The organism is Serratia sp. C2(1), from assembly GCF_036352655.1.
Lineage (GTDB): Bacteria > Pseudomonadota > Gammaproteobacteria > Enterobacterales > Enterobacteriaceae > Serratia > Serratia inhibens.
Window position 1 is genome coordinate 2,353,896 of sequence record NZ_JAZFBA010000001.1, and the last position, 57,671, is coordinate 2,411,566.

At 55.7% G+C, this 57,671-nt stretch carries 47 protein-coding genes (1 of these 47 only partly in view); 17 read left to right on the forward strand and 30 right to left on the reverse strand.

Going from position 1 to position 57,671, the window contains the following annotated elements:
- The 4 genes in view from mukB to cmoM are tightly spaced (each overlapping or abutting the next) and all read right to left on the reverse strand, a layout consistent with a single transcriptional unit that may run on beyond the window.
- Positions 1-1,890 carry the 5' end (the start) of a chromosome partition protein MukB gene (mukB, locus tag V2S86_RS11060; RefSeq protein ID WP_330762441.1) on the reverse strand. It extends 2,559 nt beyond the left edge of the window, so only the first 1,890 of its 4,449 coding nucleotides appear in the window; the start codon lies at positions 1,888-1,890; its stop codon lies beyond the left edge, outside the window.
- Positions 1,887-2,615 (reverse strand): chromosome partition protein MukE, encoded by a 729-nt coding sequence (gene mukE / locus V2S86_RS11065; protein WP_330762442.1) that lies wholly within the window; start codon positions 2,613-2,615, stop codon positions 1,887-1,889. Before mukE ends, mukB begins: the two co-directional genes overlap by 4 nt.
- Positions 2,596-3,918 carry a chromosome partition protein MukF gene (gene mukF, locus V2S86_RS11070; protein WP_006320786.1) on the reverse strand — a complete coding sequence of 441 codons (1,323 nt, stop codon included), beginning with the start codon at positions 3,916-3,918 and terminating at the stop codon, positions 2,596-2,598. Before mukF ends, mukE begins: the two co-directional genes overlap by 20 nt.
- Positions 3,915-4,700: a tRNA uridine 5-oxyacetic acid(34) methyltransferase CmoM gene (cmoM, locus tag V2S86_RS11075; RefSeq protein ID WP_330762443.1), complete on the reverse strand. Its 786-nt coding sequence runs from the start codon at positions 4,698-4,700 to the stop codon at positions 3,915-3,917. The genes mukF and cmoM overlap by 4 nt, the downstream gene beginning before the upstream one ends.
- 151 nt (positions 4,701-4,851) lie before the next feature.
- Between cmoM and elyC the strand changes: the two genes are divergently transcribed.
- Positions 4,852-5,625, forward strand: a complete 774-nt coding sequence (gene elyC / locus V2S86_RS11080; protein ID WP_330763190.1) for an envelope biogenesis factor ElyC — start codon at positions 4,852-4,854, stop codon at positions 5,623-5,625.
- On the opposite strand, the gene V2S86_RS11085 is transcribed toward elyC, so the two are convergent.
- The 6 genes from V2S86_RS11085 to cspE all read right to left on the reverse strand — a co-directional run bounded on the left by V2S86_RS11085 (position 5,622) and on the right by cspE (position 9,868).
- Complete coding sequence (locus V2S86_RS11085; protein WP_330762444.1) at positions 5,622-6,518, reverse strand: YcbJ family phosphotransferase; 897 nt, start codon at positions 6,516-6,518, stop codon at positions 5,622-5,624. The two genes, elyC and V2S86_RS11085, sit on opposite strands and share 4 nt — an antisense overlap.
- Positions 6,519-6,665: 147 nt before the next feature.
- Positions 6,666-7,415, reverse strand: a complete 750-nt coding sequence (gene kdsB, locus V2S86_RS11090; RefSeq protein WP_330762445.1) for a 3-deoxy-manno-octulosonate cytidylyltransferase — start codon at positions 7,413-7,415, stop codon at positions 6,666-6,668.
- Positions 7,412-7,594, reverse strand: a complete 183-nt coding sequence (locus V2S86_RS11095; RefSeq protein WP_006320791.1) for a Trm112 family protein — start codon at positions 7,592-7,594, stop codon at positions 7,412-7,414. The genes kdsB and V2S86_RS11095 overlap by 4 nt, the downstream gene beginning before the upstream one ends.
- A gap of 286 nt (positions 7,595-7,880) precedes the next feature.
- On the reverse strand, positions 7,881-9,107 hold the full coding sequence (locus V2S86_RS11100) for a winged helix-turn-helix domain-containing protein (protein WP_330762446.1): 1,227 nt from the start codon (positions 9,105-9,107) through the stop codon (positions 7,881-7,883).
- Positions 9,108-9,216: 109 nt separating this feature from the next.
- On the reverse strand, positions 9,217-9,438 hold the full coding sequence (locus V2S86_RS11105; RefSeq protein ID WP_006320799.1) for a cold-shock protein: 222 nt from the start codon (positions 9,436-9,438) through the stop codon (positions 9,217-9,219).
- A 220-nt stretch (positions 9,439-9,658) separates the two neighbouring features.
- Complete coding sequence (gene cspE, locus V2S86_RS11110; protein WP_330762447.1) at positions 9,659-9,868, reverse strand: transcription antiterminator/RNA stability regulator CspE; 210 nt, start codon at positions 9,866-9,868, stop codon at positions 9,659-9,661.
- Positions 9,869-10,395: 527 nt separating this feature from the next.
- Between cspE and hglS the strand changes: the two genes are divergently transcribed.
- The gene (gene hglS, locus V2S86_RS11115) at positions 10,396-11,802 is read left to right on the forward strand and encodes a 2-oxoadipate dioxygenase/decarboxylase HglS (RefSeq protein WP_330762448.1); all 1,407 of its coding nucleotides are present in this window, start codon (positions 10,396-10,398) and stop codon (positions 11,800-11,802) included.
- A gap of 1 nt (position 11,803) precedes the next feature.
- On the opposite strand, the gene lpxK is transcribed toward hglS, so the two are convergent.
- The 10 genes from lpxK to ansB all read right to left on the reverse strand — a co-directional run bounded on the left by lpxK (position 11,804) and on the right by ansB (position 24,864).
- Entirely contained in the window at positions 11,804-12,784 is a 981-nt protein-coding gene (gene lpxK, locus V2S86_RS11120) for a tetraacyldisaccharide 4'-kinase (protein WP_330762449.1), read from the reverse strand.
- The gene (msbA, locus tag V2S86_RS11125) at positions 12,784-14,532 is read right to left on the reverse strand and encodes a lipid A ABC transporter ATP-binding protein/permease MsbA (protein ID WP_330762450.1); all 1,749 of its coding nucleotides are present in this window, start codon (positions 14,530-14,532) and stop codon (positions 12,784-12,786) included. Before msbA ends, lpxK begins: the two co-directional genes overlap by 1 nt.
- Before the next feature lie 35 nt (positions 14,533-14,567).
- Positions 14,568-16,877, reverse strand: coding sequence for a ComEC family protein (locus V2S86_RS11130; protein WP_442996153.1), 2,310 nt, complete (start codon positions 16,875-16,877; stop codon positions 14,568-14,570).
- 264 nt (positions 16,878-17,141) lie between these two features.
- Positions 17,142-17,426, reverse strand: coding sequence for an integration host factor subunit beta (gene ihfB, locus V2S86_RS11135; RefSeq protein ID WP_004942652.1), 285 nt, complete (start codon positions 17,424-17,426; stop codon positions 17,142-17,144).
- A 62-nt stretch (positions 17,427-17,488) separates the two neighbouring features.
- Complete coding sequence (rpsA, locus tag V2S86_RS11140; RefSeq protein ID WP_004942650.1) at positions 17,489-19,162, reverse strand: 30S ribosomal protein S1; 1,674 nt, start codon at positions 19,160-19,162, stop codon at positions 17,489-17,491.
- A 181-nt stretch (positions 19,163-19,343) separates the two neighbouring features.
- On the reverse strand, positions 19,344-20,033 hold the full coding sequence (gene cmk / locus V2S86_RS11145) for a (d)CMP kinase (protein WP_330762451.1): 690 nt from the start codon (positions 20,031-20,033) through the stop codon (positions 19,344-19,346).
- A 275-nt stretch (positions 20,034-20,308) separates the two neighbouring features.
- The gene (gene aroA / locus V2S86_RS11150; protein ID WP_330762452.1) at positions 20,309-21,595 is read right to left on the reverse strand and encodes a 3-phosphoshikimate 1-carboxyvinyltransferase; all 1,287 of its coding nucleotides are present in this window, start codon (positions 21,593-21,595) and stop codon (positions 20,309-20,311) included.
- A 114-nt stretch (positions 21,596-21,709) separates the two neighbouring features.
- Positions 21,710-22,795, reverse strand: a complete 1,086-nt coding sequence (gene serC, locus V2S86_RS11155; protein WP_330762453.1) for a 3-phosphoserine/phosphohydroxythreonine transaminase — start codon at positions 22,793-22,795, stop codon at positions 21,710-21,712.
- A 248-nt stretch (positions 22,796-23,043) separates the two neighbouring features.
- A complete protein-coding gene (locus V2S86_RS11160) occupies positions 23,044-23,736 on the reverse strand; it encodes a DUF421 domain-containing protein (RefSeq protein WP_330762454.1) in 693 nt (230 codons plus the stop codon).
- Between the two features lie 81 nt (positions 23,737-23,817).
- Positions 23,818-24,864, reverse strand: coding sequence for an L-asparaginase 2 (ansB, locus tag V2S86_RS11165; RefSeq protein WP_330762455.1), 1,047 nt, complete (start codon positions 24,862-24,864; stop codon positions 23,818-23,820).
- A gap of 148 nt (positions 24,865-25,012) precedes the next feature.
- Between ansB and ycaO the strand changes: the two genes are divergently transcribed.
- The 4 genes from ycaO (at position 25,013) to pflA (ending at position 31,510) form a co-directional block, all read left to right on the forward strand.
- Positions 25,013-26,776 carry a 30S ribosomal protein S12 methylthiotransferase accessory factor YcaO gene (gene ycaO / locus V2S86_RS11170; RefSeq protein WP_330762456.1) on the forward strand — a complete coding sequence of 588 codons (1,764 nt, stop codon included), beginning with the start codon at positions 25,013-25,015 and terminating at the stop codon, positions 26,774-26,776.
- 491 nt (positions 26,777-27,267) lie between these two features.
- Positions 27,268-28,128: a formate transporter FocA gene (gene focA, locus V2S86_RS11175; RefSeq protein ID WP_330762457.1), complete on the forward strand. Its 861-nt coding sequence runs from the start codon at positions 27,268-27,270 to the stop codon at positions 28,126-28,128.
- 54 nt (positions 28,129-28,182) lie between these two features.
- Positions 28,183-30,465, forward strand: a complete 2,283-nt coding sequence (gene pflB / locus V2S86_RS11180; RefSeq protein ID WP_330762458.1) for a formate C-acetyltransferase — start codon at positions 28,183-28,185, stop codon at positions 30,463-30,465.
- 304 nt (positions 30,466-30,769) lie between these two features.
- On the forward strand, positions 30,770-31,510 hold the full coding sequence (pflA, locus tag V2S86_RS11185) for a pyruvate formate lyase 1-activating protein (RefSeq protein ID WP_330762459.1): 741 nt from the start codon (positions 30,770-30,772) through the stop codon (positions 31,508-31,510).
- A 49-nt stretch (positions 31,511-31,559) separates the two neighbouring features.
- On the opposite strand, the gene V2S86_RS11190 is transcribed toward pflA, so the two are convergent.
- Complete coding sequence (locus V2S86_RS11190; protein WP_330762460.1) at positions 31,560-32,705, reverse strand: MFS transporter; 1,146 nt, start codon at positions 32,703-32,705, stop codon at positions 31,560-31,562.
- 177 nt (positions 32,706-32,882) lie between these two features.
- On the opposite strand from V2S86_RS11190, the gene V2S86_RS11195 reads away from it, so the two are divergent.
- The 3 genes from V2S86_RS11195 to V2S86_RS11205 all read left to right on the forward strand — a co-directional run bounded on the left by V2S86_RS11195 (position 32,883) and on the right by V2S86_RS11205 (position 34,792).
- Entirely contained in the window at positions 32,883-33,251 is a 369-nt protein-coding gene (locus V2S86_RS11195) for a DUF1801 domain-containing protein (protein WP_330762461.1), read from the forward strand.
- Positions 33,252-33,289: 38 nt separating this feature from the next.
- Positions 33,290-34,081: an AraC family transcriptional regulator gene (locus V2S86_RS11200; RefSeq protein WP_330762462.1), complete on the forward strand. Its 792-nt coding sequence runs from the start codon at positions 33,290-33,292 to the stop codon at positions 34,079-34,081.
- 99 nt (positions 34,082-34,180) lie between these two features.
- A complete protein-coding gene (locus V2S86_RS11205; RefSeq protein ID WP_330762463.1) occupies positions 34,181-34,792 on the forward strand; it encodes a LysE family translocator in 612 nt (203 codons plus the stop codon).
- 62 nt (positions 34,793-34,854) lie between these two features.
- Here V2S86_RS11205 and serS read toward each other — a convergent pair whose 3' ends face one another.
- From serS to lrp, 5 genes are all read right to left on the reverse strand, one after another.
- Positions 34,855-36,147: a serine--tRNA ligase gene (gene serS / locus V2S86_RS11210; protein WP_330762464.1), complete on the reverse strand. Its 1,293-nt coding sequence runs from the start codon at positions 36,145-36,147 to the stop codon at positions 34,855-34,857.
- 109 nt (positions 36,148-36,256) lie between these two features.
- On the reverse strand, positions 36,257-37,600 hold the full coding sequence (locus tag V2S86_RS11215) for a replication-associated recombination protein A (RefSeq protein ID WP_330762465.1): 1,344 nt from the start codon (positions 37,598-37,600) through the stop codon (positions 36,257-36,259).
- 7 nt (positions 37,601-37,607) lie between these two features.
- Positions 37,608-38,219, reverse strand: a complete 612-nt coding sequence (gene lolA, locus V2S86_RS11220; RefSeq protein ID WP_330762466.1) for an outer membrane lipoprotein chaperone LolA — start codon at positions 38,217-38,219, stop codon at positions 37,608-37,610.
- Between the two features lie 198 nt (positions 38,220-38,417).
- Positions 38,418-41,999 carry a DNA translocase FtsK 4TM domain-containing protein gene (locus tag V2S86_RS11225; RefSeq protein ID WP_330762467.1) on the reverse strand — a complete coding sequence of 1,194 codons (3,582 nt, stop codon included), beginning with the start codon at positions 41,997-41,999 and terminating at the stop codon, positions 38,418-38,420.
- 120 nt (positions 42,000-42,119) lie between these two features.
- Positions 42,120-42,614: a leucine-responsive transcriptional regulator Lrp gene (gene lrp / locus V2S86_RS11230; protein WP_004928318.1), complete on the reverse strand. Its 495-nt coding sequence runs from the start codon at positions 42,612-42,614 to the stop codon at positions 42,120-42,122.
- 671 nt (positions 42,615-43,285) lie between these two features.
- Here lrp and trxB point away from each other — a divergent pair.
- The 7 genes from trxB (at position 43,286) to infA (ending at position 50,699) form a co-directional block, all read left to right on the forward strand.
- Entirely contained in the window at positions 43,286-44,257 is a 972-nt protein-coding gene (gene trxB, locus V2S86_RS11235; protein WP_330762468.1) for a thioredoxin-disulfide reductase, read from the forward strand.
- 76 nt (positions 44,258-44,333) lie between these two features.
- Positions 44,334-45,221 carry a LysR family transcriptional regulator gene (locus V2S86_RS11240; RefSeq protein ID WP_330762469.1) on the forward strand — a complete coding sequence of 296 codons (888 nt, stop codon included), beginning with the start codon at positions 44,334-44,336 and terminating at the stop codon, positions 45,219-45,221.
- A gap of 96 nt (positions 45,222-45,317) precedes the next feature.
- Positions 45,318-45,935, forward strand: a complete 618-nt coding sequence (gene gstA, locus V2S86_RS11245; protein ID WP_330762470.1) for a glutathione transferase GstA — start codon at positions 45,318-45,320, stop codon at positions 45,933-45,935.
- A gap of 177 nt (positions 45,936-46,112) precedes the next feature.
- Positions 46,113-47,879 carry a heme ABC transporter permease/ATP-binding protein CydD gene (cydD, locus tag V2S86_RS11250; protein ID WP_330762471.1) on the forward strand — a complete coding sequence of 589 codons (1,767 nt, stop codon included), beginning with the start codon at positions 46,113-46,115 and terminating at the stop codon, positions 47,877-47,879.
- A gap of 2 nt (positions 47,880-47,881) precedes the next feature.
- Positions 47,882-49,630, forward strand: coding sequence for a heme ABC transporter ATP-binding protein/permease CydC (gene cydC, locus V2S86_RS11255; protein ID WP_330762472.1), 1,749 nt, complete (start codon positions 47,882-47,884; stop codon positions 49,628-49,630).
- Positions 49,631-49,648: 18 nt separating this feature from the next.
- Complete coding sequence (gene aat, locus V2S86_RS11260) at positions 49,649-50,374, forward strand: leucyl/phenylalanyl-tRNA--protein transferase (RefSeq protein WP_330762473.1); 726 nt, start codon at positions 49,649-49,651, stop codon at positions 50,372-50,374.
- A 106-nt stretch (positions 50,375-50,480) separates the two neighbouring features.
- Positions 50,481-50,699, forward strand: a complete 219-nt coding sequence (infA, locus tag V2S86_RS11265; protein ID WP_002211347.1) for a translation initiation factor IF-1 — start codon at positions 50,481-50,483, stop codon at positions 50,697-50,699.
- Positions 50,700-50,913: 214 nt separating this feature from the next.
- Here the strand turns inward: infA and clpA are convergent, their stop codons facing one another.
- Both clpA and clpS read right to left on the reverse strand, forming a co-directional pair.
- Positions 50,914-53,193 (reverse strand): ATP-dependent Clp protease ATP-binding subunit ClpA, encoded by a 2,280-nt coding sequence (gene clpA / locus V2S86_RS11270; protein ID WP_006320858.1) that lies wholly within the window; start codon positions 53,191-53,193, stop codon positions 50,914-50,916.
- 27 nt (positions 53,194-53,220) lie between these two features.
- On the reverse strand, positions 53,221-53,541 hold the full coding sequence (gene clpS / locus V2S86_RS11275; RefSeq protein ID WP_004928347.1) for an ATP-dependent Clp protease adapter ClpS: 321 nt from the start codon (positions 53,539-53,541) through the stop codon (positions 53,221-53,223).
- A 357-nt stretch (positions 53,542-53,898) separates the two neighbouring features.
- Here clpS and cspD point away from each other — a divergent pair, with 357 nt between their 5' ends.
- Positions 53,899-54,120 (forward strand): cold shock-like protein CspD, encoded by a 222-nt coding sequence (gene cspD, locus V2S86_RS11280; protein ID WP_004942590.1) that lies wholly within the window; start codon positions 53,899-53,901, stop codon positions 54,118-54,120.
- Between the two features lie 135 nt (positions 54,121-54,255).
- On the opposite strand, the gene macB is transcribed toward cspD, so the two are convergent.
- Positions 54,256-56,202 (reverse strand): macrolide ABC transporter ATP-binding protein/permease MacB, encoded by a 1,947-nt coding sequence (macB, locus tag V2S86_RS11285; protein WP_330762474.1) that lies wholly within the window; start codon positions 56,200-56,202, stop codon positions 54,256-54,258.
- Positions 56,202-57,314, reverse strand: a complete 1,113-nt coding sequence (macA, locus tag V2S86_RS11290) for a macrolide transporter subunit MacA (RefSeq protein WP_330762475.1) — start codon at positions 57,312-57,314, stop codon at positions 56,202-56,204. The genes macB and macA overlap by 1 nt, the downstream gene beginning before the upstream one ends.
- Positions 57,315-57,671 lie beyond the last annotated feature (357 nt).

Here is a 57,671-nt window from a genome sequence, read left to right on the forward strand (position 1 = left end):
CTCGGTTACCTGCTGGCTGCTTTCCAGCTCTTCACCGCTCTGCTCGCTAAGCTGACTCAGGGAATCCTGCGCCGCCAACCAGACTGGTGCGCGGGCGGTCAGCTCACGGATGCGCTGCTGGATTTGCTCCAACTCCTGACGCATTTCCATTCGGCGCTCGCCGGCGTCGCTGACGCTCTGCGACAACGATTCCAGACGCTCTTCCAACTCTTGCAACAGCGCATCGAGATCGTCCGGCTGATACTCCTGGCCGTGGCGTTTGCAGAACTCCTGCAGCAGACGCTCGGCATCTTGTTGAGAGCGCAGACGCTGTTCCAACTCGCTCAAGCGCATGCGCAGCGGCTGTACGCGTTCGGCAAGGTGCTGCTGCGAAGGCCAATCGCGCAACAATTCGCGCGCACATTGCCAGGCTTCACTGCGGCTGACCTGGCCGGCGATTTTACCCACCAGCTGATAAGCTTGTTCAAACTGGCCGTGCGCGGCGTCGGCCACGCTCAGTTTCTGCTCGAGCATCAGCAAGGCTTCCGTCGCTTCCTGCTCACGCGCCTGGAAAGTATCCAGCCACTGTTCGGCATTTTCAGCGGTCAGCTCCGGCAGTTGGCACAGCCCACGAGCGCGTTCCAATGCCTGCAAAGCCTGCTGATACTGAATGGCGCGGGTCTGCTGCACGTCAAGCGCTTGCTGGTAGTCGGCGAGCTGGCTTTTCAGTTCATCCACTTCCAGTTCGGCCGCCTCGGCGCGCGCTTCGTTTTCGGCCTGTTGCTCACTGGCCTCGGCAACCACTTCGTTCTGCTCTTCCAGGCGGTAGGTCAGCTCTTCCAGATCGCCTTCATAACGCTCGATCTTTTCCTGCTGACGCATCGCCGTCTGCACCAGATTCAGGTGATCGCTGGCGGCCTGATAGTCGGTTTCCAAATCGGATTCCGCGCCGCTCTGCTCTGCCAACTCACGCGCCATTTCCACGTGGCGATACTGCTCGGCGGCCAGCTGTTTACGGCTGCCCAGCAGATCGCTGCGCAGCGCCAGCGCGCCGTCCAGATGAATGCGCCGTTCGTTGGCATGGCGCATGTAGTCTGCCGCCACGTAGGACGTGGCTTCGGAAATCAGGTGTTTGAACAGGTCACGGTCCGACTGAGTGACGCGAATCGCTTCCAACGTCATGCGGTTTTCGCGCAGCGCCGCTTCCATATCCTGAAACGCCTTGCGCACGCCGCTGTTCTCCGGCAACAAATAGTCGCGCAGCGAGCGGGTGATGGCGCTGGAAATCCCGCCGTACAGCGAGGCTTCGATCAGGCGGTAAAACTTGCTGCGATCGGCGGACGAACGCAGGCGTTTAGGGATCACGCCCAGATCGAACATTAAGGAATGGTAGTCGGTGATCGAGTTGAACTGCTTGAACTGGACGCCTTCCATCTCTTCAACGCGATCTTTCAGTTCCTGCAACGTCAGCACGCGCGCCTGGCGCTCGCCTACCGTTTGGGTCAAAAGCTCTGTCGGCTGCACTGCGGTCGGCAGGCCCTGAATGGTGAACGGCTTGATGTCCACCTTGCGATCGCGGCCGGCTACCTGCTGCAGACGCACACCGACCACCACGCGCTGATGGCGTGAGTTGATCACATCCAGCGTGGAGTAACAGACCCCGGCACGCAGCTTGCCGTGCAAGCCCTTGTCGCGCGAACCGCTGGTGGCGCCAGCTTCGGTGGTGTTACGAAAGTGCAGCAGCGTCAAGTCGGGGATCAGCGCGGTGACGAAAGCCGCCATCGTGGTGGATTTCCCTGCCCCGTTGCCGCCGGACAGCGTGGTCACCAACTCATCCAGATCAAAGGTACGGGCAAAAAAGCCGTTCCAGTTGACCAGCGTCAGCGAGCGAAATTTACCGCGTTCAATCATTCCTGTTCATCCTCTGCACTGTCCGGAGTGTTATCAACCTGCGGGTCTTCAGCGTCGCTCTCGTCATTCAGCGACAGGCTGTTTTCAACCGGCATCGCCTCGCCGTCACGAATCATGCGCAGCTGTGCTTCACGCGGATCGTCACCGCTGCGCACGTCGGCACCAAAGCGGAACACGGCTTCGGTGATACGGAACTTGCTGCTGTCATTGCCCATGAAATAGACCATGCCCAGACGACGCAGGCGGTTCAGCGAGGTACGCACTTTTTCGTGCAGTTTCTGACGATCGAGATCCGAGCCGGTGGAGCGCTGGTTAACGAACTTCAACAATTTGGTCTCATCCGCCAGGCTCAACAGCTCGTCGTACAGCTCCTGATGGCTGAAGATCCCCTCATGCGCCAGGCGCTCGGGGCTGAGATAGAGATAACACAGGATTTTTCCCACCATCATGTCCAGTTCGGACAGCACCGAACGCGGGATCAGGGTGGTGGAACGCGGGCGCAGGTAGAAAAAACCTTCCGGCGCACGGATCAGTTCCACGCTGTAGCGCGTGTAAAACTCTTCCAGTTCGTCCTGAAAATCCATTAAGAAGGCGTGGTTGTCCAGCTCATCGATACCGATGTGACGACCCGCGCGCAGTTGGCTGTCGAGCGCAGGAAACAGCGCGTTAGACAATGCCTTGGCCAGCTTGACTGGCATTACTTGTTCAATATTTGTCGATGACATGGGCCTGGACCTTGGCTCCGTAATCATTGATTGCCTGCCATTGCGCCGGCAACCCTGAAAAATCTGCTTCAGCCACACCAAGGCGCACAGCCTGGTCGACCACTAAACGTGCTACGTCAAAGTGACGCGCACGCGGATATTGCGCCAGATAATCGCGCATTACCGCCCCTAAATTGAGCGGCATCTGTTGTTCCTGATAAATCTTCAGCGCCTGTTCGATCATTGCCGCCAGCTGTTCGCGGATCTCGCTGAACTCTTCGAACTCCAGATCCGGCGGCAGTTCCCCGGTCACTTCCTCGCTGCGCAGCGCCAGCTCTTCGTCACGCATATCCAGCAAGCGGTCGGCGTTGGCATGGGTCAGCGTCCATGGGTTGTCGAAATAGTTTTGCACCGATTGGCGCAGGCGTTGGGCGAACACGCGGTTCTTATCCATGTCGATCGCGGTACGGATAAATTTATGCACATGACGGTCGTAACCGATCCACAGGTCAATTGCCTGTTGGCCCCAGCTGATAATGCGGTCGAGCTTGCTTTGCAGATCGAACACCAGTTTGTCGACGAAGCCCAGCTCCATCCCACCCAGCGTCGCATCCTGAATGCGCAACAGGTTGGCCTGCAGCTTGTCGCCCGCCGCCTCCAGCGTATCCTGCAGCTCGCGCAAGGTGCCGGACGTTTCGGACAACAGCATTTCGCAACTGGAGATAGCCGCGCGCCAGTCCTGGTTCAACAATGCCGCGATATCTTCCTTCACGCCCTGCTGTTGCTCATCCATCAGCCGTTGGGTCATGTCGATACTGTCGAAGATTTCCGCCACCGAATATTTCAGCGGTGCAAACACGTTGCGGTGCCAATGGAAATCGTCCCCGCCCTCTTCGGCGGCGTCGGCGGCGCGCTTCAGCTCCTGCGCCACTATCGACAATTGCATAGACAGACGCAGCGTGGAGAATTCGCGCTGACGGATATAGTAATCGGTGATACCTATGCCCAGCGGCGTCAGACGATAAATGGCGTTACCGTCTGCCAGTTCGCTGGTAAAACGGTTTAACAGGCGCTGGCGCACCATGTCGTTAATCGCATTGTTGGCGCGGACCGCCACCGTTTCATGCGTCTGTTCGAAACCCTTGCTGACATGGCGAAATGCATCAACCAGCTCACCTTCGCTCATCTCGCCGTCCAGCCGCTCGCCGTTAAGGGTGGCGATAGCGAGCAAAAACGCGAGACGCTCCGTAGGGAGCGAAATAGAGAAATCATTTTTCCGTGCCCAGGCGACCAGTTCGGGTACTGTCTGGGAAAATTCACTCATAGTTCGTCCTTCAGGTTTGGTTTATGCGCCATGACGTGAATATAGCGCCCCAAACTCACGTACGGCTCCTGCCGGCAATAGTGCTGTTCAAGCGCCAGTAACTCTTCAAATTTTTGCGTCTGTAGCTGCCTGCTCTGCAGATAATCGTGGAACACCCGCACCCCGGTTTTCCCGCTGATGCGCATGCCCATGTGCTCCAGCCAGCCATAAACCTGCGGCGGGTTGTGCGGATATTGCGGCGACAAGGAACGCTTTCTGCGCCTTCTGACCTCGGGATTCACCAGTTGGAAATTACCCAACACTACGTTGCGCATCAAGAGGCCGTTGGCATTAAAGAACATCAATGACAGCGCACCACCGGGCAGCAGGCAGTTGAACAACTCTTGCAACGCCACCTCAGGTTCAGCAATCCATTCAAGCACCGCATGGAACAATATCAGATCAACCGGCTGTTCCAAGTGCTGACCAATGTCCTGCGCTGAACTTTGTATGAATTGCATGTTCTGGCTCACACCTTTTTGTTCAGCCAACTGCGCAGCGCGTTGGATCATCTCACCAGAGAGATCGCACAACAACACCTGATGTCCTAATTCTGCCAGTTGGCAGGCCATGTGGCCTTCGCCGCCGCCGGCATCCAGAATGCGCAGCGGCCGCTGCGGCAACTGGGCCAGCAGCGTGGTCAGATCCTGCCAGACTACCGCCTGACGGATCTTCCCTTTGGTGGTGCCGTAAATATTACGCGCAAACTTTTCAGCAATATCGTCAAAATTGCGATCCTGCATGGACAACGGCTCCGCTGATCTTATCCTGATGGGGGCAAAGTGCCAGCCCATTCAAACCTGCTATTTTGGCACAGACTGGCTTAGAATGAATCTTCTTGCGGCCTGATTGTGCCCGGATGTCGTTTTTTCGCCCAAAAGGACCTGATTTTTGATGCTGTTCAACCTGAAAAAGTTCATTGGCGCCATTTTAATGCCCTTACCTGCGCTGCTGCTGCTGATGGGGCTGGCGCTGTTGCTGCTGTGGTTCACCCGCTGGCAAAAAAGCGGCAGAGTCATTTTATCACTGAGCTGGCTGTTTTTACTGCTTTTCAGCCTTCAGCCGGTGGCCGACCGGCTGTTGCGACCTATAGAATCTGAATATGTAACCTATCGAGGCAATGACCAGGTGAATTATATCGTGGTGCTGGGTGGCGGCTATACCTTTAACCCGGATTGGGCTCCCAGCTCCAACCTGATAGGTAACAGCCTGCCACGAGTGACGGAGGGCGTGCGCTTATATCTCGCGCATCCGGGGACCAAGATGGTGTTCACCGGCGCCGGCGGCGCCAATACCTTGAGCAACGCGGCAACAGCGGCGCGGGTAGCGGAAAGCCTGGGAGTACCGCGTAGCGATATGGTGTTGTTGGATCGCCCGATGGATACCGAGCAGGAGGCGTTACAGGTGTCGAAGCTGGTCGGCCGGCAACCCTTTATTTTGGTGACCTCAGCCAACCATTTGCCGCGGGCAATGCGCTTTTTTGAAGCCAAAGGGCTGCACCCTATCCCGGCGCCGGCCAATCAGTTGGCCATCAGCTCAAGGCTGAATATTTGGGATCGCGTGGTACCCTCAGCCATGTTCCTGGGCCACAGCGAACGCGCCTGGTATGAAACCTTGGGCAGCCTGTGGCAATCGCTGAAAGGGGCTGATGAAGCCGCTGTCGACTAATCCGCAAGCCAGGGCAGCAGCTGTTTCGATGCATGGTCAAACAGCTGCCGGTCCAGCTTACCGGTGTGAATCAGCCGCCCTGCCGCTTCCCACACGCCATACAGCCAACGCCGCACCAGAAACGACTCCGATACCGGGGCCCGCCGCAAATAATAAAACATCAGTTGGCTGGGCATCCCCGCCTCGCACAACCTGAACAGCTCATATTCGCGCGGGGCCCATAGCATCATCCCGGGGTTAAGCATGGCCAACAGTTGGTCGCTTTTTGCATCTTTCAGCATACTGCGCAACGACAGATTGCCGTGCACCAACACGCAAGGATCGTCGAAACCGACAAAAAAATGGGTCAGCGCTTCTCGCGTGCGATACAACAAGCGGCGATCGGCCATCGTCAACTGCGGCGAATTGAGGTTGCCGAGCGTCGACCACAGCACCTCGACCCGCTGCTGATACCAGCAAAACCAGTCGTTTTCCTGCGTGCTGTCAACCGTGCCAACGCAACCGTGGCTGTCGATACGGTGCCAGGCCAAAATGCCATCAACGATCTGTTCCATCAGCATGGTCCAGCGGTTCGGCGTGCGTGTCGGCGCCTCTGCCGACACGCCCCGCAAACGTTCGATCAGCAAGATTTCTTTATAGGGTGCCTGATGGGTATAGACCACGCCATACACCGTCGGCAGGCGGATATCGCCTTCACGCGCCAGCATCGACAGTTTATAGGCTTCCTGCTGGGCGATCCCCTGGCAGACAAAGCTTTTGGCCATCAGCGGGATCGCGTGGCCCTGTTGATCGTACAGCGAATACATGTGTGCATAAGGTTGTTCGCTAACGCGTTCCAGCCGGCTGATAGATTCGCCCAGCACAATACTCAGTTCGGCACGTAACTGCTCCATAAGGCAATAACCTCAAGAGAAAGGAGGAGACGCTGACATCATCGAACGGTAAGCGAAAAAAAGCTTCAACGCAGATCAACAAAATGGGGATAAAAAAGCGGGAAATTGTATTGCCGGCATACCAGATGACATGCCGGCGTTGAATGATCAGCCTTTGATGCTGTCGCGCACACGCTGCAGATCTTCCGGCGTATCAACACCCACGGTCGGAATGGCTTTAGCGACAGCCACGTGGATTTTTTCACCGTACCACAGCACCCGCAGTTGCTCCAGCAGCTCAATTTGCTCCAGCTGGCTTGGTGCCCAACTGACATAACGGCGCACAAAACCGGCACGATAGGCGTAAATGCCTATATGGCGCAGCAGGCTGTCGCCGATACTTTCTTTGGATTGAGCAAAGCGCTCCCGATCCCAGGGAATAGTGGCGCGGGAAAAATAGAGCGCATAACCCTGTGCGTCCATCACTACTTTGACGGCATTGGGGTTAAAGGCTTCTTCCGCGCTGGCGATCGGCACCGCCAAAGTCGCCATGCCGGCCTGGCTGGCTGCCAGGTTTTCAGCCACCTGACGTACGATCACCGGCGGGATCAGCGGCTCGTCACCCTGTACGTTGACGATAATTTCGTCATCGGCAAAACCGTAATGCTCGATCACTTCCGCCAGGCGTTCGGTACCGGAATGGTGATGCGGGCTGGTCATGCACACTTCACCACCGGCGGCTTTGACCGCTTCCGCTACCTCGGGGTGATCGGTCGCTACGATAACGCGGCTGGCGCCGGACTCACGCGCACGCTCCATCACGTGCACCACCATTGGCTTACCGTGAATGTCGGCCAGCGGCTTGCCCGGTAAACGGGTTGAGGCATAACGGGCTGGAATAATAGCGATAAAACTCATGCGTGTTTCTCATCCAATGACAGCGCACGCGCTTCGTTTTCCAACAACACGGGAATGCCATCACGCAACGGATAGGCGAGGCCGTCCACTTTGCAGACCAATTCCTGATTTTCTTTATTGAAATAGAGCTTACCGTTGCAGACCGGACAGGCAACGATTTCGAGTAAACGATGGTCCATGCTTCCTCCAGGGTGGAGATCTAAAGTGCGTGAGAATAGCATAACGCTATGCGCCAGGTTAATCACCGGCTGTTTTACCGCTGCATTTTAATCTGGCTCCGGGATTGAATTGACTGCGATGCAAGCGTAAAATTTTGTGACTCAAGTCACAAAAAACCACTCTTCCATGCTCAAACGTATTCACAAAATCATCGCCCTGTTTGCCAATTTCAGCAACTGAGGCTTCTATCTGATTGTAACGAGCGGCGCTGGAAATTCGTTTTACCCGCGCTGACGACGCCGTTCGTTATTCCACTTCCCAGCCTTCGCCCCATTCTACGGCCAGTTGCGCCGGAATATCCCCCAGCGTCACCTGTTTGGCTCCGTGCCATTTTGCACTGCGGGCAATTGCCTGCCGGAGATCCTGCGCACGCTGTTTACCAAAACGAACTTTGGCCTGCGGATGGAAACTGATAACTTCAAAAATGCCCTGTCGTCGATGCATTTTTGCATCGACGCGGCCAATCAACTCGCCCCGCTGCAACACCGGCAGGGTAAAATAACCGTACTGTCGCTTCTCCTTCGGCGTATAGCACTCCAGCCGGTAATCGAAATTGAACAGTTCCAGCGCACGTCGGCGATCCCAAACCACGGGATCAAACGGAGAAAGCAAGGTAGTCACACTGGATTTTAACGCCCCTCTCTCCGCCAACTGCAGTTCTTGCGCCAGCGAATGATGCACGTAAAAATCGCCGTCCAACCCATCAATGACTACCGGCATTATTTCGCCCCGTTGCTGTAGCGACGCCAGCAGCAATTTCGGCGTAACTCGCTTCAGACGGTAGTAATCCGCCAACCATTCAGCCCTGAAAATTCCCAGGTAACGACAGGTTCGGCTGAGCATTTCCTGCTGCGCATTGCCCGCAGGTAACGCATGACGCTCATCATCCCAGTCCGGCAGTAGCCTTTCGGTCAGATCGTAGACACGATGAAAATTACGCCGTTCAGATACCATCAGTTTACCGGCGGTGAACAAGATTTCGAGATGGCGCTTTTCCGGCTTCCAATCCCACCAACCGCTATTTCCTTTCTTCTCGGCATTAAAATCCGCCGAACGCACCGGCCCACCGGCTTCGATATGCAATAGCAGATCGTCCATTGCCGTCTGGTGCTTTTGCACCCACTCTTCAGAATATTTCCAGCCCATACCCTGCGGATGCAGCATGCGGTGGCGCAACAGGCCAAAATCTTCGATGGGTAAAAAACAGGCTTCATGCGCCCAATACTCGAACAGCTGACGGCTGGCCAACGCCTGCTCCAGCCATTCAGGCTGATAGTCGCCCAGGCGGCTGAACAGCACCAGATAAGGGCTGCGTGCAACAACGCTGATGGTATCGATTTGCAGTAACCCCATACGCTGAATGGCGGTCACCACGTCGTCAGGTTTGGCTCTGCGTTTAATCGGGGATAACAGCCCTTGTGCGGCAAGATGAAGCGCGCGGGCGGCGGCAAGAGAAATAACCGGGGTAATCATCCTGACATCCAAAGTCGTTAAGCGATTGCTCGATAATAGTGGATATCAGAAGATTTTTCTTCGCCAGTGCTTGGGGTGGCGGCACCGGCACTGGCGAGGAAGGAGTGGGTCAGAACGCGATAACGTCTGCCGCTGACAGCCCGTGGGAGCTGCGATAGATCGAGAACTCAACGTTCTGACCTTCGTTTAATGATTTATTTTTAGTATTGGCGATAGAACGACGGCTTACATAGATTTCGTCACTACCATCTACCGGTGAAATAAAACCATAACCTGCGGCCTGATCAAACCATTTCACACGGCCCATTTGTAACACAGTATTTTTAAACATAACTTATATCCTTTTACTTGAGCATCCTTAACAACGTTATTTTTATTATTGTTGGATGCTACCAGCCCATCCTAAAGTTTTTCGTAACAAACCTCTCGTGAGCAAAAAATTAAAAACCCGCACTATGCGGGCTTGTTGAACTTAATATCTTCCGCAATGAATCAGCGTTAACGCCTCATCATGGTTGTATTAAACTCTCTTTACGTTATTCCCTGTTTATTTACAGAGCAACAACGTTGGCGGCAGCCGGCCCGCGCGGGCTGTCCTCGATGGTATACTCAACACGCTGGCCTTCAGCCAGAGTTTTGAAACCGTCGGTCGCGATTGCAGAGAAATGTACGAATACATCTTTACCACCGTCGCTCTGCTCAATGAAACCAAAACCTTTGCTTTCGTTGAACCACTTCACCTGACCCATCTTCTTAGACATTACACATTTACCTTTTAAATATATATACAAAACCTGCCATAAGGCAATTTAGGCCGTTTTTAGGAACATTACTTATGGGAGGTACTTAGAAGGTTCGTCTTTGAAGCGGAATCGGATGATAACGTTTTTGGAGGAACTGCTTAAATCTAGACTCGAACATAAATAGGTCTGTATCACAGGCCGACGAGCATTTACTCATAAATCCACCCTTTGCACAAGGGGTTTATTGGTCTATTTTTATCATCCTGCCGAATTTATTTTTATGTCTATGATTGTTCATAGGTTAATTTCTTTATTTTTACAGATTTCACTCAAAATCATTGCCTTCCAGACGGCCGTTACTTGCACCTGTCCCCAGGCAAATGAGAGCTAACGCATAAAAATCCAATATGCTTGTCCAAGCTATAACAAAACCCAATCGAGATAGCTAAACTTGGGGTGAAAACAAGGTGGATGGCCTTTCAGCCAGTACTTTTACCGCCAAAAATACTATTTTTCAGATTATCCTGAATAAAGGAGCTATGCGCATGACCGCCCAGCAGTTCGTCTCACCGAATGAAATCCGCGCCAGGTTCTCTCACGCCATGTCAGATATGTACCAAAAAGAGGTACCACTGTATGGCGATTTGCTCGAACTGGTTGCGGAAACCAACCGACAAGCCCTGCGCGAAGATGCCGCATTGGCTCATCAGTTACAAATTACCGGCGAAATCGAGAGGCTGGCCATGGAGCGCCACGGGGCAATCCGGGTGGGGACGGCGGAGGAGCTGGCTACGCTGCGGCGGCTGTTTAACGTTATGGGCATGTCACCGGTCGGATATTACGACCTGTCCGTGGCGGGCGTTCCGGTTCATTCCACCGCGTTTCGCGCAGTGCATGAAGACGCGTTACAGATCAGTCCATTCCGTGTTTTTACCTCCTTATTACGGCTGGAGCTGATTGAAAGCCCGGCGTTACGTGAGTTGGCGCAACAACTGCTGGCCCGTCGCCGCATATTTACCGAACGGGTGCTGGAGCTGATCGTCTTACAGGAAGCTCAAGGCGGGTTGGATGACGACCAGGCCACAGAGTTTATCGAACAAGCGCTGGAAACTTTTCGTTGGCACAATCAGGCGACCGTCAGTGCCGCCGAATATCAACAACTGCACGATCAGCACCGTCTGATTGCAGACGTTGTGGCCTTCAAAGGCCCACATATTAACCATTTGACGCCACGCACGCTGAATATCGACCTTGTCCAGCAAGCGATGCCCGGCCGGGGAATAACACCTAAAGCCGTTATCGAAGGCCCGCCGCCTCGCCGTCGACCAATTTTGCTACGCCAGACCAGCTTTAAAGCGCTGGAAGAAAGCGTAGCCTTTGTCGAACATGACGGCAGCACCGTGGGCGGACATCATACCGCGCGTTTTGGCGAAATAGAGCAACGTGGCGTAGCGCTGACACCGAAAGGCCGCGCTCTGTATGATCGCCTGTTGCAAGCTACCAACGATGCCTTGCAGGCACCGCCAAGTGAAAAAAACGCCGAGCGGTATAATCAGTTGCTGGCGGAAAACTTCCAGGCGTTTCCGGACGATTATGCAACCTTGCGTGAGCAGCAACTGGCATGGTTTCGCTATTTCCCTACCGAGTGCGGCCTGGCGGCCAAAGATTCGCTGGATAAACACAGCACGCTGGAGCAACTGATAGCTCAGGAACACATTCGCTTTCAGCCTTTGGTGTATGAGGACTTCTTACCGGTCAGTGCGGCGGGCATTTTCCAGTCTAACCTGGGCGACAACCGGCACGCGCAATACAATGCAGCATCGAGCCGTTCCGCTTTCGAACAGGCGCTGGGAGCACAGGTAATTGATGAATTGGCGCTGTATGAGCAAACACAACAGCGTTCGATAAACGCCTGCGCGCAAGCTCTGGGGCTTAACGCGCTGGCCGTTTGAGTTATTTGGTCAGCAGAGCTTCGATACTTTTCAGCAACGGCTCGGCCTGATTGGGGGGGAGAACCGCATCAACCGGTAAATACCACCAGTTAGGCTGGGCAAAAATACGGCATTTGACCGCATCTTTTTCAGTCATCAGTAGCGTTTGCTCAGATGATGCCAACGCCGCCAGTTGAGCATATTGGTACTCTTGGTGATCGGCGAATGCCACTTCCTTCTTGATATCTACACCAAGCTTTTCCAGCGTAGCGAAGAAGCGCGGAGGATGGCCAATCCCGGCCATTGCCACCACGTGCGGCAACTCAGCCACCGGCCGGCGCGCACCGCTGGCGATATTAACCGCCTCGCGCGCTTGCAACTGCATGGCGATTTCACCTGCCTGAGCCACACCGCCGTTGGCAATCCGCGCATTAACGCTGCTCAAGCGCGACGCGCGTTCACGCATCGGCCCTGCTGGTAACCACCAGCCATTGCCAAAACGACGTACGCCGTCGATCACCACCAGTTCAAAATCACGCTGCAATGCGTAATGCTGTAAACCGTCATCCGTGATGACAACGTCGAGTTTCTGCTGCTGCAACAGCGCCTGTACCGCTTCCGCACGCTTTGGCGAAATGGCTACCGGCGCACCGGTACGTTGATAAATCAATACCGGTTCGTCACCCGCCTGCTGGGTCGTAGTGTATTCATCCAATACCAACGGATAAGATGCCGCTTTGCCACCATAACCGCGTGATACCACCCCCACCCGGTAACCGCGCTGTTGCAGTTGCTCAACCAGCCAGATCACCATCGGCGTTTTACCGTTGCCGCCGGCAGTAAGGTTTCCCACCACCACCACCGGCACCGGCGCACGCCAGCTTTTACGCAGACCGCAGCGATAACTCAGCCGAATCAAGCCGCTGACCAAACCATACAGCCAGGACAGCGGCAGCAACAGCAGATATACCAGTGAGCTACCCGACCAAATGCGCTCAATCATTATTGACCGAACTGTATGCGGTGAAGCTGCGCGTAGACGCCGCGCTGTTCGATTAACGAGGCATGCTCACCGCGCTCAACGATGCGCCCATCTTCCACCACCAGGATCTCATCAGCCTTTTCAATGGTCGACAAGCGGTGCGCGATCACCAGCGAGGTGCGGTTTTTCTGCAACTCATCCAATGCAGCCTGAATGGCGCGTTCTGATTCCGTATCCAGCGCTGAAGTGGCTTCATCAAGGATCAGAATCGGGCAGTCACGCAGCAATGCACGTGCTATGGCAATACGCTGACGCTGCCCACCGGACAACATCACGCCATTCTCACCAATCACCGTATCCAGGCCGTTTTCCATTTTCTCAATGAAGTCCATGGCATAAGCCATTCGTGCCGCTTTTTCGATATCTTCCCGACTGTAGCGTTTCTCGCGGGCATAGGCGATATTATTGGCTATGGTGTCGTTGAACAGATGAACGTTTTGCGATACCAAAGCCACCTGATCGCGCAGTGACGCTAAGGTATACTCACGCAAGTCATGTCCGTCCATCAGGATTTCACCTTCCTGGACGTCATAGAAGCGGGTCAGCAGGTTGGCAATTGTCGATTTGCCGGAACCTGAACGACCAACCAGCGCCACCGTTTTCCCTTCAGAAATACTGAGGCTGATATCATGCAACGCCGGCGTTTCTTTCCCTGGGTAATAGAAAGTCACGTTACGGAATTCGATGTCGCCTTTCGCACGCGCCACTTCACGGGTGCCAGTATCTTTTTCCTGCTCCATATCCAGAATGGAGAACAGCGTTTGACAAGCTGCCATCCCACGCTGGAACTGGGCGTTGACGTTGGTCAGCGACTTAAGTGGACGCATTAACGCAATCATCGACGAGAACACCACGGTGATAGTACCGGCGGTCAGGGTTGCCATCACGCTAGGGAAGCTGGCGGCATACAATACAAACGCCAGTGCCAGCGACGCAATCAGCTGAATAATCGGGTCTGAAATGGAAGAGGCAGAAACCAGCTTCATGCCTTGTTGGCGCATACGGTTACTGACTGAGTTAAAACGGTCGGTCTCAACCTGCTGACCACCAAAAATCAGCACTTCTTTATGGCCTTTCAGCATCTGTTCGGCGCTGGTGGTCACCTGCCCCATGGTGTTTTGCATGTTTTTGCTGATATTGCGGAAACGCTTGGAAACGATACGGATAGCAATAGACACGATCGGCGCCAGCACAATCAAGATCACCGACAATTGCCAGCTGTAGTAAAACATCATGCCGAATAACGCAATAATCGATGCTCCCTCACGCACCACGGTCACTAACGCACTGGAGGAAGAGGAAGCCACCTGCTCAGAATCGTAGGTGATACGCGACAACAGCGTACCGGTAGACTGCTGATCAAAGAAGGATACCGGCATTCTCATCATGTGGCCAAATAACCGGCGGCGCATATGCATCACCACCATGCCGGACACCCATGAAATGCAGTAGCTGGAGACGAAGCCCGTCAGGCCACGAACCACCATCAGGCCAATAACGGCCAACGGCATCCAAAGCAAGATGCTACTCTCGGTCTTCCCAAAACCGTCATCCAATAAAGGTTTAAGCAAGGACAGCATAAAGGCATCGCTGGCCGCGTTTAAAATCAACGCAATGGCGGCCACAATCAGCCCGGTCTTAAAAGGAGTGATCATCGGCCAGAGGCGACGGAAAGTCTGCCAGGTGGAGAGATCTTTATCATTCATCATGCAAATACCAGCATCGGAAGAAATAGCGGCCCATTTTACTCATTATCACCCTCTACGCCAAACCGCTGATGGTACCAACGGGGCATTAATTGTTCACGAAAGCCTTTAATTTGCCAATCGTTGTCGAAAAAAAGCACGGATATCTGACCTGAGCGCGAAGTATCGCGCCATATGATGCCATTTGCCAGATATCTGGCGATAACTTTAACAGCGGGTAATCGCCATTTGTTGTAACGAGATGCGGACGCTAAAGCTACCTCCGGCGCTACCGCGCGCAGAAAGGGCGGTGTTGAAGACGTCCTGCTGCCGTGATGTGGAACCTGAAGCACCGTGGATGCCAGCCGATCGCGTTGTGATCTGAGCAACTGTGCTTCCGCTTTCTTTTCCACGTCGCCGGTCAGTAACAGGCTATATTGGCCATCATCGACGCGGATCACGCAGGAGTCGTCGTTGACCGGTCGTTTGAGTGCTTTCGGTGGCCATAACACCTGAAATTGCAGCGACTGCCACTGCCAGCTTTCGCCGGCCACACAGGGTAAATGAAGCGGGTCAAGTATTGGGCTGCGTACCCTGGCCTGAGGAAATGCCTGCCGTACCTCTTCCAGCCCTCCGGTATGGTCAAGATGATCGTGGCTGATAATAATTTGCTCCAGGTCGATACCCCGCCAGTTGAGCATGGGTAAAATATGACGTTCCGCAGCACTGCCCGTCGCCCAGCGATCGCCGGTATCAAACAATATTCCCTTGCCGTTTCTTTCAATCACCACCGCCAGGCCATGGCCGACGTCCAGCATGTCGACCCGCCAACGATATGCGGGTTCTTTTTCTCGCCACAGTACGCAGCATATCGCCACTGCGGCCAATCCCGCCGCATAGCTTAACCACCAGTGGAAACGCCAGCAGATAACCAGCAGCCAGCCCGCCGCGCTGACCAGCAGCGAGGCGGCGCCCAGATCGACCCAACCACGCTGCAAATAATACAACGGCGTGAACACCCATAGCAGTGTCAAATCGGCCAACCACCATAACCCACCGCTCAGTAACGGTAAGGCACCACAAATCACCGCGACCAAAATCAAGGGAACCGTCACCAGTGAAACCACGGGTACCGCCCACAGATTCGCCGGCATAGAGGTCAACGTCAATCCAAGAAACAAAGCGGCTTGCATCGGCACCAGCAGCAACGTGATACCGAGTTGAATATGCAGCCAACGCACCGGAGCCCAGTACCAAGCGGAGCGGAAACGTGCACTTAACGGCACCCATTCGAACCAAAAGACCAGACAGGCTACCGCCAGAACCGATAACCAGAAGCTATCCGACAGTACCGCCAGCGGATCGCAGACCAGAATTAACCCCACGCACCATAACCATACCTGCCATGAGGTGCAGTGAACGCCGCGCAGACGTAGTAGCATCCATAGCGTTAACGCCACAGCGGTACGCACCGCCGGGGGCTGTGCGCCTGCCAGCCAGACATACGCCAAAGTGCCAAACCAACTGGCCAGCAGTGGGAAGCGGTAGCCAATGAGATAAGCGGGCAATAATAACTGAACCGCCCGCAACGCCAACCAAATCAATATGGCCGCCATAGCCACATGCAGGCCTGAAATTGCCATCAGGTGAGCAATGCCGGTTTTCAGCATCAAAGTGCGTAATGCCGGATCCAGCGAGGTTCTTTCGCCAAACGCTAAAGCCAGCAATACCGATTTATAACGCAGGTCGCCAATATTGCTCTCGGCATGGCTGATGATACGTTGCCGCCAGCTGCAACTACCCTCCAGCAGCCTGGCGCGTTTCACCTGCGCAGTCAGTGGTTGACGTTGCGCCATCGCCCAACGCTGGCTATCGAATCCCCCCTCATTCAGTTTGCCGTGTACCGCTCTCAGACGCAGTCGGAGTTCCCAACGTTGCCCAGCACACAGTTGCGGCTCCTCCGGCTGCCAGACGGTAGTGAAGGCAATTGAAGGCGTTAACCAACGCCCGTTAACCTGTTCAATGCGCATCAGCGTTTGTCGGCTGGCCGCGGGTACCAAAGTAACACCGGCAACCTGCACCACTGCGGTCACCTCCGGCCCACGGCTAAGCCGGTCGACTTGCATCACCAGGTTGCCGGCGTTGAAGGTCGCCCACAGAAACCCCAGTGCTCCCCAGGCAATAAATTGGCAGCCCACCCAACGGAAACGCAACATCAAGCTAACGGGCAACACAACCAGCAAAGTTGTTAATACATCGGGTAATTGCGGCAGCACCAGTAACGGCAGAATACCGCAGACAACGGCTATAACCGCCAGATCCAGCGAAGTTTTAATCGACCTTTCTCCCGTCAGACAGCGGACATGCAACTACTGCACATCACAACCCGTAGACCGGATTGTTCCCCCGTAGTCAGGCTGCCGCCAGCCCCCATTCGACAGCTCGCGGCACACACAGCAGGTTAACGATGCAGGTTTCATTTATTGACAAGAGGATGCGGTGTAGCGCGCAAAATAAGGTCAGTACGGGAGGCTAAGAAATCAGAAAACCGTTGAACGACAGGCAAAAAAAAACGGCGCCCTGAGGCACCGTTTATATTTTTTACAAGCAACAACTCTATGAATAATCAGTGATTAACCATAGATATTGGCGCGGTCACGCAACTCTTTACCTGGTTTGAAGTGAGGAACGTACTTGCCGTCCAACTCAACTTTATCACCAGTTTTCGGGTTGCGACCAACGCGCGGAGCACGGTAGTGAAGAGAAAAACTGCCGAATCCGCGGATCTCGATGCGTTCACCATCGGCTAACGTTGCAGCCATGTGTTCTAACATCTCTTTCACTGCATCCTCAACGGCTTTCGCCGGTACATGAGATTGCTGGCCAGCAAGTCTTTCAATAAGTTCAGACTTGGTCATGAGTCCTCCAAGCTTTGCAGCTAAACTACCGTATCGGGGCGGTCAGAAACCGCCCCCCGTCATTACTCGCCTTTAGCCGCTTTGAAAGCTTCAGCCATTGCGTTAGAGAAGTTGCTTTCTTCCTGCTTGTTGTTAACAGTTGCGATAGCGTCTTTCTCGTCAGCTTCGTCCTTAGCACGTACGGACAGGCTTACTACACGGTTCTTACGGTCAACGCCGGTGAATTTAGCTTCAACGTCGTCGCCTACATTCAGAACCAGAGTTGCATCTTCAATGCGGTCGCGAGAGGCTTCAGATGCACGCAGGTAACCTTCTACGCCGCCTGCTAATTCAACTGTAGCACCTTTGGCGTCAACTGCAGTGACTTTACCAGTAACAATAGTACCTTTCTTGTTCATAGACAGGTAGTTATTGAACGGATCTTCAGCCAGTTGCTTCACGCCCAGGGAGATACGCTCGCGCTCTGCGTCAACTTGCAGAACAACCGCTGCGATTTCGTCGCCTTTCTTGTATTCACGTACTGCTTCTTCGCCTGCAACGTTCCAGGAGATGTCAGACAGGTGAACCAGGCCGTCGATACCGCCGTCCAGGCCGATGAAGATACCGAAGTCAGTGATAGACTTGATTTTACCTTCAACGCGGTCGCCCTTGTTGTGGGTTTCTGCGAACAGCTGCCATGGGTTAGATTTGCACTGCTTCAGGCCCAGGGAAATACGACGACGCTCTTCATCGATGTCCAGAACCATAACTTCCACTACATCGCCCACGTTAACAACTTTGGACGGATGGATGTTTTTGTTGGTCCAATCCATTTCAGAAACGTGTACCAGACCTTCAACGCCTTCTTCGATTTCTACGAAGCAGCCGTAATCAGTCAGGTTGGTTACACGACCAGTCAGCTTGGTGCCTTCTGGGTAACGTTTCGCGATAGCAACCCATGGATCTTCGCCCAGTTGTTTCAGGCCCAGGGAAACACGAGTACGCTCGCGGTCGAACTTCAGCACTTTAACAGTGATTTCGTCGCCAACGTTGACGATTTCGCTTGGATGCTTAACGCGTTTCCAAGCCATATCAGTGATGTGCAGCAGGCCGTCTACGCCGCCCAGATCAACGAATGCACCGTAGTCAGTGAGGTTCTTAACGATACCTTTAACTTCCATGCCTTCCTGCAGGTTTTCCAGCAGTTGATCGCGTTCTGCGCTGTTTTCGGATTCGATAACCGCACGGCGAGAAACTACAACGTTGTTGCGTTTCTGGTCCAGCTTGATGACTTTGAACTCAAGCTCTTTGCCTTCCAGGTGCAGAGTGTCACGTACTGGACGCACGTCAACCAGGGAACCTGGCAGGAACGCGCGAATACCGTTCAGCTCTACAGTGAAGCCACCCTTAACTTTGCCGTTGATAACACCGACGACAGTTTCAGCTTCTTCGTAAGCTTTTTCCAGCGTGATCCAAGCTTCGTGACGCTTAGCTTTCTCACGGGACAGCAGAGTTTCACCGAAGCCATCTTCAACAGCGTCCAGCGCAACGTCAACTTCGTCGCCTACCTGGATTTCCAGCTCGCCCTGTGCATTTTTGAATTGCTCAGCCGGGATGGCAGACTCAGATTTCAGACCGGCGTCAACCAGTACTACGTCTTTGTCGATAGCAACTACAACGCCACGAACGATGGAACCCGGACGGGTTTCGATTGTTTTCAGGGATTCTTCAAAGAGTTGAGCGAAAGATTCAGTCATGTTTAATCTTCAGGGTTCTATAGTTTAACGTCCATTTAGCATCCCGCCGAATGGGGTTGTTTCACATACCCCGCCATTGGCTCCATGCCGACAGGGTTTAGGTTACAGGGGTAAAATTTTACCCGATATAGTTCGATACTGCTATGACAAATATGACAAAAAGCAATAACGTCGCGGCAGCTTATTGCTGCGGCAACGCTAACACTTCATGTGCATAAGTCAGCGCACGCTGGATGACTTCGTCGATCGACATGCCGGTTGAATCCAGCACAAGGGCGTCGGAAGCCGGCACCAGTGGCGCGATAGGCCGATTACGGTCACGGTCATCCCGTTCCTTTATCTCGGCTAAAAGACGTTCAAAGTTAACATTAAAGCCCTTTTCCTGCAACTGTAGCATGCGGCGGTGCGCACGCTCGTCCGAACTGGCATCCAGGAAAATCTTTACCGGTGCATCGGGAAATACCACCGTACCCATATCGCGGCCATCGGCAATCAAACCCGGGGCCTCGCGAAATGCACGCTGACGGCGCAGCAAAGCTTCGCGCACGCGCGGAAAAGCCGCCGCCTGCGAAGCGGTATTACCGACGGTTTCAGTGCGGATCTCATTACTGACGTCCTCACCTTCCAAAATGACCTGCAGTTTGCCGCCTTGGGCAACAAAGCGAACGTCGAGATGTGCGGCCAGCGGAACCAGCGCCTCCTCAGAGGTGATATCGACCTGATGGTGCAGCGCCGCCAACGCCAGCACGCGATAAATCGCACCGGAATCCAGCAAACGCCAACCAAGGGATTCGGCCAACGCTTTACACAGTGTGCCTTTGCCTGCGCCACTTGGTCCATCAACGGTTATCACCGGGGCTGTAGCCGTCATTTCTCTCTCCTTCGGGTAGTAAACCTCACAGGGACATAATCTGCCGTCAGCACAACGCGAAAGCATAATTAAAAACGCCCCTGCCGCCCGCCCAGTCGGGGCAGGTACAGTGGCGTATTATACGCTGCCAAGAGACGAACTGTTACCCTGGAACTGTCTGGTTGTTGAAAATAAGCCCATAACCGCAGAAAAGTATAGAAGAAGTCTCAGGGCCAGAGCGTTAAAAATGATAAAGGCCCGGTTAGGGCCTTAAAAAGAAATCATCTGACTGTCGATTACGCCAATTGGCTGATCCGTGCCAACTGCTCAAAATAGTCCGGGAAGGTTTTCGCTGTGCATTTCGGATCGAGAATAGTCACCGGAGTATCCGACAACGCCACCAGCGAGAAACACATCGCCATACGGTGGTCGTTGTAGGTACCGATATCGGCAAACTTCAGCTTCGCCGGCGGTACCACGTGAATATAGTCCTCACCTTCATCCACTTCAGCGCCCACTTTGCGCAATTCAGTCGCCATGGCGGCCAAGCGATCGGTCTCTTTCACCCGCCAATTATAGATATTGCGGATGGTCGTCGGCCCTTCGGCAAACAGGGCCGCGGTGGCAATAGTCATTGCCGCGTCCGGAATATGGTTCATATCCATATCAATGCCATGCAGCTCGCCGCGGCTACATTCGATAAAGTCATCGCCCCAGGTAATGCGCGCGCCCATTTTCTCCAGCACGTCGGCAAATTTGGTGTCGCCCTGAACGCTTTTCTTGCCGATGCCGGTCACCCGTACAGTGCCGCCTTTGATCGCCGCCGCCGCCAGGAAGTAAGACGCGGAGGATGCATCACCTTCTACCAGGTAATCTCCCGGTGAACGGTAGGTTTGACGGCCTTGAATATGGAACACGCGGTAGTTGTCGTGGCTGACCTCTACGCCGAAGGTACGCATCAGGTGCAACGTAATATCAATGTACGGCTTAGAAACCAACTCGCCCTTGATATGGATATTCGTGTTCCGATCGGCCAAGGGTGCGGCCATCAGCAATGCGGTCAGGAACTGGCTGGAAACGCTGCCGTCGACGGTCACGTCACCGCCGTGAAAACCGCCGCGCAGGCGCAATGGTGGGTAATCGGCCTGTTCCAGATAATCAATTTGCGCGCCGCCCTGGCGCAGAGCATCCACCAGATGGCCAATCGGCCGCTCCTTCATGCGGGGTTCACCGGTCAACACCACATCGCCGCTCCCCAGACACAATGCCGCAGCCAGCGGGCGCATCGCGGTACCGGCATTGCCGAGGAACAGCTCAAGCGGCTCGCGGGCCACCAGCGGGCCGGCAACGCCCTCGACGATACAAGTGGTGCGATCGTCAGACAGCTGATAACTCACGCCCAACGCCTGAAGTGCATTCAACATATGACGCACGTCGTCGCTGTCCAGCAGATTGGTCAACGTGGTCGTTCCCTCCGCCAGCGCAGCCAGCAGCAGAGCACGGTTGGATACGCTCTTGGAACCGGGTAAGTTGACGGTGCCATTGACCAAGGCGACCGGTTGTAACGTCAGGGAATCCACCATGTGAACAAAACTCTCCAAAATCTGATAAACGAAACGGCTCCGGGAAAATGCCGGAGCCGCTTTAATGCAAGAGGACAACAGCGAAAGCTGCCCGCGTAAAGCAGGCAACGAGGCTTAACCGTGACGACGTTCGAAGTCGATCATAAAGTCGGTTAATGCCTGCACGCCGGCCAGCGGCATGGCATTGTAAATAGAAGCACGCATGCCGCCAACCACGCGGTGGCCTTTCAGCGCCTGTAGGCCGATGGCCTCCGCTTCGCTGAGGAACACGTTGTCCAGTGCCGAGTCGGCCAATTGGAAGGGTACGTTCATCCAGGAGCGGTTGGCGTGCGCCACGCGGCTGCGGTAGAAATCAGAATTATCGATGGTTGCATACAGCAACTCGGCCTTGGCCTGATTGCGCTTGTGCATTTCCACCAGGCCACCCTGCTCCTTCAGCCATTTGAATACCAGGCCGGACAGATACCAAGCGAAAGTCGGTGGCGTATTGAACATGGAATCGTTCTCGGCCAGCACGGTGTAATCGAGAATTGACGGCACTTCGCGGCGCGCTTTACCCAGCAGATCGTCACGTACGATCACCAGCGTCAGGCCTGCCGGCCCTATGTTTTTCTGCGCGCCGGCGTAAATCACGCCAAAGCGGCTGACGTCCAGCGGGCCCGACAAAATGGTGGAAGAGTAATCGCCGATCACCACTTTGTCGCCAAAGTCCGGCGTCTCGTTGATAGCAATGCCATCGATGGTTTCATTCGGGCAGTAATGCACATAAGCCGCATTGTCGTTCAACTGCCACTCTTTCATCGGTTTGATACCGAGCAGACCGTCGACGGTGGTTTTCACATCGATGGTATTTGGCGTGCAGTATTTCTCCGCTTCCTTGATGGCACTGTGTGCCCAGTAGCCACCATCGATATAGTCCGCAGTGGTTTTGTCACCCAGCAAATTCAGCGGCAGTGCAGCAAACTGCGCACGGGCGCCACCATGGCAGAACAGCACTTTGTAGTTGGAGGGGATCTTAAGCAGATCGCGCAGATCCTGTTCGGATTGCTGGGCAACTTCGATGAACTCTTTACTGCGATGGCTGATTTCCATCACCGAGGTGCCGAGACCGTGCCAGTTGCACAGTTCCTGTTCCGCACGACGCAACACTTCTACCGGCAACATTGCCGGGCCAGAGCTAAAATTATAAACCTGAGTCATTTCCCCTCACCACATTCACTATTCGCCAATGAGACTGGCCAACCGAAATACGCCCAAAGTTAACTGTCGAGTTAACCAACCCATCGGTTTTATCACTCACGTAACGCTGCTGCAATGCTTATTCGCCCGCAGGCGGCAAACTGCCGCAAGCCGGAATAACAGGCTCTGCGGTCTCTGCGTTTTTTTGTGCGATAAAACGCTGCGACGTCGGAGAATTCAGTGGGTTAACACGGTTTTTTATGCTGTATTCAGCTAACCCGGCTATGGGACAAGGCCTCAATCCACCGACCATTGCCGCAACGCGGGCAAATATGTTGCTGAGAATCCGCCAGGGGCACAATCAGGCTACAGGTGCTACAGGCATAATCCCCTGCGGCTTCGGCCTGCGGCAGACTCTTGACACACTGCACCGGCAAGACGGGCAAACCGGGGCGCACCTCGTCATCCGCATAAAAATAGACCGAAATGGCCCCGTTCACCTCAAGGATAGCCAGGCGTACCTGGCCGAGATGCTCCACCCCCACCAGTCTTAACTCCATAAAGAACTCGTCGTGGGTAATGTTCTCCCGTTGCAGCGTATCCCAATCGAAAATGCCATGGCTGATCAAAATCAGCGGTTTGCCCTCCATCCAGGTCTGGAGTGTTTCAAAACGGTCCATCAACCAGGTAGCAAGCCGATACAGCACCATGATGAAAATAAAAACCGCCAGCACCGGCAACAAAGGGACATCGTGGTAAAACGCCACGTCCCCCGCTGCCGAACCGAGCGTCAAAATGATCAGTACCTCAAACAATGACATTTGCCGCACACCGCGGCGGCCGGTCATTTTGAGAAAAATAAATACCAGTAAAAAAGTGAACAAGCACCGTGCCGCAACCTCAGCCAAAAATGCCGGGGTGGTTTCATCCAATGCCATCCGTTGGAGGTCAAAGGCCTGCATAAGATCGATCCTCGGTAAAATGATTGTCTACAGCATAGCCCGGCTACAAAAAACGGGGGGTAGCCCCCCCGTAGAAGCTACTCAATATTGATTGAACATCTGCTGGATTTGTCTGGCGCCTTTGGTCTGAGTCAGCGCCAACTGCAGCAGGATCCGTGCTTTTTGCGGGTTCAGCGTACCAGAGGCGACAAAACCGAATTTAGCGTCATCCACTTCCGCATCCTCCGTGGTGGAACCGGTCGGCACTCTTGAAGAACGCACTATGGCCACACCGTTATGTGCGGCGGTCGCCAGCGCATCAAACACGGTTTTGTACAGGTTGCCGTTACCGACCCCAGCGCTGACGATGCCCTGGTAACCTTCGGCGATCAGCGCCTTGGCCGGCGCATCGGAAGCGTTGGCATAGTTATAGACGATACCGACCTTGGGCAGTTCGGTCAGGTTGGATACGTCAAAGGGGGTGTCGGTAGTATGCTTGCGTTGCGGTGAACGTTGATAGTCGACTTTGCCGTTATGGATATAACCGAGCGGGCCGAAATTGGGCGACTGGAAGGTCTGCACCGAGGTGGTGTTGGTTTTGGTCACGTCGCGCGCATCCAGTACGCTGTCGTTCATCGCCACCAACACCCCGCGTTTGGCCGATTGCGGATCCGCCGCCGTCACTACGGCGTTATACAGATTGAACGGGCCGTCGGCGCTCATCGCCGTCGCCGGACGCATCGCGCCGACTATCACCACCGGCTTGTCGCATTTGACGGTCAGATCGAGAAAATAAGCGGTTTCTTCCAGCGTGTCGGTGCCGTGGGTGATCACAAAACCATCCGTTTTGCCGCAGTCGGCGTTGATTTTCTTCACCAGTTTCAACCACACCTCATCGTTCATATCCTGCGAACCGATGTTCACTACCTGCTCACCTTGCACATTGGCGACGTTTTTCAGCTCCGGCACCGCATTCACCAGCGCATCGACGCCCAGTTTACCCGCCGTGTAATTGGATTTTGTCGCCGATTCGCCGCCGCCGGCAATGGTGCCGCCAGTCGCCAGCAGGGTGATGGAGGGCAATGCCAACGCAGAACCGCTTGCGCCTGCCAGAAGTAGTGCCGCAACGCTGAGTTTCACTGATTTCATTAGGTTTCTCCTTGATAGATAACCCGCTGAATTATGGCCCTTATCCTCAAAAATACTGTGACTTTGCCACCGCTTTAGGAATACATGGAGCTTGGGCGTAAAACCCCGTATCATTGCGCGTTTTTAGTACGCTCAAAAAGTGAAGACAATGACGCAAACTTTTATCCCTGGCAAAGACGCCGCGCTGGAAGACTCCATCGCCCGTTTCCAACAGAAATTAAGCGATCTGGGTTTTAATATCGAAGAAGCCTCCTGGCTGAACCCGGTGCCGCACGTATGGTCGGTTCATATCCGCGATCGCGATTGCCCGCTGTGCTTCACCAACGGTAAAGGCGCCAGCCAAAAAGCCGCGCTGGCTTCCGCTTTGGGCGAATACTTCGAGCGCCTTTCCACCAACTATTTCTTCGCCGACTTCTACCTGGGCAAGCACATTGCCGAAGGCGATTTCGTGCATTATCCGAACGAGAAATGGTTCCCGATCCCGGCCGATGATTCGCTGCCGGAAGGCATTCTCGACGAGCGCCTGCATGCGTTCTACGATCCGGAGCAGGAACTGACTGCCGGCGATCTGATCGATTTGCAATCCGGCAACGGCGAACGCGGCATCTGCGCCCTGCCGTTCTCCCGTCAGTCAGACCAGCAGACGGTCTATATCCCGATGAACATCATCGGCAACCTGTACGTGTCCAACGGCATGTCAGCCGGTAACACGGCGAACGAAGCCCGCGTACAAGGCCTTTCCGAAGTCTTCGAGCGTTATGTGAAAAACCGCATTATCGCCGAATCCATCAGCCTGCCGGAGATCCCGGCCGACGTATTGGACCGCTATCCGGGCGTGGTGGAAGCCATTGCTCGCCTGGAGCAGGAAGGCTTCCCGATCCTGTCCTATGACGCCTCATTGGGCGGCAACTACCCGGTAATCTGCGTAGTGCTGTTCAACCCGGCCAACGGCACCTGTTTCGCCTCGTTCGGCGCTCATCCTGACTTCGGCGTGGCGCTTGAGCGTACCGTGACTGAACTGCTGCAAGGCCGTAGTCTTAAGGATCTGGACGTGTTCACCGCGCCAACCTTTGATGACGAAGAAGTGGCCGAACACACCAATCTGGAAACCCACTTTATCGATTCCAGCGGTCTGATCTCCTGGGACATGTTCAAGCAGGATGCGGATTACCCGTTTGTCGACTGGAACTTCAGCGGCAGCACGCAGGAAGAATTCGCCACGCTGATGAGCATTTTCGACAAAGAAGGCGCCGAAGTGTACATCGCCGACTACGAGCATCTGGACGTGTACGCCTGCCGCATCATCGTGCCCGGCATGTCCGACATCTACCCGGCGGAAGATCTGCTGCTGGCCAATAACAGCATGGGCGCGCACCTGCGTGATACCCTGCTGGCACTGCCGGGCAGCGAGTGGGAGCCGCAAGAATATCTGGCGCTGATTGAGCGCCTGGACGACGAAGGCCTGGATGATTTCACCCGCGTGCGTGAACTGCTGGGCATTGCCTCCGGCAAAGACAACGCCTGGCATACCCTGCGCGTGGGCGAGCTGAAATCCATGCTGGCACTGGCGGGCGGTGATATGGATCAGGCTCTGATCTGGACGGAATGGACCCAGGACTTTAACGGCTCGGTGTTAAGCCCGGCGCGTAGCAACTACTACCGTTGTCTGCAAACCCTGCTGCTGCTGACGCAGGAGCCTGAGCGCGATCCGGCTCAGTACTATGGCGCCTTCGTGAAAATGTACGGTCAGGAAGCGGTCGACGCCGCCTCTGCGGCCATTAGCGGCGAAGAGCGCTTTAACGGCTTGTTCGCTGTCGACAGCGATCTGAAAGCGTTACCGGCGCATCAGGCGCTGTTGGCGGCCTACGAAAAACTGCAAAACGCCAAACGTCGCCACTGGGCGCAGGCATAACGGCAGTCTTGATGCGTCGGCAGCTTGTCTGCCGGCGCCACTCCTAAAGGGGTAGAGCGCTGGATACTGCCCCCATAAACACAGCAAAGAAAATAACCAGATATTATTTTGACGGTTAATCACCCTTTTCTCTTCTTATTTTTTCCGGTTAATTACGCACTTATCAACAAACAAGATGAAAAAAACGTTAATTGTTGCGGAGCGGTGAAATAATAATTAACCGATAAGTAAACTTTAACTGCCAAAAAGAGACAATACGCATCAATATTTAACCTTTCAGAGTCGCGTTCATTCTGCCAATTCAAAATTAATTGCAAAGATTAAAAAATATTTTTTAATTTAAAATCAAGTAATTACACCATTATCACCTACTATTTATCTGGTTTTTTACCGCTCTAGTTCCCCGCCTTATGATCCAAATCAATTTTTACCCTATACTGCTTTGCTAGTATCTCATTGCGTTGTTTTAACCCTTAAGAGAGAGAGTTAGTGTGAAAGCTGACAACCCCTTCGATCTGATATTACCTGCGGCAACGGCGAAAATCGCTGAAGATGCAGGTGTGTATAAAGCCACCAAGCATCCGCTGAAAACTTTTTATTTGGCGATCACTGCAGGTGTCTTTATTTCCATCGCATTCGTGTTTTATATCACTGCGACTACCGGCACTGCCGGTGTGCCTTTCGGCCTGGCAAAACTGGTCGGCGGCATCTGTTTCTCTCTGGGGTTAATGCTGGTTGTGGTCTCAGGTGCAGACCTGTTCACCTCCACCGTGCTGATTGTGATTGCCAAAGCCAGCGGCCGCATCAGTTGGTATCAACTGGCAGCCAACTGGTTGAACGTCTACATCGGCAACCTGATTGGCGCGTTGTTCTTTGTAGCACTCATCTGGTTCTCCGGTGAACACATGGTCGCCAACGGCCAATGGGGCCTGAATGTCCTGCAAACCGCTGACCACAAGTTGCATCACACTTTTATTGAGGCCGTCTGCCTCGGCATTCTGGCTAACCTGATGGTCTGTCTGGCCGTGTGGATGAGCTATTCCGGCCGCAGCCTGATGGACAAAATGTTCGCCATGATTCTGCCGGTCGGCATGTTTGTCGCCAGCGGTTTCGAACACAGCATCGCCAACATGTTTATGATCCCTATGGGTATCGTGGTCAAACACTTCGCCACGCCAGAATTCTGGCAAGCCGTAGGGGCAGCACCCGAGCAATTTGCTCATCTGACCGTAAGCAACTTCATCATCGACAATCTGATCCCCGTCACCATCGGCAACATCATTGGCGGCGGTCTGCTGGTTGGGTTGACTTACTGGGTAATTTATCTGCGTGGTGGTGAACAGCAGCATTAAGCTGCCAGTTACCGTGCGCCGAGTTAGAAATCCACAATTAAAGGTAGGTGTATAATGACCGAACTTAACGAGAAGTTAGCCAAAGCTTGGGAAGGTTTCAGCAAAGGTGACTGGCAGAATGAAGTCAACGTTCGTGACTTCATCCAGAAAAACTACACTCCTTACGAGGGTGATGAATCCTTCCTGGCCGGCGCAACTCAGGCCACCTCCACCCTGTGGGACAAGGTTATGGAAGGGATCAAACTGGAGAACCGCACCCATGCGCCGGTTGATTTCGACACCAACGTTGTCGCGACCATCACTTCCCATGACGCAGGCTATATTGCCAAAGAGCTGGAAACCATCGTTGGCTTGCAGACCGACGAGCCTCTGAAACGCGCCCTGATCCCGTTCGGCGGCATTAAAATGGTTGAAGGTTCTTGCAAGGTTTATGGCCGCGAACTGGATCCACAGCTGAAAAAAGTCTTCACCGACTACCGTAAGACCCACAACCAGGGCGTATTCGACGTTTACACCAAAGACATCCTGAACTGCCGCAAATCCGGCGTGCTGACCGGTCTGCCGGATGCTTACGGCCGTGGCCGTATCATCGGCGACTACCGCCGCGTTGCGCTGTACGGTATCGACTTCCTGATGGCCGACAAGCTGAACCAGTTCAAATCTTTGCAGACCAAGCTGGAAAACGGCGAAGATCTGGAAATGACCATTCAGCTGCGTGAAGAAATCGCTGAACAACACCGCGCTCTGGCCCAGATTAAAGAAATGGCCGCCAAATACGGCTGCGACATCTCCGGCCCAGCGACTACCGCGCAAGAAGCCGTGCAGTGGACCTACTTCGGCTACCTGGCCGCGGTGAAATCCCAGAACGGCGCAGCAATGTCCTTCGGCCGCGTATCCACCTTCCTTGACGTGTTCATCGAACGCGATATCAAAGCAGGCAAGCTGAGCGAAGAGCAAGCGCAGGAACTGATTGACCACCTGGTAATGAAACTGCGTATGGTGCGCTTCCTGCGTACCCCTGAGTATGATGAGCTGTTCTCCGGCGACCCAATCTGGGCGACTGAATCCCTGGCGGGTATGGGCGTTGACGGCCGTACTCTGGTCACCAAAAACAGCTTCCGTTTCCTGAACACCCTGTACACCATGGGGCCGTCTCCGGAACCGAACATGACCATCCTGTGGTCTGAAAAACTGCCGTTGAACTTCAAAAAATACGCAGCGAAAGTGTCTATCGACACCTCCTCCGTACAGTACGAAAACGACGATCTGATGCGCCCTGACTTCAACAACGATGACTACGCCATCGCCTGTTGCGTCAGCCCGATGATTGTCGGCAAGCAAATGCAGTTCTTCGGCGCCCGTGCCAACCTGGCGAAAACCATGTTGTACGCCATCAACGGCGGCGTTGACGAAAAACTGAAAATTCAGGTGGGCCCGAAAGAAGCGCCAATGATGGACGACGTGCTGGACTATGACAAAGTCATGGAACGCATGGACCACTTTATGGACTGGCTGGCCAAACAGTACGTAACCGCGCTGAACATCATTCACTACATGCACGACAAGTACAGCTATGAAGCTGCGCTGATGGCCCTGCATGACCGTGACGTTTACCGCACCATGGCCTGCGGCATCGCCGGGCTGTCGGTCGCGGCTGACTCCCTGTCTGCCATCAAGTACGCCAAAGTCTCCACCATCCGTGACGAAGACGGCCTGGCGACCGACTTCAAAATCGAAGGTGAATACCCGCAGTTCGGTAACAACGATGCCCGCGTTGATGACATCGCCTGTGACCTGGTGGAACGTTTCATGAAGAAAATTCAGAAACTGCGCACCTACCGTAATGCGGTACCGACCCAGTCCGTACTGACCATCACTTCTAACGTGGTCTACGGCAAGAAAACCGGTAACACCCCAGATGGTCGCCGTGCAGGCGCGCCGTTCGGTCCTGGCGCCAACCCAATGCACGGCCGCGACCAGAAAGGCGCTGTAGCCTCTCTGACCTCCGTAGCCAAACTGCCGTTTGCTTACGCGAAGGACGGGATCTCCTACACCTTCTCCATCGTGCCAAACGCTCTGGGTAAAGATGACGACGTGCGTAAAGCCAACCTGGCGGGCCTGATGGACGGTTACTTCCATCACGAAGCCTCCATCGAAGGCGGCCAGCACCTGAACGTCAACGTGATGAACCGTGAAATGCTGCTGGAAGCGATGGAAAACCCTGAGAAATACCCTCAGTTGACTATCCGCGTATCCGGTTATGCCGTACGTTTCAACTCGCTGACCAAAGAACAGCAGCAAGACGTGATTACCCGTACTTTCACCCAGTCGATGTAATTGCCCCATCCGGGCGGGGTTTCCCGCCCGGTGGTTAAGCTGAATAGCGGGGCCGGATCTTTCCGGCCCTTTTAACACACGCAGTTCCCCTGACTCATCACGAGTCTGTTTTGCCAGACAGCTATACTGAATGAAACTGATGGATATCCGGCAAAACAGTTATCCGGCGTAATAATCGGCCAACAGGAATCGTTCCACCCCAGTCGCCGGGCCCATCCGGTTGCTGCATCGCTGATCCCTGGCCGGCGGTTATGAGCCTACTTTTAGACTGCGTTTGACAGTCAATATTGGAGAACCCCCTGCAATGTCAGTGAAAGGCCGCATCCACTCCTTTGAATCCTGTGGCACCGTTGACGGTCCCGGGATCCGCTTTATCGTTTTCTTCCAGGGTTGCCTGATGCGCTGTCTGTATTGCCATAATCGCGATACCTGGGACACCCATGGCGGAAAAGAAGTCACCGTAGAAGAGCTGATGAAAGACACCGTCGCTTATCGCCACTTCATGAACGCATCCGGCGGCGGCGTGACGGCCTCCGGCGGCGAAGCCATTTTGCAGGCCGAGTTTGTCCGCGACTGGTTCCGTGCCTGCCAACGGGAAGGTATCAATACCTGCCTGGATACCAATGGTTTTGTACGGCGTTACGATCCGGTGATCGACGAGTTGCTGGACGCCACCGATCTGGTGATGCTGGATCTGAAACAGATGAACGACGACATTCATCAAAATCTGGTTGGCGTCTCCAACCACCGCACGCTGGACTTCGCCCGCTATCTGGCGAAGCGCAATCAACGCACCTGGATCCGTTATGTTGTGGTGCCCGGCTGGTCAGACGATGACAGGTCAACGCACATGCTGGGTGAGTTCACCAGGGATATGACCAACATCGAGAAAATCGAGTTGCTGCCCTATCACGAACTCGGCAAGCATAAATGGGTGGCGATGGGAGAAGAGTACAAGCTGGACGGCGTCCATCCACCAAAGGCGGACACAATGGATCGCGTCAAAGGTATTCTGGAAAGTTATGGCCATAAAGTGATTTATTGATCTTTTTGGCGAGATAAAAAAACCGGCGCAATGGCCGGTTTTTTTGATCTCAGGCTGCTGCCAGTGGAGTGTGGTGATGGTCTGGTTTTTTCAACAACATCATCAGATACACCAGCGCAACGGCGGCAATCATCACAAACAGCAAGCGGTCGGAATAATTCTGCATCAACAACGCCGTCATCGACGGGCCAAGCAGGCTGCCGATAGTGTAGCTCATCAGCAGCGCCTGATTCATCGCCACCAACTCATGCGGCAGCGCTTTCTCACAGGCCCAGGACATCGCCACCGGGTACAACGTGAAACCGGCGCAGCCGAGAATAAACAGCGCCGGTGCCATGGCGTAGTTACCGAGCATCGCCACACTGGCGAGGATCACCACAAACACCTGAATGCGCAGCACCAACAGGCGGCCATAGCGATCGGCCAGGCGCCCTACCGGCCACTGTCCGACAATGCCGGAGCTGACCAGCAGCGCCATCCAGTAACCGACGTTGGCGTCGCTCATCCCCTGATGGGATAAATACAGCGGCATCAAGCCATAAAGTGAACCGAGGACAATACCGGAAATAATGCAACCATTGATGCCCAGCCGCGCGCTGCGGCGTTTCAACATTGGCCATACCGCTGCCTGCTGCGGTTCGTCATGCTGGCTGTTAACGCGCGCAAACAACATTGGCAGCATGGCGCAGATGATGATGGTGGATACCCAAGGCACCACGTTCAGCAATTCGGTCGATACCAGGCTCAACAACAGTTGACCAATCACGGTGCCAAGATAGTAAACCATCATATAGGCCGCCAACAGTTGCCCGCGGTTGGACAGGTTACCGCTGCGCAACAAGGCGCTTTCAACAATCACCCAGATCCAGGCACAGCCAATGCCGGCAAAGAAACGCCAGCCCATCCAGCTCCAAAAATCGAGCGACAGCGCCATGCCGGCCGTCGCAACGGCAAACACCACGCAGGCAAGATGGTAGCTGCGGGTAAAACCGATGCGCTTGATCAGTTTGCCCGCTATCAGCGTACCTAACAGGTTGCCGGTGAAGTAAGAAGAACTCACCATCCCCACCTGGCCGGTTGACAATTGAGCGTGCGTCAACCAAAGAGGAACTAACGTATTCAATACGGCAATAGAAACCGTGAGCAATAACAGGCCACAGAGCAGCAGGAGCACTGGGCGGGAATATGCGGACATAGTGAAATTGAAACCGAACGCGCGATGAGAGTGCGCGCATCATGCCACTGGCGATAAAAAAGTCAATCCGCTCTTATATGTTCACCGCACAATTTGTTTCGCTCCCGGCTGCAGGAGCAACGCGGAGCAAAAAGGTCTATGCTGACGGCAGAAGAAATACACTCCCCGGAAGGCGTGATGAGACAGACTAGCGATGATGCCGTCAGCGCATTGTTGGCGGATATAGGCAGCACCCATGATGAACTTCTGGAGGTGGTGCAACGCGTTCGCCATGTGGCCGCTGCCGCCGGTGACGACGTCAGCGAGTCGGTAAAATATGGCGGCATCATGTTTGCCCACACGACGTTTTTCTGCGGCGTATTCGCCTACAGCGGCCATGTGACGGTGGAGTTTGGCTGGGGCTATTTGCTCGAAGACCACCACCGGATGCTGGAGGGTGGCGGTAAGTATCGCCGGCATATCAAGCTTGATTCGCTTGCCGATGTCGAGACAAAACAGTTGGCTGACTACGTCAGGCAGGCTTATGAGCTGGAGTCTCCACGCTGAGACCTGCATGCGGCTGCGGCACGTCAAAGGATAAGGTGATGAAGAAACGCGCTATTCAGATCGTCCCCAGCAGCCTCCTCGGTATGGAAATGGTCGCGGCGGACACGGATTTTTCCTTTGGGCGCCATACTCACGACCAGTTTGGCATTGGCCTGATGGATCGCGGTGCCCAGAAATCGCTGAGCGGCCGGGGCCGCGTTGAATCAACCGCGGGGGACATCATCACCGTGAACCCCGGAGAGGTGCATGACGGCTCCCCCCTTGCCGGAGCCAGAGCCTGGCGCATGATCTACCTTCAACCCGAACGGCTCAATCAATGCTTCGCAGATATCAGCGAGGGCAGATTTACCTCCGGAGAGTTCAGCTACCCGGTTTTCAGCAACCCTCAATTGGCTGCCTGCTTTAACCAGCTGTTCTGTGCCGTCACGCAAAATGATGGGCTGGCCGCCGAAGAGGCTTTGCTGGTTATGGCCGCGGCTCTGGCAGAGATCCCGCGTCCCCATTTAGCCTTCCCGCAAGATGGCATTGTGCGCGCACGGGAAATGATTGACGACGAGCCCGACAGCCCGCTGACGCTGACTGAGTTGGCCGCCGAAGCCGGCCTGAGCCAATACCAGCTTTTACGCGGTTTCAAACGCTGCACCGGTCTGACGCCACATGCTTACCTGCTGCAACGCCGCCTGCTGCTGGCGCGCCGCCTGATCCTCGCCGGTGACGAGTTGGCCGAGGTGGCCAACGCCTGCGGCTTCGCCGACCAAAGCCACATGACGCGCCTGTTCGTCCGGAGTTTTGGTTACACTCCCGGCTCTTTTTCCCGACAATCAGCCTGAACTTTACCGCTGCAAAAGTGGGCTGCAATTTCGTTCAAGACTGTATGGCTCCTTCACCTGAAACTGGGTGCCAATTATCGCCAATAAGGAGCTTTACCCGTGAATGCAGATTTCCTGTTCACCTCATTACTGATCGTTATTTCGCCGGGGACCGGTGCGCTGATTACCTTATCCACCGGGCTGCAGCAGGGTACGCGCAGCGCCCTGGTAGCGGCTGCCGGCTGCACCCTGGGCGTATTACCCCATATGCTGGCTGCGGTGACCGGTCTGGCCGCGCTGTTGCAAACCAGCGCCCTGGCCTTTGGCCTGGTGAAGTACCTGGGCGTGGTTTACTTATTGTTTATGGGGTGGCAAACCTTGAGTGAAAAAGGGCCGCTGGCCCTGTCTCAGGCCAATTCGCCTTCCACCGACGGCGCCCTGGTACGTTATGCCGTCATAGCTAATGCGCTCAACCCCAAACTGTCCATTTTCTTTCTGGCGTTTCTCCCGCAATTTATCGTGGCAGGAGAACCACACCCCGTCCGCACCATGCTGATACTTTCTGCGGTATTCGCCGTAATGACGTTCGTTATTTTTTCTCTTTATGGTGCATTTGCCGCACGCGTTCGGCATCGCATCCTGGGGAATGCCCGCGTAATGCACTGGATACGCGGGTCGGTTTCCCTGGCGTTTATCGGTCTGGCCATCAAGTTGGCGTTGACCAACCACTAACCTCGCGTCGATTTTCAGACATAAAAAAAGCGCCCCCAGGCGCTTTTTTACTGATTAGCTTTTCAGCCGATATATTCCAGGCCATTCATGTAAGGGCGCAGAACTTCCGGTACCTCAATGCGGCCGTCTGCCTGCTGGTAGTTTTCCAGCACGGCGACCAAGGTACGACCCACAGCCAGACCAGACCCGTTCAGCGTATGCACCAAACGCGGTTTCTTCTCGGTTTTGCTGCGGCAGCGTGCCTGCATGCGACGCGCCTGGAAATCCCACATGTTCGAGCATGAGGATATTTCACGGTAGGTATCCTGAGCCGGCAACCACACTTCCAGATCGTAGGTTTTGCAAGCGCCGAAGCCCATGTCACCGGTACACAGCAAGACTTTACGATACGGCAGGTTCAGCAGTTGCAACACTTTCTCCGCATGGCCGGTCAGCTCTTCAAGCGCCGCCATGGAATCTTCCGGGCGAACGATCTGTACCATCTCGACCTTGTCGAACTGATGCATACGGATCAAACCACGGGTGTCACGCCCATACGAACCAGCTTCCGCACGGAAACATGGCGTGTGCGCGGTCATCTTCAGCGGCAGGGATTCCTCTTCCAGGATCTCGTCGCGCACCAGATTGGTCAACGGCACTTCCGCCGTTGGGATCAGCGCATAGTTGCTGCTGTCTGACTCTTCTTCCAGAGGTTTGGTATGGAACAGATCATCGCCAAACTTCGGCAACTGACCGGTGCCATACAGCGTGGCGTGATTGACCAGGTACGGCACGTAAGCTTCCAGATAGCCGTGTTGTTCCGTATGCAGATCCAACATGAACTGCGACAGCGCACGGTGCATGCGGGCGATCTGCCCTTTCATCACCACAAAGCGTGAACCCGTCAATTTTACCGCTGCGGCGAAATCCAGCCCACCGGCCATTTCGCCCAGATCAACGTGATCACGTACCTGGAAATCGTACTGACGCGGTTCGCCCCAGCGGCACACTTCCTGATTTTCGCTGTCATCTTTACCGTTCGGCACGGCATCGTCAGGCAAGTTCGGCAACGTCAGAGCGTAATCGCGAATTTCGGACTGCAACGTATCCAATGCGGCCTTGGCAGCATCCAGCTTGTCACCCAGTTCGTTCACTTCGCGACGCAGGGGCTCAATGTCTTCCCCGCGCGCTTTGGCCGCACCGATGGATTTCGATCGGGAGTTACGTTCCGCCTGCAGCGTTTCGGTTTCTACCTGCAGAACCTTGCGGCGCTCTTCTTGCGAACGCAGCAGATCCAGATCGAGTTTAAAGCCTCGGCGAGCCAGTTTGACGGCGACTGCGTCTAGCTCATTACGCAGCAGATTGGGATCGAGCATGCTAATCCTGTGCTTATTGTTATTGAAAGAAAATTTGTCGTTTTATTTGGCTGAATATCAACCGAATAAAGAAAGGGTGATACACGCTAACCTTACCGCAACGGCAACGCTAGCGGTAGCGTTTTGTCGGGCTATTTTGATCCTGTTCAGCCAGCCATGCCAGCTTTTCACCGATTTTACCTTCCAGCCCGCGCGCGGTTGGATGATAGTAACGAGTCTTGGCCATTTCCGGTGGGAAATAGTCCTCGCCGGCGGCATAGGCATTAGGTTCGTCGTGAGCGTAACGATACTCCGCGCCCAACCCCATTTCCTTCATCAACTTGGTCGGCGCGTTGCGCAGGTGCTCCGGCACGTCGTAATCGGCCATCTCTCGGGCATCGCGCATCGCCGCTTTGAAAGCGGTGTACACGGCGTTGCTTTTGGGCGCGCAGGCCAGATAAACGATGGCCTGCGCAATGGCCCGTTCGCCCTCCGCCGGGCCGACGCGGGTAAAGCAATCCCAGGCAGCAATCGCCACCTGCATGCCGCGCGGATCGGCATTGCCGACATCCTCGGACGCAATCGCCAATAGGCGACGCGCCACATACAGCGGATCGCCGCCGGCGGTAATAATACGCGCGTACCAGTACAGCGCGGCATCCGGCGCCGAACCGCGCACCGATTTATGCAGCGCCGAGATCAAATCGTAATAACGGTCGCCTTTATTGTCGAAGCGCGCACTGCGCTCACCGGAGACCTCTTTCAGCAATGATGGCGTCAACACGCGGATGCCTTTGGCGTCGATTTCCGCCATATCCGCCATCATCTCCAGGCTGTTCAGCGCTCGGCGCGCATCGCCGCCCACCAACTCCGACAGCATGCGGCGTGTTTCTTCGGGCAACTCGATATTCTGGCCGCCGAACCCCCGGTGAGTGTCTTTCATCGCCTGATCCAGCACCTGGCTGATATCTTCGGCGGTCAATGCTTTCAACAAATACACTCGGGCACGTGAAAGCAGCGCCGAGTTGAGTTCAAAAGACGGGTTTTCGGTCGTAGCGCCGATAAAGGTGATGGTGCCATCTTCAATATGCGGCAGGAAAGCGTCCTGCTGGCTTTTGTTGAAGCGGTGCACCTCGTCGACAAACAAAATAGTGCGGCGACCGGCGTCACGGTTCTGCCGTGCGCGCTCGATCGCCTCGCGGATCTCTTTGATGCCGGACGTGACGGCGGAAATCCGCTCAACGTCCGCCTGGCCGTAACGGCCGATCAACTCTGCCAGCGTCGTTTTCCCGGTGCCCGGCGGTCCCCACAAAATCATGGAATGCAGTTGCCCGGCCTCGATGGCACGCGGCAAAGGCTTGCCGGCAGCCAGCAGATGTTGCTGGCCGATATACTGCGCCAGCGTGGTTGGCCGCATCCGCGCGGCCAACGGCTGGAACTCATTCTGGGAAAAATCGAGCGACATATTACTCACGCAGACCTCACTGGCGCTGGTCGTCCAGCGTCACCCCCTTCGGCGGGGTAAATTTGAATTTGGCGGCGTCAACAGAGGTATTTTGCTGGCTTTTCAGCGCGTAAGAACTGCGCTGGCCGTCTTGCTCAACCGCGGCAAAACTGCGGATAGTACCGCTGTTGGTCACGGTGATGGCGAACTGTTTCAGGTTGCCGCTGCTGGATTTTGGCGTCAGCTCAAAATCGTCGCCTTTCTGCTTCACATTATACTGTTTCCAGTCGTTGGAATCGTTGCGGGTGATTAGCATAAACGGCGTGTTGCCGGTGGCGTTTTTCAGCCAGGTGGCCGTTACCTGCTCAACAAAGGGGTTATAGAACCACAGGGTTTGGCCGTCCGATACCAGCACGCTCTCGTCAGGTGAGGTCATGTGCCAGTTAAACAGGTTCGGGCGTTTCACCCACAGTTCACCTTCTCCCTGCTGCACCGCTGCGCCGTCGCTGCTGGTCACGGTCTGGGAGAAACTGGCGTGGAAACTGTTCACTTTCGCCAGACGACTTTGCAGATCCTGTGCGGCGTCGGCCAGCACAGAAGTGGAAGCGAATCCCGAAAGCAGACAACAGGCAACTAACAGTTTTTTCATTATTCCAGGTACCTTATCAAATGCGTTAACCGCAAGGCGGTGCCGTGCGGGTCAAATTAACCCTAACCCAGGTTACTCTACCCGAAGCCACAAGCCGGCAGATAGGCCAATGTTCCGAGAAGCAGAGGGGTTTACGCTTCTTTGCACAAGGGCCGCAAAGCGGCCCTTTATTATTGAATAACAACGGTTAAAGCTTAATCAGTCATGCCGTGGCGGTGCCAGCACCTCGCGGTTGCCGTTATGCCCTTGCTCGCTGACAATGCCCTGCGCTTCCATCTGTTCGATGATGCGCGCGGCGCGGTTATAGCCGATGCGGAACTGGCGTTGTACGCCGGAGATAGAGGCGCGGCGTTTATCCACCACAAACTCCACCGCTTGATCAAACAGCGGATCCAGCTCTTCGTCACCGTCCAAACCGCCGCCGGCACCACCTTCAGCGTCGTCTCCGGCGCTGAGGATACCCTCTTTATATTGAGGCCGCTCACGCGCTTTCCAATCCTTAACCACCGCATGCACTTCCTGATCGCGCACAAAAGCACCATGCACACGCACAGGAATGGAGGAGTTAGGCGCCAGATACAGCATGTCGCCCATCCCCAGCAGAGATTCTGCACCGCCCTGATCGAGGATAGTGCGCGAGTCAATCTTGCTGGATACGGTAAAGGCGATACGGGTTGGGATGTTGGCCTTGATCAGGCCGGTGATCACATCCACCGACGGGCGCTGGGTCGCCAGCACCAAGTGGATCCCCGCCGCACGCGCTTTCTGCGCCAGACGAGCGATCAGTTCCTCAACCTTCTTGCCCACCGTCATGATCAGGTCGGCGAATTCATCCACCATCACCACGATGTAAGGCTCTTTCTCCAACACCGGCGGCGTAATGTCCATGCTGTCGCTCGGCTTCCAGAAAGGATCCGGGATCGGGCGCCCCATAGCTTCAGCCTGATCGACGCGTTCGTTATAACCGGCCAGGTTACGCACACCCAGTGCAGACATCAGCTTGTAGCGACGCTCCATCTCGGCGACACACCAACGCAGGGCGTTGGCGGCGTCTTTCATATCGGTTACAACGTCCGTCAACAGGTGTGGAATGCCTTCATAAACCGACAGTTCCAGCATTTTCGGGTCAATCATGATAAAGCGCACTTCTTTCGGTGTGGCCTTATACAAGATGCTCAGGATCATGGCATTGACCCCAACCGACTTACCGGAACCCGTGGTACCCGCCACCAGCAGGTGTGGCATTTTAGCCAAATCGGCCACCACCGGCTCACCGGAAATGTCTTTACCCAGAACAATCGCCAACGGCGACGGATTGTCGCGGAACGCTGGACAATCCAGCACTTCACGCAAATAAACCGTCTGACGTTTAACGTTAGGCAGCTCCAATCCGACATAAGGCTTGCCGGGGATGACCTCTACCACGCGCACCGCGGAGGTTGACAGCGAGCGCGCCAGATCGCGTGACAAGTTGGAAATACGCGCGGCCTTGACCCCCGGTGCCAGATCCAGCTCAAAGCGGGTAATGACCGGCCCCGGCAGAATATCCACCACGTCGGCTTTCACTCGGTAGTCGGCCAAACTCGCTTCCACCAAACGCGCCTTTTGCTCCAGCGCGAAGGTATCCACCGGCTCCACCTCTTTCGGGGCTTCGGTCAGCAGATCCAGCGTCGGCAACGGCGTGGTCGGTTTCTGCAGCGGTTGATCGTTACGCATCAGGAACGGGTGGATCAGGCTGTCCATTGCCGGCTGCTGCGGTGCGGCCGGGGCCGGTTGCGCTGCAGGTTGCTGATAGACTGGCGGCTGCTGTGGTTGCTGGTAGGCCGGCTGAGCGGGCTGTTGATAAGTAGATTGAGCCGGCGGGTATGACTGCGCCGCCGGAGCCTGAGACTGCGGCGAATAAGCCGGTGCAGCAGGCTCAAACTGGCCAAAGGGCACATCGTCTTCACGTTCGCTTTGCTGCTCAATATGTTCTTCAAGCTGCGGCGACAGAGTGAACAAGGGTTCACTCGGGCTATCGTCGACCAAATCATCCATCGGCGAGAAACTGAACGCGTTGCGGGTATCTACCGGATTGGCGATTGGCGATGATGGCACAGGTTCCTGCTCGCCATAGCGAGCCTGCTGTTGCTCGGCAAACGCCTGACGCAACGCAGCCTCCTGCAGAGCTTGCTCATCATCCTGATTATCTTGCGGATATTCTTCGCCGTAACGCTGGCTTTGCTGTTCGGCAAACGCCTGACGCAACGCCGCTTCCTGCAAGGCTTCGTCATCTTGCTGATGGCTATCCGCATTCTGCAGAGGTTGCTCTTCGCGGGGACGCTGTTCTTGCTCGGCTACGCGCTGCGAAGGCAATTTGATGCCGTAAGAAGCCAGCTCGCGCCGGGTAGGAATACGCACCGGATTCGGCCGCGGCAATTCAGGACCGATACCCTGTTTCACCTGAGAGTTAGCGTCGCTGGTGGCCGTAAAAGCCGGCATAAAGGTATTGGCGGCAGCGGCCCCGACAACGGCCGCCGCTGCGGCTTCCGCCTGAGGTTTCACGCTGCCAAATGGCGCAACCTCAGGCTCACCGGCACTGAAGCCAGTAGAAGTGCCAACGTCAACGCTGTCGCGCTGAGCCGCAGAAAAATCAAACGGGGAACGATCGCGCGGCTGAGATACGGCTGGAGCTTCCCAATTGCCCAAACGCGGTTCATCATCGTCCCGGTAAGGATCCGCCGGGCGCGTCACTTTCGGCACCGGCGTCTCTTCAGGGATTTCAAACGAATACAGCGGTGGCACAGCGTTTTCCGCCGCAGCGCTCATCGGATGTTGGTTCACCGTGGCTGGGGCCGCTGGCGCTGCCGTTACCGCAGGTGCCGCCACCGGAGCCGCTATCGGCGCGGGAGCAGGCGTTACCGGCGTACTGACAGCCGCCGGCGCGACAGGTGCCACATCGGCATCGTCGTTAGCTCGCAAGCCGTTGAGCAGAGGATCGTCAGCCTCGTCTACCGCTGCTTTGGCGGCATCCGTTACCGAAGGTGCAGAGAACAGCACGTCGTCTTCCGCCGCGTTGGCCGCTGCCGCAGAGGCGGCTACAGCAACCGTTGCACCCTTCCCTGCCTGCTCCGGTTCATCATCGACGTAGCGATCGTCATCGTCGTGGTAACGTTCATCGCGGCGTGAACGGTTGGTCATGAAGGTGGCCGTACCCAGCACCACACCGCCGATTCTCTCGGCGATCACCAACCAGGACCAGCCGGTAAACAGCGTGAGCCCTGCGGCCCATACGCACAACAATGCCAGTGTTGCGCCAATGCCGTTGAACCACGGCAACATGGCGTTGCTCAGCAAGCTGCCGATAACGCCGCCGGAAGCGAAGTAATAGAGATCGTCGACATTCAGTGCCGCCAGGCCACACGAAGTGAGCACCAGCGCCAGCGTGCCGATAAGGCGCAGTGAGAGCGCAAAATAGTCGATGTAATCGCCGCTGTCGCGCTGACGGTAGGCCGTCCAGCACAAAACCAGCATGATCGGCGGTATCGCGTAAGCGAGCACCCCGAAAGTGAAGAACAGTGTGTCGGCCATCCAGGCCCCGACGCCACCACCCAGGTTATGAATCGGCTCATGCCACGCGGTCTGCGACCAGCTTGGGTCAGACGGATTGAAACTGACCAAGGCAGCCATGAGGTAAACGGCAAAAATCGCTACCACAATCAACACAGCTTCAAGCAAACGGCGGCCACTGCTGAGTTTTTTCAGGGTAACTTCTTTATCTTCTGTATATTCCTGGCTCAAGAAAGGCTCTCCAGGTTCCTGTTAGCTGACATAGCAACAGCGCCGAGAAGCTTCCCCGGCGCCGAAACTGTATGAATAAACAGGAGTGTAACCAATTTAATCAGGTTTTGCACCTGCACCTTACCGTGTTTTGATAACCAGACGGTTACTCTGTTTGACTTCTTCCATGACCACGTATGTACGGGTGTCGTTAACCCCCGGCAGACGCAGCAAGGTTTCACCGAGCAACTTACGGTAAGCCGACATATCCGGCACGCGGGTTTTCAACAGATAGTCGAAATCACCGGACACCAGATGACACTCCTGAATTTCTTCAAGCTTTTGAACTGCTGAGTTAAATTGCTCAAACACATCCGGCGCGCCGCGGTTCAGCGTGATTTCCACGAAAACCAGCAGAGACGCATCCAGATAATGCGGGTTGAGCAAGGCGGTATAGCCATGAATAAAACCCTGGCGCTCGAGGCGGCGCACGCGTTCTAAACATGGGGTTGGGGATAACCCCACGCGCTTCGAAAGCTCAACGTTCGAAATACGCCCATCCTTCTGTAACTCGTTCAGGATATTGCGGTCGATACGGTCGAGATCTTTACCCGGGCGTTTCTTATTGTCTGCCATTATTATTGTCTCTCTTATTTTCTTCCCTGCACTTGCCACACCCTAGCCAACGTCAATGTGTAAGGGCTTGTTCCAAGCGAAGACCCGATGCCTGTTATATGCTTCACTACCATCATTCATCGTTGTGCAGCCTGTCTGTCAACCCTGCACAATGTATTCAAATGACGTTCATCTCAAGAAGGAAATTGCCATTCGCTAACGCTATGTTCCCCTCACCTGCTGCTGTCTGCTTAAACAATGGCGCAAAACTCTGCGCCGCCGCCGCAAATACGTACGATTTACTGCCGGCAGGGGGATAATTTCTTCTTCCTATGATGTTTTCGCAAATGCGCAGCGGATTGTCAAAGTAAAAGAAGCAAAATCAGAAGAACCTGCCGTCATGAAAAGTTAGCCCCCCATTTTTAGTTATGAATCGCTGGCTTGAATCCCGCAGAGCAAAGCAGCTTAAACCCGGTAAATGTAGCGTCTCAGGCAGAATGAACGCCTCACGCCGGCAAGGGGCTTCCATAAGTTAAATTGCTGCGTTTTACGCTCGCTTTGGCAGCAAAATAATAATTAATAGGTCATGGCTATCAAACAAATCGTTAACAACATCCGCTGATGCTTTTTTTAATGCTGCATTTTCCCTACAATCGGTTTCATTGTCCGCATTGTGGGAAAAGAGGGTATTCATGGGCACGGCTAAACATAGCAAATTACTGATCCTGGGTTCCGGCCCCGCCGGCTATACCGCCGCGGTTTACGCAGCGCGCGCAAACCTGAGCCCGGTATTGATTACCGGTATGGAACAAGGTGGTCAGTTGACCACCACGACCGAAGTGGAAAACTGGCCGGGCGACGCCGAAGGCCTGACCGGCCCGGCATTGATGGAGCGCATGCGCGAGCACGCAGAAAAATTCCAGACCGAGATCGTGTTCGATCACATCAACAGCGTTGATCTGCAGAACCGTCCGTTCCGCCTGTTTGGCGACAGTGGTGAATACACCTGCGATGCGCTGATCATCGCCACCGGCGCATCCGCCCGTTACCTGGGCATGCCTTCTGAAGACGCCTTCAAAGGCAAAGGCGTTTCCGCCTGCGCCACCTGTGACGGTTTCTTCTATCGCAATCAAAAAGTTGCGGTCGTCGGCGGTGGCAATACCGCCGTGGAAGAAGCGCTGTATTTGTCCAACATCGCCGCTGAAGTTCATCTTATCCACCGCCGCGACAGCTTCCGCTCAGAGAAGATCCTGATCGACCGGCTGATGGAGAAAGTGAAAAACGGCAACATCGTGCTGCATACCGACCATACGTTGGACGAAGTGCTGGGCGATCAAATGGGCGTTACCGGCGTGCGCATTCGCAGCACCAAAGCGGAAAATGAAACGCAGGAACTGGCGTTGGCCGGCGTATTTATCGCCATCGGGCACAGCCCGAACACCAGCATTTTCGGTGGTCAATTGGAGCTGGAAAACGGCTATATCAAAGTTCAGTCCGGTATTCACGGCAACGCCACCCAGACCACCATTCCTGGCGTATTCGCTGCGGGTGACGTAATGGACCATATCTACCGTCAGGCGATCACCTCCGCCGGCACCGGCTGTATGGCTGCGCTGGACGCCGAGCGTTATCTGGACGGCATCGCTGGCGCAGAAGTCTGCTAACCCGGTATTCTGTCATCAATAAAAGCGGCTTTAGGGCCGCTTTTTTATACCTTGAATATGAGCGGACAGGCACAGGATGCAAAACCTTCTCCACTGGCGCTTGCTGGTCGCCGTGGCCGACAGCGGCAAAATTACGCTGGCGGCAAATCAATGCGGCATGACCCAGTCCGGTGCCAGCCAGGCTATCGCCCAGTTAGAGGACGCCCTGAATACGCCGCTGTTCGTCCGCCTGCCGCACAGCGTTACGCTGACACAAAGCGGTGAAAGGATTGTCGCCCACGCCCGCGCTATGCTGGCCGAACTCGATGCGATCCAAAGCTACGCGCTGCAGGCGAAAAGCGCGCATTCGGGCAAGATTCGCCTGGCCAGCTTTCCCTCGGCATTTGCCCTCCTGCTACCGCCGTTATTGCGTAAATTCCGCCGCCGCTACCCCGCCATTGAACTGGTTCAGTTGGAAGGCACCGACCGGGAAGTGGAGAACTGGCTGGCACTGGAAACCGCCGACGTCGGCGTAGTGCTGAACCCGAAAGACGAAAGGCAAAGCTACCCCCTGGGACAAGATCTGTGGCTTGCGGTTACCGCCAGCGCCCACCCGCTGGCCAGGGGTCGGCAACCGGTGGATTTCAGGGCACTGGCCGGTTTGCCCTTTGTGCTGGCTACCGGCGGCTGTAGCCTCAATGCGCAACTGTTGGCACAGCAGGCCGGTATTGCGCTGGCCGACGTACGCGTAACCGTCAGCGACTGGAGCACCGCACTCACGCTGGTGCGCGAAGGCGTCGGCGTGTCGTTGCTGCCTGCGTCGGTGATACCGACCGACGCCGCCGGCATTTGCGCTCTGCCGTTGAGCGTCCCGCTCTACCGGTATTTTGGCCTGGTCTGTTCGTTCACTGGCGCAAGCTCTGCACCGGTACAAACCCTGTTGGATTACCTGCGAGAACATCTGCCGCAGCCCGTCAGTAGCTGAACTGATGACGGGTTTCTGACATTCTAATTTTTCTGCAGGCAACACCGGCGGCATCCTGTCGGTTAAGCGATATCGCTTTTTGCCTCAGGAACTCTCATGAAACTCTATTTTGCACCCGACACCTGTTCGCTATCCCCGCATATAGTCCTGCGGGAGCTGGAATTGCCGTTTGAACTTATCCGGGTGAATAACCGCAGCAAACGCACCGCCGACGGCCATGATTTTTACCGGATCAATCCCAAGGGTTACGTCGCGGCCCTGATGCTGGAAGATGGCCGCATGCTTACCGAAGGCACAGCCATCGTGCAATATCTGGCGGATTTGCGCCCTGAAGCCGCGCTGGCCCCTCCCTGCAATGCCTTCGAGCGGGTGCGTTTGCAGGAATGGCTGAATTTCATCACCGCCGAGATCCACGCCGGAGCCAGCCCGCTATTCAATGCAACCCTGCCGGAAGCGGTCAAACGTCTGTTTCGCGACAAGCTGCGCCGCCGCCTCGATTATGTCGCTCAGGCGCTGGACGGGCAGAGTTTCCTGTTGGGCGAACGCTTTGGCGTGGCGGATGCCTATCTGTTTACCGTACTGCGTTGGATGGCCCAATTTTCCATCGAGTTAAAATGCTGGCCCTCGTTAACCCGGTATATGGCGCAGATCGGCCAGCGTGAATCGGTGCAGGCCGCCCTGGCGGCGGAAGCGGCCAGCCAGGAGGTGAAATAACTCTCGTGGCCAGAGTCTGTTATAGGGATATTTGACCGCTTTATTATTTTCAGTCTGCCGGGTGAAGAGGTAACATTGGCCTTCGCTTGTTCGCTTCAGGTTGAGGCAAACACTTTTTTTAACAGTACGTTAACCTTGCCTGTAACAACAGGCACCGGCGACGCAGACTCATATCTGATGAAAAAAACCAGACAGCAACAGTTAACCCGTTGGCTCAAAACTCAGAGCGCGTTGGCGCAGCGTTGGCTGCGCCTTTCCATGCTGTTGGGGCTGATAAGCGGCATTTTGATTGTCGTGCAGGCATGGCTGTTGGCCGCCCTGCTCCACGCCCTGATTATCGAACACGCCCCGCGTGAACAGTTGATCCCCTCGTTTATCTGGTTGGCCGCCACCTTCGCGCTGCGCGCGCTGTTGAGCTGGCTGCGTGAACGCGTTGGTTTTATCTGCGGCCAGGTGATCCGCCAGCGTATGCGCCGGCAGGTGTTGGACAAACTGCAACAGCTCGGCCCCGCCTGGATCCAGGGTAAACCGGCGGGCAGTTGGGCCAGCATCATCGTTGAGCAGATCGAAGACATGCAGGATTATTACTCCCGCTATCTGCCGCAGATGTATCTGGCGGTGTTTATCCCGTTGCTGATCCTGATAACCGTATTTCCGATCAACTGGGCCGCCGGCCTGATTCTGTTGACCACTGCCCCGCTGATCCCGCTGTTTATGGCGCTGGTCGGCATGGGCGCCGCAGACGCCAATAGGCGCAATTTTGTGGCGCTGGCGCGGCTGAGCGGCAATTTCCTCGATCGCCTGCGCGGGTTGGATACGCTGCGTCTGTTTAACCGGGCTGAGGCGGAAACCGCACAGATCGCCAAATCGTCCGAGGATTTCCGCAGCCGCACCATGGAAGTGCTGCGACTGGCGTTCCTGTCATCGGCAGTGCTGGAGTTCTTTGCCTCCATCTCCATCGCCGTGGTGGCGGTCTATTTTGGCTTCTCCTTCCTTGGCGAACTGAATTTCGGCAGTTACGGCACCGGCGTTACGCTGTTTGCCGGCTTCCTGGTGCTGATTCTGGCACCGGAGTTCTTCCAGCCGCTGCGCGATCTGGGCGCTTTCTATCATGCCAAAGCGCAGGCCGTGGGCGCCGCAGAAGCGTTGGAAACCTTCCTTGGCGCCGAAGGCGAGCAAAGGGGCACTGGCACGCAGGAGTTGAATACCGATGCACCATTGGCGCTAAAAGCGCAGGATCTGGAAATTCTGTCGCCGAACGGCGTGCTGCTGGCCGGCCCTCTCAGCTTCACCCTGCCTGCACATCAACGCATTGCCCTGGTCGGGCTGAGCGGCGCCGGCAAAAGTTCGTTACTGAATCTGCTGCTCGGCTTCCTGCCCTATCGCGGTTCACTGACGGTCAACGGCACCGAGCTGCGTGAGCTGGCGGCAGAAGGCTGGCGTCGGCAGCTCGGCTGGGTGGGACAAAACCCGCACCTGCCGGCGCAAACGCTACGGGAAAATATTCTGCTGGGCCACCCGCAAGCGAGTGAAGCTCAATTGCAACAGGCGGTGGAGCAGGCTTACGTCAGCGAGATCCTGCCGCATTTGCCGCTGGGTCTGGACACTGAGGTCGGCGATAGCGCCGCACGTCTGTCCGTCGGCCAGGCGCAACGCGTGGCGGTCGCCCGGGCGCTCATCAGCCCACGCCGTTTACTGTTGCTGGATGAGCCGGCAGCCAGCCTCGACGCGCACAGCGAGCGACGCGTCATGCAGGCGCTCGACGCCGCCTCGCATCAACAAACTACCCTGCTGGTCACTCACCAGTTGGAAGATACCGCAGAATACGACCAGATCTGGGTTATGGAAGGCGGGCGGATCGTGCAGCAAGGCGATTACGCCACGCTGAGCGCCCAACCTGGGTTGTTCGCCAATCTGATCGCACACCGCAGCGGGGAGCTATAATCATGCGCGTTTTGCTGCCGTTCCTGGCGCTATACCGTCGTCACAGCCTGCTGATCTGCCTGGGCATCCTGCTGGCCATCGTCACGCTGCTGGCCAGTATCGGCCTGTTGGCGCTTTCCGGCTGGTTCCTCGCCGCATCGGCGCTCGCCGGCCTGGCGGGCCTGTTTACCTTCAACTACATGTTGCCGGCTGCCGGCGTGCGTGGCGCGGCGATCTTCCGCACCGCCGGGCGTTACGCAGAGCGCGTGGTCAGTCACGACGCCACCTTCCGCGTTCTTTCTCATCTGCGGGTGTTTACCTTTAAAAAGATCCTGCCGCTGTCACCGGGCGGCATTGCCCGTTTCCGGCAGGCCGATCTGCTTAACCGGCTGGTGGCGGACGTCGATACGCTGGACCATCTGTATCTGCGGGTGATCTCGCCGCTGGTCAGCGCAGCAGTCGTGATCATCGTGGTCACCTACGGTCTCAGTTGGCTGGACAGCTCGCTGGCCCTGACGCTGGGCGGTATTTTGCTGCTGTTGTTGCTGCTGATACCACCGGTATTTTACCGCGCCGGCAAGCCGATTGGCGGCCAACTGACCGCCCTGCGCGGCCAGTACCGCACCGACCTGACCGCTTGGCTGCAGGGCCAGGCCGAGCTGGTGGTGTTTGGCGCAGTCAACGATTTCCGCGCCGATCTGGATGCCACCGAGCGGCGCTGGCAGCGTCGTCAGTGGCAGCAGGCTTCGTTGGGCGGAATGGCGCAAGGGGTGATGATTCTGGCCAGCGGCCTGACGGTGACGTTGTTGCTGTGGCTCACCGCCGGTGGCATAGGTGGCGATACCCAACCCGGCGCGCTGATTGCGCTGTTCGTGTTTGCCGCACTGGCCTCGTTTGAAGCGCTGATGCCGGTCGCCGGCGCCTTCCAGCACCTCGGCCAGGTCATTGCTTCCGCTACACGGGTGAAACAGGTTATTGATCGGCAGCCGGAAGTCACCTTCCCGGCCAACGGCCCGGCAGCCGGGAACGGCGCTGCATTAAGCCTGCAACAGCTCACCTTCACCTATCCCGACCAACCTCTGCCGGTGTTGCAAGACGTCACGCTGGAGGTTGCCGCCGGCGAACACATTGCGCTGCTCGGGCGCACCGGCTGCGGCAAATCGACCCTGCTGCAACTGTTAACCCGCGCCTGGAACGCCGATAGCGGCAGCATGCTGCTCAACGGCCAGCCGCTCAGCGCCTATGATGAAACTACGCTGCGCCAAATGACCACCGTCGTCAGCCAGCGAGTGCATATTTTCAGCAACACGCTGCGGGAAAACCTGCGCATCGCCGCCCCGGAAGCGGCCGATGAACAGTTACGCGACGTGCTGTGTCAGGTCGGGCTGGAAAAACTGCTGCAAAACGAAGGGCTGAACGCCTGGCTGGGAGATGGCGGCCGCCAGCTTTCCGGCGGAGAACAACGTCGCCTGGGTATTGCTCGCGCATTGTTGCATCAGGCGCCTCTGCTGTTGCTCGACGAACCGACCGAGGGTCTGGACGCCGAAACCGAACGGCAGATCCTGGCGCTGTTGCGCCGGTACTGTCAGGGCAAAACGCTGATCCTGGTGACTCACCGCCTGTATGGGCTCGAGCATCTTGACCGCATCTGCGTGATGGACGGCGGCCGGATTGTCGAACAGGGCGACCACCTTACCCTGATGCACCGGCAAGGGCGCTATGCCCGTTTCCGCCAGCGTATCAGTGGGATACCCCTTGAAAATGGCCTGTAGAGGACGCTGAGACCTTTTATGCGTATTGTTAAGCTGTCACCACAGTCACTCGCGTTTCCCTCGCCAGAGGGCGCGCTGCGCGATCCTAACGGGCTGCTGGCCATTGGTGGCGACCTGACGGCACCGCGTTTGCTGGCCGCCTATGAGCGCGGTATCTTCCCCTGGTTTTCGCCGGGGGAGCCCATTCTGTGGTGGTCGCCTGACCCACGCGCCGTATTGTTCCCGGCGCAATACCATATCAGCCGCAGCCTGAAACGCTTTCTGAGCGGCAATCCCTTTCGCATTACGCTGAACCACGACTTTGCTGCGGTGATTGCCGCCTGCGCCGATCGGCCGCATGAAGGCACCTGGATCGGCCCGGAGGTACAGCGCGCCTATTTGCATTTGCACCGCCTCGGTTTCGCTCATTCAGTCGAGGTATGGCAGGGTAAAGCCTTGGTTGGCGGTATGTACGGCGTAGCGCAGGGCGCGCTGTTCTGCGGTGAATCGATGTTTAGCCGCACCACAAATGCCTCCAAGTGCGCGTTATTGGCTTTTTGCCGGCATTTTGCCGCCTATGGCGGAGAATTGATTGACTGTCAGGTGCTTAACGCTCACACTGCCACGCTGGGAGCGAGAGAAATCCCCCGCCGCCAATTTTTACAGCAGCTCAGTAACCTTCAGCGCAAGCCGTTAGCACCGGAATGCTGGGCCGCGCAAGTCTTACCCCCACAGCAGGCTGAACCACCCTCCCCAACAAACTAATTTTGCGGAAACGGTGCTATGTTCACCGACACGTCTTTACATAATGTGGGTTTTTCGGCATTATCTTGCCGGTTAAAAACTAAGGTAGTTAGACCTAGAGGATTCGATGGCCAAAGAAGACAATATTGAAATGCAGGGCACCGTTCTTGATACGCTGCCGAACACTATGTTCCGCGTTGAATTGGAAAACGGGCACGTAGTAACCGCACATATCTCCGGTAAAATGCGTAAGAACTACATCCGCATCCTGACGGGCGACAAAGTCACTGTAGAGCTGACCCCGTACGACCTGAGCAAAGGCCGCATTGTCTTCCGTAGCCGTTAATCGGCTCACTCGTCGCCAGCCGATGGCGGCACCGAGGATGTAACCCCTCCGGAGCCCTTTCCGTTTACCCCCGTAGCAACGTTCAACATCGAGTTGCAAGAGCGCAGGTAAACCGAGAGGGCTCGCTCATTTCTGTAATGGTGATGACATACTTTCACCCATAAAAAAAGCGATGCCGAAGCATCGCTTTTTCATTATCTGGACTGGCCGGCCTTTAGTGCACCGCGCCTTCATCCGCTTTGCGTTTCTGCGCACTGAGGAAGTGGTACGTCAGTTTCTGGTTGTCCTTGTCCAGCTCGACTTTCACCGAGCCACCGTCCACCAGCGAACCGAACAGCAGTTCGTTGGCCAGCGGTTTCTTCAGGTTCTCCTGCATCACGCGCGCCATCGGACGAGCGCCCATCGCACGGTCATAGCCTTTCACCGACAGCCAGTCACGCGCTTCGTCGCTCACTTCCAGCGATACGCCCTTCGCATCCAACTGCGCCTGCAGTTCGACAATAAACTTATCGACAACCTGCTGGATCACCGTAGTCGACAGATGGTTGAACCAAAGAATGTTGTCCAGACGATTACGGAACTCCGGCGTGAACACTTTTTTGATCTCTTCCATCGCATCAGTGCTGTTGTCCTGCTGAACCAGGCCGATCGATTTACGTTCTGTTTCACGTACCCCGGCATTGGTGGTCATCACCAGGATCACGTTGCGGAAATCCGCCTTGCGACCGTTGTTATCGGTCAGGGTACCGTTGTCCATAACCTGCAGCAGCAGGTTGAACACATCCGGATGCGCCTTCTCGATTTCATCCAGCAACACGACCGAATGCGGATGTTTAAGCACCGCATCGGTCAGCAGCCCGCCCTGATCGTAACCGACGTAGCCCGGAGGCGCGCCAATCAAGCGGCTGACGGTATGACGTTCCATATACTCGGACATGTCAAAACGCAGCAGTTCGATATCCATCGCCTTCGCCAACTGCACCGTCACCTCGGTTTTCCCGACGCCGGTTGGCCCGGCAAACAGGAAGGAACCGACAGGCTTGCGATCGTGCCCCAGGCCCGCACGGCTCATTTTGATCGCTTCGGTCAGCGCTTCGATCGCCTGATCCTGGCCAAACACCAGCATTTTCAAACGGTCGCCCAAGCTTCTCAGCACATCGCGATCGCTTGCCGACACGGTTTTTTCCGGGATACGCGCAATACGCGCAACCACAGACTCAATGTCCGCAACGTTGACGGTTTTCTTGCGCTTGCTGATCGGCATCAGCCGGCTGCGAGCGCCCGCCTCGTCGATCACGTCGATAGCCTTGTCCGGCAGGTGACGGTCGTTGATGTACTTCACCGACAACTCAACCGCCGCACGCACCGCCTTGGCGGTATAACGCACGTCATGGTGCGCTTCGTACTTGGTTTTCAGACCGTTGATGATCTGAATGGTCTCTTCCGGCGTCGGCTCGGTAATGTCGATTTTCTGGAAGCGACGGGCCAGCGCACGGTCTTTTTCGAAAATGTTGCTGAATTCCTGATAGGTGGTGGACCCAATCACCCGAATCTTGCCGCTGGAGAGCAGCGGTTTGATCAAGTTGGCCGCATCCACCTGCCCACCGGAAGCCGCACCGGCACCGATGATGGTGTGGATTTCATCGATAAACAGGATGCTGCTCTTGTCCTGCTCCAGCTGTTTCAGCAACGCCTTGAAGCGTTTTTCGAAGTCGCCGCGGTATTTGGTACCCGCCAGCAGCGAACCTATGTCCAGAGAATACAGCGTGCAGTCCGCCATCACTTCCGGGACGTCGCCCTGCACGATGCGCCAGGCCAGCCCTTCGGCAATGGCGGTTTTACCCACACCGGACTCGCCGACCAGCAGCGGGTTATTTTTACGGCGACGGCACAGCACCTGAATAGCGCGCTCCAGTTCAGGATCGCGGCCAATCAGGGGATCGATACCGCCCACACGGGCCAACTGGTTGAGGTTGGTGGTGAAGTTTTCCATACGGTCTTCCCCTCCGGACTGCTCTTCGTTCACCGGGTTTTCCGCATTTGGCGCTTGGCCCGGCTCGTCTTTACGCGTGCCATGTGAAATGAAATTCACTACGTCAAGACGGCTGACGTCGTGTTTGCGCAGCAGGTAAGCCGCCTGCGACTCCTGCTCGCTGAAAATCGCCACCAGCACGTTGGCACCGCTGACTTCGCTGCGGCCGGAAGATTGAACATGGAATACGGCACGCTGCAGCACACGCTGGAAACTTAGCGTCGGCTGAGTGTCGCGCTCTTCTTCGCTGGCAGGCAGCGTCGGCGTGGTTTGTTCGATAAAGGCTTCCAGCTCCTGGCGCAATGCGGCCAGGTCCACCGTACATGCCTCCAGCGCCTCTCGCGCGGCAGGGTTGCTGAGTAATGCCAGCAACAGGTGCTCCACGGTCATAAACTCGTGTCTGTGCTCACGCGCTCTGGCGAAAGCCATGTTGAGACTGAGTTCCAGTTCTTGATTGAGCATAAGCACCTCCCCAATAGTTGCCAAAATCTAGGCTTTTTCCAGCGTACAGAGCAACGGATGCTCGTTCTCCCTTGCATAACGGTTCACGTGTACGACCTTGGTTTCCGCCACCTCGGCGGTAAAAACACCACAGATCGCCTTGCCTTGATAGTGGACCGTGAGCATCAGTTGCGTTGCACGTTCAATATCATAAGAAAAGAACTTTTGCAGAACGTCAATCACAAATTCCATCGGTGTGTAATCGTCGTTGTTAAGTATAACTTTATACATAGACGGCGGTTTTACCGCATCGATTTGTTTTTCTTCGGCCAAGTGTTCAAAGTTTAGCCAATCGTTGTTATTGCCCATTGCTGCTCATCTTCTCTGCTCTGTCCTCTGATATGGGGACGGGTTCCGGTTATTCAAAGTGGGGGATCATTACTATTTTATCATCTACGCCATCATCTCGCCGTACTGGAACGTGCGCAAAAAACTCTGACAAATTGTTACCGAACAATGTCAATAGCGTTAACTGCTTCAAACTTTGATGAACTGCCTCCTGCGGACAAAAGCCGATCCCTTGACGTGATGATCATTTGCTCTAGAGTGTAAATTCGTGAGCTGGCGGTCTTTTAACCACCCTGGGCTCATCTGCTACCTGCCTTTGGCGGGTGCGAATTCAGTTATTCATCTCACCTAAAATAGCGTTGCGAGGGATGTAAAAGCATGGAGACGGGTACTGTTAAATGGTTCAACAACGCCAAAGGGTTTGGTTTTATCTGTCCTGAAGGCGGCGGCGAAGATATATTCGCCCATTATTCAACAATTAAGATGGATGGGTACAGGACACTGAAAGCCGGCCAACAGGTCAGTTTTGACGTGCACCAAGGGCCAAAAGGGAACCATGCGAGTCTTATTGTGCCACTGGAGAGCGAGGCACTGGCCTAAACACGGGTGCAGAGCCTGCCTAAAGCAGTCCGCTAAAAATGCCAGCCGCCGTATGACTGGCATTTTTTATTATATCCCATCAATGTCGAGTGGCCGCTAACACCCTGCGACTTGAAATACGATGGGGTTAGATTATTACTCGCGCGCCAGCGCGTCAATCGGGTTAAGCCGGGCGGCACTGCGCGCAGGCAGATAGCCGAACACCACACCGATACCGGTGGAACACAAAAACGCGCTCAACAACGCCGCCGGCGGGAAGCTGATCTGCCAACCCGGCAGCACCAGTTGCACCAACAGCCCGATGGCAAAGGACAGCATAATCCCCAACGCGCCGCCAACCAGGCACACCAGCACAGCTTCAATCAGGAACTGCTGCAAGACATCGCCGGAGCGAGCCCCCACCGCCATACGGATACCAATCTCGCGCGTACGCTCCGTCACCGACACCAGCATGATATTCATCACGCCAATTCCGCCGACCACCAGCGAAATTACCGCCACCAACGTCAGGAATAACTGCAGCGTGCGCGTGGTTTTCTCCGCCGTCTGCACCAGACTGTCCATGTTATAGGTGAAAAAGTCTTTTTTACCGTGGCGCAACGCCAGCAGACGCGTCAATTGCTGCTCTGCCTCCTGGCTGCTGTAACCGTCACGGATACGCACGGTAATCGAATCGAAATAGGCGTTGCCCATCAGCCGATTTGCCATGGTGCTGTAAGGCACCCAAACGTTCAGCGTCTTGCTGCTGCCGAACATCGACTGCTTCTCCTTCGCTACCCCCACCACCGTCGCCGGCATATTGCCCACCAGCATCACTTCACCCACCACGTTTTTCTGATGCGGGAACAGCCGGCGCTGGGTATTAGCGTCGATCACCACCGTTTGCGCCTGCGATTGCACCTGGAACGGGTCAATGCCACCCCCCTGGGTGAAGGTCATGCCGTAAACGCGGAAAAACTGCTCGCTGACCCCGGTCACATTGGCCGCCACATCGACGTTGCCCAGCCGCAATCGCATGCTGCTGGCGATGGTCGGCGACAGCGCGCTGACATAGGGCTGCTCGCGCAACGCGTCGAGATCCTCATACTTCAACGACTGGCGGAAGGTCGGATCGTCGTCGCCGAAGTCCTTGCCGGGGTAAATGTCCACCGTATTGGTGCCGATGGATTTGATATCCGCCAACACCATCTGCTTGGCGGCGTCGCCGATCACCAGAATCGAAACCACTGAAGCGATGCCGATAATAATGCCCAGCATGGTCAGTGCGGTGCGCATTTTATTCGCCGCCATCGCCCGCCAGGCCATCACCAGCGCCTCGCGAAAACGGCCGGTCTTCTGCTGCCAGGACGGCGCGGGAGAAACCAGTTCCAACGGTTTGGCATTCGGATTGCTCTGCTGCACCGGGCGCGAGTCGGCAATGATCTCGCCATCGCGGATTTCAATGATCCGTTCTGCCTGCTGAGCGACAGCCGGATCGTGAGTAACGATAATCACCGTATGCCCCTGCTCACGCAGTTGCTTGAGGATAGTCATCACCTCTTCGCCCGAATGGCTGTCGAGGGCGCCGGTCGGTTCATCCGCCAGGATCACCTGACCACCGTTCATCAACGCACGCGCGATACTGACGCGCTGCTGCTGGCCGCCGGAAAGCTGGCTCGGCCGGTAGCTGACGCGTTCACTCAGCCCAAGGCGCTGCAACAGCGCGACCGCCCGTTCGCGCCGTGCCGCCTTGCCCAGCCCGGCGTAGACCGCCGGCACCTCCACGTTGTGCGCCGCACTCAGATGAGGCAGCAAATGGTATCTCTGGAAGATAAAACCAAAATGCTCACGCCGCAGCCGGGCCAACGCATCGCCATCCAGCGTCGCCACATCCTGGCCGGCCACCCGGTACACGCCGGCACTGGGCTTGTCCAGGCAGCCGAGAATGTTCATCAGCGTAGACTTGCCGGAGCCGGAGGCCCCCATAATGGCTACCATTTCACCGGCGTCGATGCTCAGGCTCACGTTTTTCAAGACGTCCACCGTCTGATCGCCCGACTGATAGCTGCGGCGGATGCCGCTCAGTTGCAACAGCGCCGCCATCAGTTGGCCTCCGAGCCGCCGCGGCTGACAATCACGTCATCCCCGATGCTCAATCCGCTCAGAATTTGTACGTCAATATTGTTACGCAGGCCGATGCTCACCTCGCGTTTCTCTTCCTTGCCCTGTTTCAATACCGCAACGTGGTACCGGTTATCGGCGATTTGATCGCCCAGCGCGGCCAGAGGAATGACCTGCGCCTGGCTGACCCCCGCCAGTTGAATATGCACCTGTGCCGTCATCTGCAGACGCAGCAACCCTTCGGGATTCGGCACTTCGAAACGCGCATAGTAAAAGATGGCGTTGTTGACCTTTTCCGGCGTCGGCTGAATGTCTTTCAGCACGCCGTCAAAACGGCGGTTGGGATCGCCCAGCACGGTAAACCAGGCTTTCTGGCCCGGTTTGAGGCTGATAACATCCGCTTCCGACACCTGTGCCTTCACCAGCATGGTGCTGAGATCCGCCAGCGTCAGAATGTTCGGCGCCTGTTGCGCCGCGATCACCGTCTGGCCTTGCAGCGTGGTGATCTGCACCACGTCTCCGTCCATCGGCGCTTCAATACGGGTAAACGCCAGATTGATTTTAGCGGTGTCCAGACTGGCCTGGTTGCGAGCAATTTGCGCATTGATGGTACCGACCTGCGCCTTCTTCACCGCAAGCTGCGTCGCCGCCTGATCCAGATCCTGGCGCGATACCGCTTGCAACTTCGCCAGTGCCTGATTGCGCTGCAGCGTCACCGACGCCAACTGCTGTTCAGCCTGGGCCTGTTGCAACTGAGCGTGCAGTTCACGCAGCGTCGCCTCGCCCTCGCGGATGCTGTTTTGCGCCTGCTGCGGATCGATCACGCCCAGTAACTGGCCTTTTTTCACTTTATCGCCAATCTCAACATACAGGCTTTCCAACTGCCCGCTGACCTGAGCGCCAACGTCAACCTTGCGCACCGCGTCAAGCTGTCCGGTCGCCAGAACGTTTTGCTGCAGATCCCGCTTGGCTACCTTCACCGTTTTAAACTGGGTTGGCGCCGGGTGGCTAAAATGCCAGATCGCCAACGCGGCGATCGCCGCCACGACGATCAGTGCGCTAACCCAGCGTCGCTTGTATCCTTTAAACATCATTGATGCCATCACCCTGTTGTTTTTTATTGATTATTTCAAATAACCCAGAAAGTTTTTCCGGCATCTTACCCGGTTTGGATCCGCTATTCATCATGCCCATAGCAAGTTGAACGGGATTATAACCGTCCCTATCTATGCACGCATTAAGGCAGAATTAAGAGCAAACAGTTCAGGGTAACTTACAGGAACAGATAAGGTTATCCCCGGCATGTCCTGCAATTTTACGGGTACTGTTTTGCGCAAGGGGCATTTTGGGCGGAAGAGAGGCTACATTGCCGCGCACAGTGCGGAGTAACTAAACATTAGCTCAACACAATGTGGAGACATCCTTGGTTACAGTTGGGCATTGAACTCCCG

What these genes read in the sequence shown, in the direction of transcription:
- mukE (WP_330762442.1), bottom strand. Translation starts at nt 2,615, where the DNA reads ATGTCATCGACAAATATTGAACAAGTAATGCCAGTCAAGCTGGCCAAG.
- V2S86_RS11095 (WP_006320791.1), bottom strand. Translation starts at nt 7,594, where the DNA reads ATGGACCATCGTTTACTCGAAATCGTTGCCTGTCCGGTCTGCAACGGT.
- V2S86_RS11195 (WP_330762461.1), top strand. Translation starts at nt 32,883, where the DNA reads ATGAGACAGACTAGCGATGATGCCGTCAGCGCATTGTTGGCGGATATA.
- lrp (WP_004928318.1), bottom strand. Translation starts at nt 42,614, where the DNA reads ATGGCAGACAATAAGAAACGCCCGGGTAAAGATCTCGACCGTATCGAC.
- V2S86_RS11190 (WP_330762460.1), bottom strand. Translation starts at nt 32,705, where the DNA reads ATGTCCGCATATTCCCGCCCAGTGCTCCTGCTGCTCTGTGGCCTGTTA.
- V2S86_RS11240 (WP_330762469.1), top strand. Translation starts at nt 44,334, where the DNA reads ATGCAAAACCTTCTCCACTGGCGCTTGCTGGTCGCCGTGGCCGACAGC.
- V2S86_RS11100 (WP_330762446.1), bottom strand. Translation starts at nt 9,107, where the DNA reads ATGATTACCCCGGTTATTTCTCTTGCCGCCGCCCGCGCGCTTCATCTT.
- lpxK (WP_330762449.1), bottom strand. Translation starts at nt 12,784, where the DNA reads ATGATTGAGCGCATTTGGTCGGGTAGCTCACTGGTATATCTGCTGTTG.
- lolA (WP_330762466.1), bottom strand. Translation starts at nt 38,219, where the DNA reads ATGAAAAAACTGTTAGTTGCCTGTTGTCTGCTTTCGGGATTCGCTTCC.
- macA (WP_330762475.1), bottom strand. Translation starts at nt 57,314, where the DNA reads ATGATGTTTAAAGGATACAAGCGACGCTGGGTTAGCGCACTGATCGTC.
- serC (WP_330762453.1), bottom strand. Translation starts at nt 22,795, where the DNA reads ATGACTCAGGTTTATAATTTTAGCTCTGGCCCGGCAATGTTGCCGGTA.
- rpsA (WP_004942650.1), bottom strand. Translation starts at nt 19,162, where the DNA reads ATGACTGAATCTTTCGCTCAACTCTTTGAAGAATCCCTGAAAACAATC.
- macB (WP_330762474.1), bottom strand. Translation starts at nt 56,202, where the DNA reads ATGGCGGCGCTGTTGCAACTGAGCGGCATCCGCCGCAGCTATCAGTCG.
- cmk (WP_330762451.1), bottom strand. Translation starts at nt 20,033, where the DNA reads ATGACGGCTACAGCCCCGGTGATAACCGTTGATGGACCAAGTGGCGCA.
- aroA (WP_330762452.1), bottom strand. Translation starts at nt 21,595, where the DNA reads ATGGTGGATTCCCTGACGTTACAACCGGTCGCCTTGGTCAATGGCACC.
- V2S86_RS11105 (WP_006320799.1), bottom strand. Translation starts at nt 9,438, where the DNA reads ATGTTTAAAAATACTGTGTTACAAATGGGCCGTGTGAAATGGTTTGAT.
- ansB (WP_330762455.1), bottom strand. Translation starts at nt 24,864, where the DNA reads ATGAAATCAGTGAAACTCAGCGTTGCGGCACTACTTCTGGCAGGCGCA.
- cspE (WP_330762447.1), bottom strand. Translation starts at nt 9,868, where the DNA reads ATGTCTAAGAAGATGGGTCAGGTGAAGTGGTTCAACGAAAGCAAAGGT.
- trxB (WP_330762468.1), top strand. Translation starts at nt 43,286, where the DNA reads ATGGGCACGGCTAAACATAGCAAATTACTGATCCTGGGTTCCGGCCCC.
- V2S86_RS11160 (WP_330762454.1), bottom strand. Translation starts at nt 23,736, where the DNA reads ATGCAGGCCTTTGACCTCCAACGGATGGCATTGGATGAAACCACCCCG.
- cydD (WP_330762471.1), top strand. Translation starts at nt 46,113, where the DNA reads ATGAAAAAAACCAGACAGCAACAGTTAACCCGTTGGCTCAAAACTCAG.
- infA (WP_002211347.1), top strand. Translation starts at nt 50,481, where the DNA reads ATGGCCAAAGAAGACAATATTGAAATGCAGGGCACCGTTCTTGATACG.
- V2S86_RS11200 (WP_330762462.1), top strand. Translation starts at nt 33,290, where the DNA reads ATGAAGAAACGCGCTATTCAGATCGTCCCCAGCAGCCTCCTCGGTATG.
- clpA (WP_006320858.1), bottom strand. Translation starts at nt 53,193, where the DNA reads ATGCTCAATCAAGAACTGGAACTCAGTCTCAACATGGCTTTCGCCAGA.
- gstA (WP_330762470.1), top strand. Translation starts at nt 45,318, where the DNA reads ATGAAACTCTATTTTGCACCCGACACCTGTTCGCTATCCCCGCATATA.
- ihfB (WP_004942652.1), bottom strand. Translation starts at nt 17,426, where the DNA reads ATGACCAAGTCTGAACTTATTGAAAGACTTGCTGGCCAGCAATCTCAT.
- mukF (WP_006320786.1), bottom strand. Translation starts at nt 3,918, where the DNA reads ATGAGTGAATTTTCCCAGACAGTACCCGAACTGGTCGCCTGGGCACGG.
- V2S86_RS11085 (WP_330762444.1), bottom strand. Translation starts at nt 6,518, where the DNA reads ATGGAGCAGTTACGTGCCGAACTGAGTATTGTGCTGGGCGAATCTATC.
- pflB (WP_330762458.1), top strand. Translation starts at nt 28,183, where the DNA reads ATGACCGAACTTAACGAGAAGTTAGCCAAAGCTTGGGAAGGTTTCAGC.
- elyC (WP_330763190.1), top strand. Translation starts at nt 4,852, where the DNA reads ATGCTGTTCAACCTGAAAAAGTTCATTGGCGCCATTTTAATGCCCTTA.
- pflA (WP_330762459.1), top strand. Translation starts at nt 30,770, where the DNA reads ATGTCAGTGAAAGGCCGCATCCACTCCTTTGAATCCTGTGGCACCGTT.
- hglS (WP_330762448.1), top strand. Translation starts at nt 10,396, where the DNA reads ATGACCGCCCAGCAGTTCGTCTCACCGAATGAAATCCGCGCCAGGTTC.
- clpS (WP_004928347.1), bottom strand. Translation starts at nt 53,541, where the DNA reads ATGGGCAATAACAACGATTGGCTAAACTTTGAACACTTGGCCGAAGAA.
- kdsB (WP_330762445.1), bottom strand. Translation starts at nt 7,415, where the DNA reads ATGAGTTTTATCGCTATTATTCCAGCCCGTTATGCCTCAACCCGTTTA.
- cspD (WP_004942590.1), top strand. Translation starts at nt 53,899, where the DNA reads ATGGAGACGGGTACTGTTAAATGGTTCAACAACGCCAAAGGGTTTGGT.
- aat (WP_330762473.1), top strand. Translation starts at nt 49,649, where the DNA reads ATGCGTATTGTTAAGCTGTCACCACAGTCACTCGCGTTTCCCTCGCCA.
- cmoM (WP_330762443.1), bottom strand. Translation starts at nt 4,700, where the DNA reads ATGCAGGATCGCAATTTTGACGATATTGCTGAAAAGTTTGCGCGTAAT.
- serS (WP_330762464.1), bottom strand. Translation starts at nt 36,147, where the DNA reads ATGCTCGATCCCAATCTGCTGCGTAATGAGCTAGACGCAGTCGCCGTC.
- msbA (WP_330762450.1), bottom strand. Translation starts at nt 14,532, where the DNA reads ATGATGAATGATAAAGATCTCTCCACCTGGCAGACTTTCCGTCGCCTC.
- ycaO (WP_330762456.1), top strand. Translation starts at nt 25,013, where the DNA reads ATGACGCAAACTTTTATCCCTGGCAAAGACGCCGCGCTGGAAGACTCC.
- cydC (WP_330762472.1), top strand. Translation starts at nt 47,882, where the DNA reads ATGCGCGTTTTGCTGCCGTTCCTGGCGCTATACCGTCGTCACAGCCTG.